General features: G+C 33.6%; 35 protein-coding genes (1 of these 35 running past the window's edge). 14 read left to right on the top strand and 21 right to left on the bottom strand.

What is annotated here, in order from left to right; genetic code table 11:
- The 3 genes from GBH57_RS16335 to GBH57_RS04955 all read left to right on the top strand — a co-directional run.
- A partial coding sequence (locus GBH57_RS16335; RefSeq protein ID WP_161596067.1) for a collagen-like triple helix repeat-containing protein occupies nucleotides 1-1,383 on the top strand: 1,383 nt, incomplete at its 5' end.
- Between the two features lie 2 nt (nucleotides 1,384-1,385).
- Complete coding sequence (locus GBH57_RS04960; protein WP_151672941.1) at nucleotides 1,386-2,207, top strand: hypothetical protein; 822 nt, start codon at nucleotides 1,386-1,388, stop codon at nucleotides 2,205-2,207.
- 3 nt (nucleotides 2,208-2,210) lie between these two features.
- The gene (locus GBH57_RS04955) at nucleotides 2,211-3,356 is read left to right on the top strand and encodes a T9SS type B sorting domain-containing protein (protein WP_151672940.1); all 1,146 of its coding nucleotides are present in this window, start codon (nucleotides 2,211-2,213) and stop codon (nucleotides 3,354-3,356) included.
- A 249-nt stretch (nucleotides 3,357-3,605) separates the two neighbouring features.
- On the opposite strand, the gene GBH57_RS04950 is transcribed toward GBH57_RS04955, so the two are convergent.
- Complete coding sequence (locus GBH57_RS04950) at nucleotides 3,606-5,282, bottom strand: sensor histidine kinase (RefSeq protein WP_151672939.1); 1,677 nt, start codon at nucleotides 5,280-5,282, stop codon at nucleotides 3,606-3,608.
- A gap of 298 nt (nucleotides 5,283-5,580) precedes the next feature.
- On the opposite strand from GBH57_RS04950, the gene GBH57_RS04945 reads away from it, so the two are divergent.
- From GBH57_RS04945 to GBH57_RS04930, 4 genes are all read left to right on the top strand, one after another.
- The gene (locus tag GBH57_RS04945; protein WP_151672938.1) at nucleotides 5,581-6,144 is read left to right on the top strand and encodes a TetR/AcrR family transcriptional regulator; all 564 of its coding nucleotides are present in this window, start codon (nucleotides 5,581-5,583) and stop codon (nucleotides 6,142-6,144) included.
- A gap of 73 nt (nucleotides 6,145-6,217) precedes the next feature.
- Nucleotides 6,218-6,766, top strand: coding sequence for a carboxymuconolactone decarboxylase family protein (locus GBH57_RS04940; protein WP_151672937.1), 549 nt, complete (start codon nucleotides 6,218-6,220; stop codon nucleotides 6,764-6,766).
- A gap of 96 nt (nucleotides 6,767-6,862) precedes the next feature.
- Nucleotides 6,863-7,177 carry an EthD family reductase gene (locus GBH57_RS04935; protein ID WP_151672936.1) on the top strand — a complete coding sequence of 105 codons (315 nt, stop codon included), beginning with the start codon at nucleotides 6,863-6,865 and terminating at the stop codon, nucleotides 7,175-7,177.
- Nucleotides 7,178-7,179: 2 nt separating this feature from the next.
- Nucleotides 7,180-7,830 (top strand): DsbA family oxidoreductase, encoded by a 651-nt coding sequence (locus GBH57_RS04930; protein ID WP_151672935.1) that lies wholly within the window; start codon nucleotides 7,180-7,182, stop codon nucleotides 7,828-7,830.
- A gap of 7 nt (nucleotides 7,831-7,837) precedes the next feature.
- On the opposite strand, the gene GBH57_RS04925 is transcribed toward GBH57_RS04930, so the two are convergent.
- From GBH57_RS04925 to GBH57_RS04915, 3 genes are all read right to left on the bottom strand, one after another.
- Nucleotides 7,838-8,878 carry an aldo/keto reductase gene (locus tag GBH57_RS04925; RefSeq protein WP_151672934.1) on the bottom strand — a complete coding sequence of 347 codons (1,041 nt, stop codon included), beginning with the start codon at nucleotides 8,876-8,878 and terminating at the stop codon, nucleotides 7,838-7,840.
- Between the two features lie 97 nt (nucleotides 8,879-8,975).
- Nucleotides 8,976-9,953 (bottom strand): OmpA/MotB family protein, encoded by a 978-nt coding sequence (locus GBH57_RS04920; RefSeq protein ID WP_151672933.1) that lies wholly within the window; start codon nucleotides 9,951-9,953, stop codon nucleotides 8,976-8,978.
- Between the two features lie 61 nt (nucleotides 9,954-10,014).
- A complete protein-coding gene (locus GBH57_RS04915) occupies nucleotides 10,015-10,779 on the bottom strand; it encodes an exodeoxyribonuclease III (RefSeq protein WP_151672932.1) in 765 nt (254 codons plus the stop codon).
- A gap of 198 nt (nucleotides 10,780-10,977) precedes the next feature.
- On the opposite strand from GBH57_RS04915, the gene GBH57_RS04910 reads away from it, so the two are divergent.
- Nucleotides 10,978-14,391 carry a DUF8818 domain-containing protein gene (locus GBH57_RS04910; RefSeq protein ID WP_151672931.1) on the top strand — a complete coding sequence of 1,138 codons (3,414 nt, stop codon included), beginning with the start codon at nucleotides 10,978-10,980 and terminating at the stop codon, nucleotides 14,389-14,391.
- A 175-nt stretch (nucleotides 14,392-14,566) separates the two neighbouring features.
- Here the strand turns inward: GBH57_RS04910 and GBH57_RS04905 are convergent, their stop codons facing one another.
- Nucleotides 14,567-17,518 carry a T9SS type A sorting domain-containing protein gene (locus tag GBH57_RS04905; protein WP_151672930.1) on the bottom strand — a complete coding sequence of 984 codons (2,952 nt, stop codon included), beginning with the start codon at nucleotides 17,516-17,518 and terminating at the stop codon, nucleotides 14,567-14,569.
- 173 nt (nucleotides 17,519-17,691) lie between these two features.
- Nucleotides 17,692-19,878, bottom strand: a complete 2,187-nt coding sequence (locus GBH57_RS04900) for a T9SS type A sorting domain-containing protein (RefSeq protein WP_151672929.1) — start codon at nucleotides 19,876-19,878, stop codon at nucleotides 17,692-17,694.
- A gap of 228 nt (nucleotides 19,879-20,106) precedes the next feature.
- On the opposite strand from GBH57_RS04900, the gene GBH57_RS04895 reads away from it, so the two are divergent.
- Nucleotides 20,107-20,463, top strand: a complete 357-nt coding sequence (locus tag GBH57_RS04895) for a hypothetical protein (protein WP_151672928.1) — start codon at nucleotides 20,107-20,109, stop codon at nucleotides 20,461-20,463.
- Between the two features lie 105 nt (nucleotides 20,464-20,568).
- On the opposite strand, the gene GBH57_RS04890 is transcribed toward GBH57_RS04895, so the two are convergent.
- Nucleotides 20,569-22,110 (bottom strand): glycine--tRNA ligase, encoded by a 1,542-nt coding sequence (locus GBH57_RS04890; RefSeq protein ID WP_151672927.1) that lies wholly within the window; start codon nucleotides 22,108-22,110, stop codon nucleotides 20,569-20,571.
- A gap of 107 nt (nucleotides 22,111-22,217) precedes the next feature.
- Complete coding sequence (locus tag GBH57_RS04885) at nucleotides 22,218-23,099, bottom strand: DUF8428 domain-containing protein (RefSeq protein ID WP_151672926.1); 882 nt, start codon at nucleotides 23,097-23,099, stop codon at nucleotides 22,218-22,220.
- 72 nt (nucleotides 23,100-23,171) lie between these two features.
- Between GBH57_RS04885 and GBH57_RS04880 the strand changes: the two genes are divergently transcribed.
- Both GBH57_RS04880 and GBH57_RS04875 read left to right on the top strand, forming a co-directional pair.
- Nucleotides 23,172-23,852 carry a ComF family protein gene (locus GBH57_RS04880; RefSeq protein WP_151672925.1) on the top strand — a complete coding sequence of 227 codons (681 nt, stop codon included), beginning with the start codon at nucleotides 23,172-23,174 and terminating at the stop codon, nucleotides 23,850-23,852.
- A gap of 43 nt (nucleotides 23,853-23,895) precedes the next feature.
- Complete coding sequence (locus GBH57_RS04875; protein WP_151672924.1) at nucleotides 23,896-25,521, top strand: Ig-like domain-containing domain; 1,626 nt, start codon at nucleotides 23,896-23,898, stop codon at nucleotides 25,519-25,521.
- On the opposite strand, the gene GBH57_RS04870 is transcribed toward GBH57_RS04875, so the two are convergent.
- The 4 genes from GBH57_RS04870 to GBH57_RS04855 form a co-directional block, all read right to left on the bottom strand.
- Nucleotides 25,508-26,287: an amidohydrolase gene (locus GBH57_RS04870; RefSeq protein ID WP_151672923.1), complete on the bottom strand. Its 780-nt coding sequence runs from the start codon at nucleotides 26,285-26,287 to the stop codon at nucleotides 25,508-25,510. The genes GBH57_RS04875 and GBH57_RS04870 overlap by 14 nt on opposite strands.
- 4 nt (nucleotides 26,288-26,291) lie before the next feature.
- The gene (locus GBH57_RS04865) at nucleotides 26,292-26,756 is read right to left on the bottom strand and encodes an ankyrin repeat domain-containing protein (protein WP_151672922.1); all 465 of its coding nucleotides are present in this window, start codon (nucleotides 26,754-26,756) and stop codon (nucleotides 26,292-26,294) included.
- 67 nt (nucleotides 26,757-26,823) lie between these two features.
- Entirely contained in the window at nucleotides 26,824-29,055 is a 2,232-nt protein-coding gene (katG, locus tag GBH57_RS04860) for a catalase/peroxidase HPI (RefSeq protein ID WP_151672921.1), read from the bottom strand.
- 136 nt (nucleotides 29,056-29,191) lie between these two features.
- Nucleotides 29,192-30,328: a methionine aminotransferase gene (locus GBH57_RS04855; RefSeq protein ID WP_151672920.1), complete on the bottom strand. Its 1,137-nt coding sequence runs from the start codon at nucleotides 30,326-30,328 to the stop codon at nucleotides 29,192-29,194.
- Nucleotides 30,329-30,515: 187 nt separating this feature from the next.
- On the opposite strand from GBH57_RS04855, the gene GBH57_RS04850 reads away from it, so the two are divergent.
- Entirely contained in the window at nucleotides 30,516-32,735 is a 2,220-nt protein-coding gene (locus GBH57_RS04850) for a response regulator (RefSeq protein WP_151672919.1), read from the top strand.
- 133 nt (nucleotides 32,736-32,868) lie between these two features.
- On the opposite strand, the gene GBH57_RS04845 is transcribed toward GBH57_RS04850, so the two are convergent.
- The 4 genes from GBH57_RS04845 to GBH57_RS04830 all read right to left on the bottom strand — a co-directional run bounded on the left by GBH57_RS04845 (nucleotide 32,869) and on the right by GBH57_RS04830 (nucleotide 39,341).
- Entirely contained in the window at nucleotides 32,869-33,615 is a 747-nt protein-coding gene (locus GBH57_RS04845) for a succinate dehydrogenase/fumarate reductase iron-sulfur subunit (RefSeq protein WP_151672918.1), read from the bottom strand.
- 6 nt (nucleotides 33,616-33,621) lie between these two features.
- Complete coding sequence (locus tag GBH57_RS04840) at nucleotides 33,622-35,637, bottom strand: fumarate reductase/succinate dehydrogenase flavoprotein subunit (protein WP_151672917.1); 2,016 nt, start codon at nucleotides 35,635-35,637, stop codon at nucleotides 33,622-33,624.
- Nucleotides 35,638-35,648: 11 nt separating this feature from the next.
- Nucleotides 35,649-36,314, bottom strand: a complete 666-nt coding sequence (locus GBH57_RS04835) for a succinate dehydrogenase cytochrome b subunit (protein ID WP_208997613.1) — start codon at nucleotides 36,312-36,314, stop codon at nucleotides 35,649-35,651.
- A gap of 180 nt (nucleotides 36,315-36,494) precedes the next feature.
- Nucleotides 36,495-39,341, bottom strand: a complete 2,847-nt coding sequence (locus tag GBH57_RS04830; protein WP_151672915.1) for a WD40/YVTN/BNR-like repeat-containing protein — start codon at nucleotides 39,339-39,341, stop codon at nucleotides 36,495-36,497.
- 121 nt (nucleotides 39,342-39,462) lie between these two features.
- On the opposite strand from GBH57_RS04830, the gene GBH57_RS04825 reads away from it, so the two are divergent.
- Complete coding sequence (locus tag GBH57_RS04825) at nucleotides 39,463-40,041, top strand: Crp/Fnr family transcriptional regulator (RefSeq protein WP_151672914.1); 579 nt, start codon at nucleotides 39,463-39,465, stop codon at nucleotides 40,039-40,041.
- Nucleotides 40,042-40,158: 117 nt separating this feature from the next.
- Nucleotides 40,159-41,451, top strand: coding sequence for an aminopeptidase P family protein (locus GBH57_RS04820; protein ID WP_151672913.1), 1,293 nt, complete (start codon nucleotides 40,159-40,161; stop codon nucleotides 41,449-41,451).
- Between the two features lie 16 nt (nucleotides 41,452-41,467).
- Here GBH57_RS04820 and GBH57_RS04815 read toward each other — a convergent pair whose 3' ends face one another.
- The 5 genes from GBH57_RS04815 to GBH57_RS04795 all read right to left on the bottom strand — a co-directional run.
- Nucleotides 41,468-42,724, bottom strand: a complete 1,257-nt coding sequence (locus GBH57_RS04815; RefSeq protein ID WP_151672976.1) for a DNA cytosine methyltransferase — start codon at nucleotides 42,722-42,724, stop codon at nucleotides 41,468-41,470.
- Nucleotides 42,714-44,144 carry a DNA cytosine methyltransferase gene (locus GBH57_RS04810; RefSeq protein WP_151672912.1) on the bottom strand — a complete coding sequence of 477 codons (1,431 nt, stop codon included), beginning with the start codon at nucleotides 44,142-44,144 and terminating at the stop codon, nucleotides 42,714-42,716. The genes GBH57_RS04815 and GBH57_RS04810 overlap by 11 nt, the downstream gene beginning before the upstream one ends.
- Nucleotides 44,145-44,267: 123 nt before the next feature.
- Nucleotides 44,268-46,436, bottom strand: a complete 2,169-nt coding sequence (locus GBH57_RS04805) for an AIPR family protein (RefSeq protein WP_151672911.1) — start codon at nucleotides 46,434-46,436, stop codon at nucleotides 44,268-44,270.
- Nucleotides 46,436-47,467, bottom strand: coding sequence for a PD-(D/E)XK motif protein (locus GBH57_RS04800; protein ID WP_151672910.1), 1,032 nt, complete (start codon nucleotides 47,465-47,467; stop codon nucleotides 46,436-46,438). Before GBH57_RS04800 ends, GBH57_RS04805 begins: the two co-directional genes overlap by 1 nt.
- A 3-nt stretch (nucleotides 47,468-47,470) precedes the next feature.
- Nucleotides 47,471-47,587, bottom strand: partial view of a Z1 domain-containing protein gene (locus GBH57_RS04795; RefSeq protein WP_151672909.1) — the 3' end only. 2,709 nt of this gene lie beyond the right edge of the window; only the last 117 of its 2,826 coding nucleotides appear in the window; its start codon lies beyond the right edge, outside the window; the stop codon is at nucleotides 47,471-47,473.

Here is a 47,587-nt window from a genome sequence, read left to right as displayed (position 1 = left end):
GCAGAAGTAGCGGACAATGGAGATGGTACTTTTACCATTACAGATGATTTCGGTACAGAAATTATAATTGACACTAACAACACTGTAACCACTTTAGAAGACAATGGAGACGGAAGTTTCACCTACACTTCAGAAGATGGAACAGAAACTACTTTTACTGAAACGCTAAGTACTTTAGAAGACAACGCAAACGGAACATTCACTTACACTGATGAAGACGGAACAGAAACTACTTTTGATGCAAAAATTGCAGAAGTAGCGGACAATGGAGATGGTACTTTTACCATTACAGATGATTTCGGTACAGAAATTATAATTGACACTAATGACACAGTAACCACATTGATAGATAATGGGGATGGTACAGTAACATATACTAATGAAAATAATGTTACAACTACAGTTGGCATAGTTGGACCACAAGGACCTGCTGGAGCTGATGGTGCTGACGGAGCAACTGGACCGCAAGGACCTGCCGGAGCTGACGGAGCAACTGGACCACAAGGACCTGCTGGGGCAGATGGTTCAAACGGAGCTGTTGGTGCAACTGGACCACAAGGACCTGCTGGACCACAAGGACCCGCTGGGGCGGATGGTGCTGACGGTGCTGATGGTGCTGACGGAGTTTCTCCAACAATTACACTTGTAAAAGAGACAATCGGATATGTATTTGCTGCAGCACACACACAAGCAAACGGTACAAACTCATTTAATATTAATAGCACAGTAACTAGAACTGGAACAGGTAGATACACTGTTGCATTCACAACTGCTCATCCTAATGGCGCTAACTACGATATTACATTTGGTGCACAAGAAGATATTGTTAATCGTGATTCAAGATTAGTTTCAGTAGTTACAGGAACACAAACAGCAAACGGCTTCCAAGTAATGGTTGCAACTGGAGATAACGGTACATCAGCAGATCCATTGGTAGATGAAGTTTGGTACTTTAACACCTCGGCTACTAAAGAAGTAGTGACTGATGTTATTCAATCTACTTCTTTAATTAGCGGTACTAGTACTGGATCTACCGCTTCACCTATTGGCACTGCTGATTCTAGTACATTAACACTTGATAATTTTGCTGATAGAAACACTTTCAGTATGCAGTATAGAAACACAACTGGGACAGCAACAGATTATGAAGTCTTAATAAGTAATACTTCGTATAGTACAATTCCAAATGTGTCTACTGGAAACTATACAATAACAACAGCCAATAATGCAGATGGAACTTTCAATCATTTAATTACAAGTACAGCACCACTAGCAGCATATGCTAATATAATTATTTCTGGAAATCAACCATCACCTGCTGGTGACAATTATGGGACTCAAAATCCTTCAGCTCCAGTAACAGTTACATTTTACACAAGATAAATATGAAAAACATAAAATCTCTAAGAGTATTTTTAATTCTTGCAAGTATTTGCATTATACAATCAGCATTCTCACAAACTCCTACAGGAGAAGAAATGTTAGGTTTAAATAGTGTACCAACAACAGCATTAGGGAATATAACTTCTCCTATTATTGGGAGTTTGTTATATAATCCTACAGATGAAAAAGTTTATGTATATACAACAACAGGATGGAGTGCTACAAGTGCATCAGAAACTAACACCTCTTTTTCGCAGAACGATTCTAGTGTAACAGGAGAAATAACTTATACTAATGAAGCTGGAACCCAAACTACAGCTCAAGTAATTGCAGCTGATAATGATAACCAGTTAGAAGTTGGCACAAATGGCGGTGCTTATTTGGGACCAACAGTTTACACTGGAAGTTTTATTATCACTGGAACTGGAAATCAAATCATTACAGGATTACCTTTTGAACCTTCCTCAATTACGTTTGTTGCACACGCAAACGTGGAAACTCTAAACCTAGATTCAGATAATGGTGTTGGTGATAATAATACAGGATTATCTAATTCTTTTGGTACTATGAATGGATTTGCAAGAAATGATTCTGGAACTACAACACAACAAGTTATATATGTTGGTGGTAGTGGTAACTCAATTAATGATATATCAAGATATGCTTCTAGTTCAAACTGCATTGGTATTAGATATGGAAATCAAAATGGTGTTGCTTTAGGAAGAACACTTGCAAGCTTAGCAAGCTTCGATTTAAACGGGTTTACAATAAATGTAAGCACTAAAGCTGATAATGTAGTTGTATTATATACTGCCTATAAATAAAATATGAATAAATTAATATATATATTATTTGTCCTATTATTTCAAATTAGTTTTGGACAAGATGCTTTCCATAACTTCGGAAATGCTAAAATACACGACAATGGGGCTATTGGTTTTCACGTCGATGTAATTAACGACGGAACATTTGACAACAATGAAGGTCTTGCTGGTTTTTATAATTCAGATAGCAACTTAACTGTATCTGGTTCAAATAGACCTATTTTTAAAGATATGGAAATTGCAGTCGTTGACAACCTCAACTTAGATGTTTCAGTGGGTGTTACAAATATGATAGACTATATAGATGGACTCATTATTACCCCAAGAAATGACTTAAATGTTAATTTAGACTTTTTAAATAATAGTATTTATTTTGGCGAAAATGACAATAGACATACTGATGGATACGCAACAGTAACTGGAGAATTAGATTTCAAGTTTCCTATAGGTGATGATTATAGATTAAGGCCTTTGTCAGTAATTCCTACTAATTTTACGAGCGAAAGATTTCAATCTGCATACTTTTTTGAAGATCCTAACAGCCCTTCAACTTTTAATGAAAGCTTCAACACAGATACTTTTGAACCTGAATTAAGTATCATCAGCACTCAGGAGTATTGGGATTTAAATGGAACTGAAAGTACGCAAGCACAACTTACCTGGGATTCACAAAGTTTAATAGAAATTCTAGCACAATCTTTAAATGATTTAAGAGTAGTTGGCTTCTCTATTAATAACCAAAAATGGGAAGACTTAGGAAATATTGCAACAACAGGAAATTTTGAAACCGGGACTATTACTTCAGAAAGTTTTATCCCTAATGAATTTGAAATTATCACTATTGGTTCAGTATTAAAAGCTGATGGATCAGTAACTATTTATGATATTATTACACCTAATGGAGATGGTAACAATGATTTTCTAGTAATTGGTGGATTAGAAGCATTCCCTGACAATGAATTAATACTTTATAATAGATGGGGAGTTGAAGTATATCGCAAAAGCAGCTATGACAATTCATTTAATGGTATATCTGATGGTCGCGCAACGATAAATCAAGAAAATATTCTTCCAGTTGGGACATACTATTATGTTCTTAAAATTAACGGTAAAAACAATATGGCAGGACCATTTTATATTAATCGTTAAAGAATAATCCTGAAAACATTAAAACTATCAAACAAAATCTCTCTTTCTATTTGTAAAATATGGAGATTTTGTTTTCAGCAATAAGTAAATTCTCCCAAGCAAAATCGATGAAAAGAAACTAAAATAGTTGCCTGATATACAACAAATATAATTAATAGGTGTTTTTCTTATTTCGTTTTTTTTTTAAATAGATAAACCTAAAGTTAAGGTCGTTTATATTGTCAAATTACACTAAATGTTAGAGTTCTATTAAAGTTCATTTGGTAACACAATTGTAAATTGAGTTCCAACTTCTGGCTCACTATTTACAAGAATATGTCCATCGTGATTTTTCACAAACATATGGCAAAGAATTAATCCTAGACCAGTGCCGGTTTCACCTGAAGTACCTACGGTGGTAATTTGTGTATCTAATTTAAATAACGAATCTACCTCCTCTGCAGACATTCCAATACCACTATCATTTACTGTTATTTCAATTGTATTACCTACTTTCTGTGTTTCTATCTCTATAGTTCCACCAAGATTGGTGAACTTTATAGCATTTGAAATAAGGTTTCTAAAAATAGTACTGAGCATATCTCTATCACCTATATATCGAAGTTCTAATTGAGGTTCATAAATAATAGTTATTTGTTTTTCTTTAGCTTGAGAATGAGCTGTTTCAATTACTTCCTCTAAAATCACACTTAAATTTAATGAAGTAGGCACATATTGTATGTCTCCAGTTTGTGAACGTGCCCAACGCAATAAATTATTCAATAAATTAGTTGTATTATTTGTTGACTTTTCTAAACTTCTTATAATTTCAGCTAAATCTGGATCATCTATTTTTTCATATTTGAGCAAACTTAATAATCCTTCAATTCCATTTAATGGCTGTTTTATATCATGACCTATAATTGAGAAAAATTTAGTTTGTGTAATGTTCAATTTTTGCAATTCATTATTCTTATCGCTTATTTCTTCTTTATTCTGAAGCAATAACATGTTGTTATTATACAACATTACATTTAGTTTTTTAAACCTATTAACCTGCCAGGTTATAATTATTGCTAATAATGAAATAGTAAAATACCAAAGAAAAAGCAAACTACTATAGGCGGTATTTTCCTCTAGAGGAAATTTATATGCAGTACCAATTGTTAAATCAAAACCATAAAAGTTTTTTGTAGTATATAAAAATTGTGAAGTGTCAATGTCATAATTTTTGTAATACTCAGTATCACTTTTAGTAGTATAAACCGTAGTGTTATTATGAGCTATTTCCCTATCAAAATCAAAGCCTTCTTCTGTAATAAATCTAAATACAAATTCATTATCCAAGTCTTCTTTATAAATATCGTCTAAGATAGCTTTAAAACTAATTATAGGCGCTACATAACCAACTGTCACGCCTTTTCGATGCACTCTAAAATTCATTGGCAATCCTACCCAACCTTCTAATAAATTTAATGGTGGAAACATACTCAATGCGTCGTGAGTCATTAATTCATCAAGATTTTTCATCTTCTCTTTAGTTCTAAAATCTTTTACAGATTGGCCTACTAAGTTCACAGGATCAATCGTGTTTCTTGTAAAAGATTGCATAAATACGTGAGAAGTATTTACGTAAGAAACCACTATAGAATCATCTAATTTTAAATCGGAATATTGATTCTTTACAAAGTTTTGAAAATTTTCAGTTGAAGGAAGCTCTGTAGACATATTCATATACGAACGCATACCTGCGACTAATCCTGCAAATTTATCAATAGAACTTGTTAACTTATCTATTGATCTATTATGTTGATTCTCTAATTTTAGTAAACGAGCCTCTAATTCATTTTGCTTAGATTCAGAATGTAAATAGAAAAAAAAGAAGCCAACAATAACAAGGAATATGGTTAAAAGAAGCCAATGGCTATTTTTTTTGAAAAAATTCATAACATAAATTAGATGGGGGCTAACAATTTAACAAACTAAGTACAGAAATCACATAAATATTAGTGACTAAATTATAAATAAGTACTTGCGTATGGTTTGAGTAGTCGTTTTTAGCTAAAAAAAATTACCAATTTTCAATAAAGAATATTTCTTCTAAAAATCTTCCATTAATTTAATTCTGAAATTTGATTTAACAATTTTATTTTGTGCGTCAAAATTTAGATGGTTATTAATTAAAAGTTAAAAGAGATTGTTTTTACTAAACGATTGTTTAGTTTTGTGATGTGTTAAAAAAGTAATGGCAAGAAAAAAAGAATATATAGAAGAAGAGGTACTTGAAAAAGCAATGAATTTGTTTTGGAAAAATGGGTACGAAACAACTTCAATGCAAATGCTTGAAAAAGAAATGGGTATTAATAAATTTTCTATTTACTCAAGTTTTGGAAGTAAACATGGCCTTTTTATTGAAAGTCTGAAATGTTATAAAACTAAAATCCGTTCAATTTTTGAAAAGTTTAGTAAAGCATCTAACGGTGTAGCAGATATTAAGGAGTTTTTTTACGACTCTGTTAATTCAAACTTTAATAACGAAGAACTAAAAGGATGTTTGTTGACAAATACTTATAATGAATTTTCAGAAACTGAAGATCAATTAATAAAAGAAGAAATGGCTTCTTTTATGGATAATCTCAAAGGATCATTTATTGAAAAATTAAGAATGGATTCTTCAAAAGACGAAGAAACCATATTAAAACAAGCCAATTATTTAGTATTAGCTAAGCATGGTTTGGCCGCTGCTGCAAGAGTAAATAGTAAGCAAGAGATTAAAGATTATATTGAAATGACATTTAAAAACATCTAAACTTTTTTTTACACCATAACTAAACGATTGTTTAGTTAATAATAGACAATTATCAAAATTTAAAATAGAAATTATGACAACATTAAAAGTTCACACTATCGAGTCTGCTCCAGAAGGAAGCAAAGCATTATTAGAGCAATCACTAAAATCTAACGGAATGATTCCTGGTCTTCATGGCGTATTAGCTGGAGCACCTGGAATTTTAGAAGCTTATCAAAACATTCATAAATTATTTACAGATACTTCGTTCGATAAAGATGAATTAACTGTTGTGTGGCAAACAATTAATGTAGAGCATGAATGCCATTACTGTGTACCTGCGCATACTGCAATTGCACATATGATGAAGGTTGATGAAAGTATTACAGAGGCTTTAAGAAATGAAACACCTTTAGAAAATCCAAAACTTGAAGCATTACGCACAATGACATTAACTATTGTACGAAATCGAGGTAACGTTAATCAAGAAGAATTAAATGCTTTTTACGAAGCAGGTTACGGTGAGCAACAAATCCTTGAAATTATCTTAGGATTATCTCAAAAAATCATTAGTAATTATACAAATCATATTGCAAATACTGCTGTAGATGCTCCTTTCCAAAAATTTTCTTGGAAAAAATAATCTGTAGTAAAACAATACTACGGCGATAATAATAATTATTAGCTTTACCCTTCTAGTAAATGCGGAAGGGTATTGCTTATTAATAAAGAAACAGTGATGATAAAAGTATCAGTTATGTATCCAAACAGTGATAATGTAAAATTTGACACTGATTATTATAAAAACAAGCATTTACCAATGGTTTCTCAATTGGTTGGAGATGCACTAAAAGGGATAGAGTTAGATTTAGGGGTCGCTAGTAGAGTACCTGGAGAATTAGCTCCATATGTTGCTATTGCTCATTTAAAATTTGATAGTATAGAGTCATTTAAAACTTCATTTAGACCGCACGCACAAACATTTGCTGATGACGTAAAAAACTACAGCAACGTGCAAGGAGAACTTCAAATTAGTGAACTTATAATACTTTAATTATGAAAGAGAAATTAAAAATTGATATCGTTTCAGATGTGGTTTGCCCTTGGTGTACCATCGGATATAAACGTTTAGAAAAAGCAATATCTGATCTTGGTGTTGCAGATGAAGTGGAAATTGAATGGCAACCTTTTGAGTTAAATCCCCAAATGCCAGAGGAAGGTCAAAATGTAATTGAGCATATTAGAGAAAAATACGGAGCTACTTTAGAACAACAAAGAGCATCACAACAACATATGGCTGAAGCTGGTGCAGAACTAGGTTTTACTTTCGATTATTTTGATGAAATGCGCATGGTAAATACGCTTGAGGCTCACATTTTATTAGAATATGCAAAAGCATTCAACAAACAAACTCAATTGAAAATGCGATTAACTGCTTCGTTTTTTAGTGAGCGAAAAGATGTTTCTAAAAGAGATGTATTAAAACAGGCCTTGCTAGATGTAGGCTTAAATGCTGAGGAAGGAATGGCTAAATTAGATAATGAAGATGCTCTAATAGAAGTTAAAACTAAAGAAGGCTATTGGCAACAAATGGGAGTTACTTCTGTCCCTACCATAGTTTTCAACCGAAAAAGTGCTGTAACAGGTGCGCAACCTGTTGATGTATTTAAAGAAGTATTAAGCGAGTTAATTGCGGAGCAAAAGTAAGCTAATATTAAGGAGCTGGATTAGGTATTGATGTATGTACGTGCTCTATCTCCTTTAATATTTCAGCAGAAAGACGCAAATTAACACTATCAATATTTTCTTCAAGCTGTGTTATTGTAGTCGCTCCAATAATGTTAGAACTAACAAATGGGCGATCATTTACAAACGAAAGTGAAAGTTGTGTTAGCGACAAACCGTGCTTTTTCGCAATTTCATTATAAGCTTCAATTGCCTTAATAGAAGCTTGGCTTGAGTATCTTGAATAATTAGGAAATAAAGTTACACGTGCTTTTTCTGGAGTTTTATTATTAAGATATTTTCCTGAAAGATTTCCAAAAGCTAATGGTGAATATGGTAAATACCCAATGTTTTCCATTTGTAAAACTTCTGCAAGTGCTATCTCATCACGACGTTGTAATAAATTATAAGCGTTCTGGATACTCACCATTTTAAGTTTTCCTTTACGGTGCTCTTCCATATATCGCATCGTCCCAAAAGGAGTTTCATTACTTAAACCTATGTGTTTAATTTTTCCTTGCTTAACAAAACATTCTAATCGCTCTAAAATTTCGGCTATATTATCATTCCATTTTGCGTTTGGCTCATGATTATAATCTCGAACCCCAAAAATATTTACTGCGCGTTCTGGCCAATGTAGTTGATATAAGTCTAAATAATCTGTTTGTAACCGGTTCAGACTTTTATGTAATGCATCTTCAATTGATGCAGGGCTAAAATCTAAATGTTCTCGTATATCTGAAAATATTCCCCTTCCCGGGCCTGTAATTTTAGAAGCTAATACAATGTCTTGTCTTCTACCAGATTTAGCTAACCAAGTTCCAATAATTTCCTCTGTTCGTCCATAAGTCTCCATTGTAAAAGGTACTGAGTACATCTCTGCTGTATCAATAAAATTTACTCCTTTGTCTAATGCAAAATCAATTTGTTCGTGGCCTTCAGCTTCAGTATTTTGACGTCCCCAAGTCATAGAACCTAAGCATATTTTTGAAACTTTTAAATCTGTATTTGGGAGCGTTGTATACCTCATTATTTATTTTATCAATGCAAAATTACTTTTATAGAATAGTAATAATTAAACACTTTAATAGTAGTCACTTTAATTAGTAGAATTGGTATTTCTTCTATTACATTTCGTTTAATAGCTTAGATATTTCATCTAATTTAGGGGTTAATATTACTTCGATACGACGGTTTTTTGCTCTTCCTTCTGTAGTAGTATTAGACACTAAAGGTGCAAACTCTCCTCTACCTGCAGCAGTAAGATTTTCTTTTGGAATATTATCATTTTCTGTTAAGATATTCACAATTGCTGTGGCTCTTTTAGTGGAAAGATCCCAGTTATTTTTTATCAATCCCTTTTCACCATAAGGCACATTATCTGTATGTCCTTCAATTAATACGGCAATTTCTTTATTATCACCAAGCACTTTCCCAAGCTCAACAACAGCTTCTCTTCCACGGTTATTTACATCCCAACTTCCACTTGCAAAAAGCAACTTATTTTCCATAGAAACATACACCTTACCATCGCGTTGTTCTACCGTTAATCCATTTCCTTCAAAATTAGATAAGGCTGCAGAGATCGCATTTTTTAAAGCGCGCATTTTAGCATCTTTGGCAGCAATAATACTTTCTAATTCTGCTACTCTATTAGAACTGGCTTCTAGTTCCTTTTGAGCTCTAAGTAGTGTTTGCTCTTTAGTATTTAAATCAATTTCTTTTTGATTTAATAATCGCTCTTTCTCTTCTAATTGTGCTAATAACCTTCTGTTACGCTCTAGATTTTCAGCTAAGTTTTCACTACTATTTTCCGCAAGTGCATCATAGCTCTCTTTAAGCCTATTATAATCTTGTGTAACTCCTGCGAGTTCCATTTCGGCTCTCATTTTATCTGCAGTTAGGGTTTCCATTTGACCTCTCAATTTAGAAACCTCAACACCTGAAGCACCTCCCGGAACACCATCTATTTGAGATAATAACTCCGCATTCTCTTCTTTCAAAGAATTGTTATTTTCTTTTAAATCTTCATAAATTTTGGATGAAACACAACTTGAAAGGGATACTACAACAAAAAGCGCTGTAAAGCTATTTTTTAATTTCATTTTTATAGGTTTTAGAATTTGGGGTTATTCATAATAATTAATATAGAAAGCTATCTAGCTTTTACACATCTAACTCAACCATATGTGGGCAATGATCACTATGCACTGCTGCTGGAAGTATAACGCTTCGTTTTATTTTATCTTGTAAAGGTTCTGAAACCATGTTGTAGTCAATTCGCCATCCTTTATTATTTGCTCTAGAATTTGCACGATAACTCCACCAAGTATAGTTATCAGGCTCCTTGTTTAAATGTCTAAAACTATCTATAAAACCGTTGTTAATAAAATTACCAATCCATTCGCGTTCTACTGGCAAAAACCCACTTGTATTTTTATTACTTTTAGGATTGTGGATATCTATCTCTTCGTGACAAATATTGAAATCTCCTGTAATTACAAGATTTGGAATTTCCTTTTTAAGCTCATTAACATAGTTTTGAAAAAGATCCATAAATTCAAATTTATGCTCGAGTCGTGCGTTATTTGTTCCGCTTGGGAGGTATAAGCTCATAATACTCACCCCATCATAATCAACTCTAATATTTCGACCTTCAAAATCCATAGATTCTATTCCCGTACCATATTCAACGTGTTTAGGTTCTTTTTTACAAAAAATCGCAACACCACTATATCCTTTTTTTTGTGCACTAAACCAATATTGAAAGGGATATCCCGCAGTTGTAATTTCGTCTGTATCAACCTGCTCTTCGTTTGCTTTAGTTTCCTGTATACACACTACATCTGCTTTAGTAGTTTGCAACCATTGTAGCATATCCTTTCGCATTGCTGCGCGTATTCCGTTAACATTATAGCTTAGTATTTTCATAAATTATATCCTTAAATAGGGCGTTTAATTTTCAAGTTTAATAAATCTTATTGGCAATGGAAGCCCCTTAACTTCTCTGCGAAATTAAATAAGATTGTATTTTTACAATACACGATCTCCGAAAGGTTTTCACAAAACAATCAACAAATAGTAAAAACAAACGTTATAACCTTAATTGGTAGCCTTGTTGAGCAAAATATGAAAGTAGTTCTAGCTGTATTTTTACTGTTTTTAACCACCGCAATTTACGGTCAGGATACAAGCACCTTGTCTCAAACTAAAAAGGTAGCTATTAATAGTAAAATTCTTGTAGATTCAGTTTCTATCAATCCCTCTAAATTTAGCGTACTCGATTTTAGCGGAAAAGTTATTGATTCAACAAATTATCAAATAGATTTTACAAAAAGCGAGTTAATTCTTTCTGAAATAGTACTGGGTGAAAATGACTCAATCACCATTGAATATTTACGCTATCCCGAATTTTTAACTAAAGATTATTTTCAAATAGATGAATCTGTTATTGTAAATAGCGAAGGTGCAATAGACAAGTTATATACTTTAGACCAAAGTACACGTGACGAAAATTTTACACCTTTCGACGGTCTAAATACCGCCGGGAGTATCTCAAGAGGTATTACTATTGGTAATAATCAAAACGCGGTTGTGGACTCACAATTAGACTTACAAATAACTGGAAAACTAAATGATAAGGTTTCAATTAGAGCCTCCATACAAGATGCGAATATCCCCTCACAACAAGGTGGGTATTCGCAAAATCTTGATGAATTTGATCAAATATTTATTGAACTATATAGCGATAACTGGAATATTAGAGCCGGAGATGTAGACCTTCAAAATAGCGGCAGCTATTTTGCTAATTTTACTAAAAAAGTTCAAGGTATTTCATTAGGAGGAACTATCAACCACGATAGTGGAGCTAAAACAAATGCTTATGCTGCAGGAGCTTTAGTGAGAGGAGTTTTTACACAAAGTAATTTTGTTGGTCAAGAAGGAAATCAAGGACCCTATAAACTTGTTGGACCTAATGGAGAACTTTTAGTTTTAATTGTGTCAGGAAGTGAAAATGTATATGTAAATGGGATTCTATTAAAGCGTGGCGAGAATGAGGACTATATAATAGATTACAATGCAGGTGAAATTAAATTTAACCCTACCTACCCCATTAATGCCAATATGCGTATTAGAGTCGAATATCAAGCCACAGAACGTAGCTATACGCGTTTTATAGGTTATGGTGGTGGAGAATATACTAGCGAAACATTTGACATAGGCGCTTATGTTTACACTGAAAATGATGCTAAAAACCAACCTTTACAACAAAACCTAAGCGAAGAACAAGTTGCAATCCTTCAAGAAGCTGGAGATGACATGAGTTTAATGAATGCACCTTCAGCTAGCCCCGAAGAATTTACTGAAGGACGGGTTTTATATAGGAAAGTGATTGCTAACGGTGTGGAATTTTTCGTGTTCTCAAACAATGCAGATGATGAGTTGTTTAATGTGAGATTTACGCTTGTAGGAGATAACCTAGGAGATTATATACTTTCAGATACTAATGCAATTAATCGCGTATTTGAATATGTACCTCCCGTTGCCGGAGTTAAACAAGGTAATTATGAACCGTTTGTTAGATTAAATGCACCAACTAAATTACAAATAGGTGGTATAAATGGAAGTTATCATCCTACTGAAAAAACTAAAGTTGATTTTGAACTCGCAGGTAGTGTTAACGATTTAAATTTGTTTTCAGACATTGGTGATGATAACAATGATGGTATTGCTGTAAGATTCGATGCACGCCAAAATTTACTAACACGTCCAGATAGTTTAAAGATTATAGGGGCAGCTAGCATTGATTACATCAATGAAGATTTTAGAAATATTGAACGACTGTATAATGTTGAATTTAACAGAGACTGGAACATTACAAACCCACTAGGAAATCAACGATTTTCAACAGCCGGATTTGAAGTCTCAAAACCTAAAAACGGAAATGTTACCTACCAATATCAAAACCTCAACTATTCTGAAAATTACAATGGAAATAGACACCAAGTCTCCGCTAACTTAAAAATCAACAAACTTAAAATTCAAAGTCAGTCTAGTTATTTAGATAGTGATGGTGAGAATCAAATCACTAAATTTTTTAGAGGTTATTCTCGAGGAACCTATACACTAAATAAAGCCTGGGCAGGAGCTAAAGTAGGTTTTGAAAATAATCGTGTTCGTAATAAAGAAGCAGACACTCTCACACCGTTAAGTTTAAAATATAATGCTTATGAGGTTTTTGCAGGTGTAGGAGATAGTACTAAAATATTTATAGAAACAGGTTATGAATACAGAACTAACGATAGTTTACGCAACAGCAATATTGAAAGAGTAAGCACAAGTAATACGTTTTACGCTAAAAGTAAATTGTTGAATAACACTAATTCGCAATTATCAATATTTGCAAATTACCGTATTCTAGACAATGTTGATGTAGAAGAAAAAGAACAATCATTAAACGCTAGGATATTATATAATCAAACATTATTTAAAGGATTACTTAGATCAAACACCACTATAGACACTAATAATGGTGTGGTACCTCAGCAAGAATTCACATACATTGAAGTAGATGCTGGCGAAGGTGTTTACACTTGGAATGACTATAATGAGAATGGTGTTCAAGAACTAGAAGAATTTGAAATAGCGCAATTTCAGGATGAAGCTAATTTTGTTCGAATACTGTTACCAAATCAAGTATTTGTTAAGATTCGAGAAAATAAATTTGGACAAACACTTACTTTAAATCCACAAAGGTACTCAGGAAATGAAGGGTTTTTGAAAATCCTTTCGAGATTTTATAACACAATTTCATATGTAATTGACCGTAAAATAATAAGGGCTAACGAAGATTTTAACATCAACCCTTTTAAAGATGGCGGAGAGGACCAACTTGGGCTAACACTTAACTTTAGAAATGCACTGTTTTTTAATAGAGGAAAGCAACGATATACAACAAGCTACACGTATTTAAAAACTGCATCAGATAATTTACAGTCATTCGGTTTACAATCTTCAACATTAAAAAGTCACCAATTTAATTTCACCCATAAAATGAAAGAAGTTTGGTTATTTTCTTTAAAAACAAGCCTTGGAAACAATGAGAGTACTTCTGAAAATTTCAGTAACCGAAACTATAACTTAGATACTTATGAAATTAATCCAAAAATTTCCTATTTATTAAATAGTCAAACACGCTTTGATGTGTTTTACAATCGAGTAAACAAAGACAATACTATCAATGGGCTCGAGATGTTAGATCAAAACAAGTTAGGGCTTTCGTTTGCCTATGCTAATGCAGAAAAAATATCCATAAACGGAGAATTCGCTTATATAGAAAATGGCTTTGAAGGAAGTGCATTTTCGCCCGTTGCCTACCAAATGCTCGAAGGATTGCAACCAGGAACTAACTTTACGTGGCGCTTATTATTTCAAAAACGAATTACAAAATACTTAGATGCTAACATAACTTATAATGGTCGCAAAAGTGAAGCGAGCAACACCATTCATACTGGAAGCGTTCAATTAAGGGCATTTTTCTAGCTATAATTTCCGTAGTCAAATTTCGGCACAACACCCCTTTTGTTATACATCATTAAAGTTGTTTTCAAGGCAAAGCCGAAATATTAATGACACATAAATCATTAATAACTATTAAAATTTCCGCATAAAAAAAGGCCGCAATAAATGCGACCTTTTAAGTTTAATAAACGTGTTATTATTTTACAATAATACGCTTCACTTTATTAAGTGTTTCAGTTCCTATTTTTACGAAATAAACTCCGCTAGCAACATAAGACATATCAATTGTTTTGCTATATCCACCACCGTTGTTTTCTAGCACGTAGTACGCTAAGTTCTGTCCTAATGTATTGTAAACTTGCACTGGTACATTATCTGTAAATTCAGTTGTATTGAATTCAAGGTTGAAGTACTTATTATCTGTACTTGTAATTACAAATTCTGCATCAGAGAAGTTTGCATCATCAAATCCAAGAGATCCAGTAACATTAGCAGTATAGTCATTTGTACGGCCAAACTGTAAGTCATCACAAGGATCTAATACATCACCAGTACCACTTTCATCTTCACCACGAACACGCATTAGGTGCATTCCGTTAGTTACTCCTGTAAGCGTTGAGAAATCTACTGTAAAGTTGAAATCTGTATCTGCTGCTGCAACTAATTCAGAAGAAATTAATTCAGAAGGCTCAAAAGTATTATTGTCATTAAAGTCAATCCAGATAGCATAAATACTATCAACCCATCCTACTTGTAAAGTACCTTCAAAAGGGTTATCATTTAATACGAAGTTAAAAACAACATCTGTATTATCTGCGTATCCTTCTGGATCAGTACCACATTCAGTAACTATATCTTGATCTGCTAATTGAAGTTGTGTAACACCATCACCAAAACCTGAACAACCACTTTCTGGCTGACAAATAAAGTTTGTAATTGTCGTCATTACTTCATCATTAGTAGCATCTGCATCTGCTGTTAAATCAGTTCCTGCCACTACATCATAATCACCAAGTTCAGAAAAATCTTCTGAAGCTGTAAAAGTATATGTGTCTGTCATTCCTTGAGCAATAGAACCTGTATACGTCTCCATTACTTGTGCACCACCGTTAAAAGTGTAATACACAGGGATTGAAGTTTGTGTTGCTGCTCCAAAGTTTTGGATTGTAACTGTAATGTTTTCAGCTGCACCTAAACCAGAGGCTGAAGCTGGAGCATCGATAGAAACCACTCCTGTATCATTATCATTTAAGTGAGTAATATCCTTACAAAACTCATCATTCTCAGGAATTTCATCACCTGCTAAAGCTGTTGAACTACACAAGTTGTAAAGCGTTCCATCTGTACTTAAATCTGCAGTTGCAGTAAATGTGTACATAGCGTTAGAAGCTGGAGGTATTGTCCCTGTAAAAGTTTCTGTAATAACCGTCCCACCATCTACTGAAAAAGAAACTGAAAAATTAGATTGAGCTACTGTTCCAAAGTTACGAACCATAACCTGAACTGACTCAGTTGTTCCTAATGCACCATCTGCTGGAGAAATAATTTCAATAACACCTAAATCATTATCTGCATCTGGAGCTATTTTAAATCTACCCACATTAGCTGCTCTTTGGTTATTAGGTGTATCAACAGTGTGTACTTCATTTGCGAAGTAAAAAGTTTGATCATCACTAGGGTCAATATCAATTTTACTATAATCACCATATCTAGAACCAACAATAACACCATCTCCTAAAACAATAGGCTCTTCTGAAACTGTCATAGTATTTAATGGATCTGAAGCAAATCTTCCTGTGTAATAAGAACCTACATTAGTAGTTCCTGTACCAGCAATACTCATTGCTGTATACCCCATACCTATATTACCTTGGTTATCCATCATTAGAGATGCATTCCAAGCGTGCTTATTATCAGGTGCTTCGTAAGTACCTTCTTGGTGTAATGTCCAAGGTGCTGAATCATTATCTTGTCTAAACTCATACCATCTTACCGCAGCTCTTTTACCTGCTGTTGGATCTGTATCAATCACATGATTAAATACAGCTGAGTTATATGTAGGAAATTTTCTTAATTGTGCTTGATTCATAACAATACCTTGTAATGCATCTAATGTACCACCACCTGCGTTAGGTTGTGTAAGGTTTGCAAATGACCCACCATCAAATATAGATGTAAAAGGTGTCACCGGAATTTCTTGTGGTACAGAGATAACCGAGTTACCTGGTGTTACATAATCAATATCTGCATTCCAAAATTTAATGTGATCTGTTGTTACTCCTGCATAAGCATCATCTTGAAAGAATACAATAGTAGCATTACCATCTGCTGGCATATTACCATCTGTAATATTTAAAGCTTGTGGACTAGCAAATCCAAAATTTGAAAAGCCAGGAAGTGTAAATCCTTGTATAGATGCAACAGAAGCACCTGCTAACATTGCGTTTCTGTCCATAGCGTATAATCTGTTCCCATTAGCTTGGTCAGTTAAAAAATAACTAGCAGCTTCTCCTATCGAAACTTTATTATAATCATTTACACTAGGAATGTTGTATATATTCCAATCTGTTGTTAGAGGATCCCCTGTTTGTGAGATTGCCATTTGAGCACCAGATCCTAAAAATGAAATTACCCATCTATCCGCAAGATTATCATATGACACTGTTAAATCACAACATCCGTTTGCTGGAAATATTGCTGGAAAAGGGTTTGTATCTCCTAAAAGCTCATTACCATCTTTATCAAATATAGCAAATGAAGTGTTCCAAACGACAAATACGTGATCTGGACCTACTGCAAGAGCAGGATCTGTTGGGTTTGAGCCTGTATAACCAGCATCCCATACAGCCGTTGCTGCTCTACCTTTTATTTTACCTGCAAGCAAGTCTTGATTTTGAGATAAATAATCTGGTTGCGTTCCTTTACCTGGAACAACTTCTCTTTTAGGTTGTTTAAGACTATGACGTCCATCTTTAGCTTCTCCTTTTGCAACTCCTGGAGTTAATTCGTTCATTCGAGACTGAATTGATGGGGTGACACTAACAAGTGTCGCTTCTCCAACAAAATTTGCCCCTTGTTCGGTTTCTTGTGCTTGCGCTGTAAACATTGCAGCGAAAGCAAGCAAGAATAAAGTTAATTTTAGTTTCATAACGTAATAATTTAGTTTGTATTTAATTGTCTGCTAATATACTAGATATTAACATAATTAACACGCATTTAAGTTCTCTACTTCTTCTATTGTGGGACAAATATTACATTATTAAAATGAAAAAAGGGGAGACTTAAATAAGTCTCCCCTTTCAAATAATTTAATGATCAGTATTACTTAACTATAAATTTAGCTGATTTTTCTAAATCACCAGAACCTAATTTCACTAAATAAACACCTGAAGCAACGTAACTCATATCTAATTCATAACGATATTTGTTTCCTTCTTTAATTAAGTTATTAAAGGCTAGAAGCTTTCCGCTAATATCATAAACTGATAAAGGTAAAACCTTATCATACGTAGTAGTCATAGAGATAACGAAGTTTTTGTTATCTGAAGATGTAACTACTAAATCTGCATTAGATAATTCAAGATCATTTATTGATAATAATTCACTATTACGAACATTTTCACCATAAACATTGTTAAATGCATTGGTATCTCCAGCAGCATTCGCTGTAGTTTCAATACGGAATGTTTGTACTGCAGATAAATCTGCAGTTACAGTAAAACTATATGTATCAGTTGCTCCTGGAGCTAAAGTTCCAGTATAAACCTCAGCAATTGGTGCTGAACCATCAATACTATATGTTACAGGAATTCCAGTTTGTGCAGCAGTCCCGTAGTTTTGTAATTCGATCGTTATTGTTTCTGCATTTGTTAAAGCAGAAGCTGTGTTAGGTGTTAAGTTGATTACTGCAACATCATTTACAACTGCTTCACTTTGATTAAATACACCTACAACATCACGTCTATTTGTGTTAAAATACTCTGCAATATGCCACATTGTGCTATCATCTAAAGGATCAATAGATAAATGTACGTAATCTGCAAAACGGTTTCCTGGACAGTTTGCTGTACTCTGAGCTATTAACTCTTCAGCAATAGTCATATCACCTGCTGGATCACCATTTCTTCTTCCTGTGTATCTAATTGAAATACGCTCTGTATCACTTACTGAGCTATATGCCATACCAATGTTACCAAAAATATCCATTACCATACTTCCAGAAAATGCATCTCTACCATCTGGCGCTGTGTATGTTCCTTCTTGAAAAATTGTCCAAGGCTCACCTTGAGCTGTTTGACGTAACTCATACCAACGTATTCCTGCTAATTCAGCTGCACCAGCTTCAGTATCAACAACAAAGTTTAATAATGCTGAATTGTATCCGTCAAATTTTCTAAACTGTGCTTGATTCATTACAGTAGCTTGTAATGCATCAATATCTGCACCACCACCTGGCTGATCTAAGTTTGAAAAACCACCACCATCAAATACACCTGTAAAATCAGTTACTGGAAGTATTTGTGCTGCAGATACAGTAGAGTTAGATGTTGTATCCCAATCTACATTAAAAGTCCATATTTTTAAGTGATCATCACTAACACCTGCCCATGCATCATCTTGCATATATACGACACTAAAGTTTCCAATTTCTGGTTCAGATCCACCAGTAGCAGAAAAACCATGTGGGCTATAAAAACCACTTGTGGATATTCCAGGTAATGGAAAAGCAACACGTTGCGCTGGTAATCCTTGAGCCATTTGCTCACGCTCGACTGCAAAAACTCTATTAGTTTGACCAATATTAGCAGTTACATAATAGGCATCACTCCATACTGAAAATTTAGTGTAATCTGGAAACTGACCCGTTGAAAAACCTGTAGTGTATACGTACCAACCGTCATTTACTGGATCTGGTCCTTGACAAACTGCTACATTAAATCCATTTGGGTTACTGTCAAATTCTGTAATAACAAAACGACCTCTTGGCTCTCCTGGTCCATTTTCAATATACGGATCAAAAAATACAATAGGATCTCCAATGGAGTTTCCTGGGAAAATAGAAGCTAAAGACGCTTCGTTTGTAAGTGGGTTTCCACTTTTATCGAAAATACGGAAAGCTGAATTCCAAGCTCCAATATAGTGATTTGGTCCTACAGCTCCTGTTGGATCTGATGGAGTTGACTGAGAGTTTGCATCAGCATCAAAAACTAATGAAGGTGCTTTTGAATTATGTAATGGCGCTCTATTTTTTTGTACTAATGGATCATTAATATCACTCCCCTTTCCTGGAACAACATGATTACCTCTTTGTCTTTTTGGACGTCCTTCTTGTGGTGTTTGATCTGCTTCAATAAAAGTTCCGTTTCGCAATTGATCTGCTAAACTTGGAACATTAATTGGCGCTCCCATCATTCCAGTTTCGGTAGCGGGAAATTGTTCTAATTGTTGAGCCGAAATACTCGCCGTAACGAATAGTGCCGCACCCAAAAGTAGTTTTGTAATTTTCATTTTTATAGTAATTTTTAGTTATAAAGTTTAATTGTATAAAAATACCATCAATAAGTGACAAAACAAACATTAATGAGTTAAATATGAGTTTGTAACTAACTTAAAATCAACACTTACAGTATGTTATATTTCATATCAAATAATATCATAGATTAAAAAACTCTCACTAAATGTTTAATAAAGGCACAATATTTGTAATTTTCACCTCATAAACTTAAACCAAGAACTATGAAAATATTTAAAATAGTAATGATTACTCTTTGCGTTTGCTTAACAGTTAGCTGTAATTCAAAAAAAGCATCGAGCGATTCTGAAATATCAAACATGAAAACAACTATGACTGATACAGAAATGATGGACGCAGGCTTTTTGGCTGGAACAATTGTAGCAAGTAAAGCTGATGGTGATTGCCCTTTTGTTATAAAAACAGATGGAAAAGAAAGTGTTATGTATGACCCAATTAACATTGAAGACGCTTACAAAAAAGACGGTATGAAAGTATGGTTTACTTTTAGAGGTCTTAGAATGATGAATCGTTGTACAAAGGCAAATCCTGTGGAATTAGTTGAAATGAGAACTAAATAACTTACTTTTCAACTTTAATAAATTTAAAAAGGCTGCATATTTCATATGAAACATGCAGCCTTTTCTTTTCTACTATTAAAAAATAGTTCGAATGCTTTTCCAAAATTATTTTTTACTTAACCATGCTTTCATTGAAACATCCTTTGAGATAATAGCATTTAAATCTGCAATTGCTACACGCTCTTGTTCCATGGTATCTCTATGACGAATAGTAACAGTTTTATCTTCTAGAGTTTGATGATCTACTGTAATACAAAATGGTGTTCCTGCTGCATCTTGACGACGGTAACGTTTTCCAACAGCATCTTTCTCATCATAAAATACATTGTGATCCCATTGTAGATCTTCAATAATTTCTTGCGCTAATTCAGGCAATCCATCTTTCTTAACTAATGGAAATACCGCTGCTTTTACAGGAGCTAATACAGATGGTAATTTCAATACTGTTCTGCTAGATCCATCTTCGAGCTTCTCATCCATTAACGAATGGCTCAATACTGCTAAAAACATTCTATCTAAACCAATCGAAGTCTCTACCACGTAAGGTGTATAGTTTTCACCTAATTCTGGATCGTAAAATTTGAGTTTTTTACCACTGTGCTCTTCGTGTGCTTTTAAATCAAAATCGGTTCTTGAGTGGATTCCTTCTAATTCTTTAAAACCAAATGGAAAATTAAATTCAATATCTGAAGCTGCATTTGCGTAATGCGCTAATTTTTCGTGATCATGGAAACGGTAATTTTCTTTACCCATTCCTAATGATAAATGCCAGTTTAAACGGTATTCTTTCCAGTGATCGTACCACTTCATTTCCTCACCTGGTCGCACAAAAAATTGCATTTCCATTTGTTCAAATTCACGCATTCTAAATATAAACTGACGAGCAACTATTTCATTCCTGAACGCTTTTCCTGTTTGTGCTATTCCAAAAGGAATTTTCATTCTTCCTGTCTTTTGCACATTTAAAAAATTTACAAATATTCCTTGAGCTGTTTCTGGACGTAAATATAAATCGGTTGCAGTTTCTGCACTTGCCCCTAACTTAGTCCCAAACATTAAATTAAACTGTTTAACGTCAGTCCAATTTCTGCTTCCACTCAATGGGCAAGCTATTTCAAGTTCTTCAATAAGCAATTTAACATCAGCAAGATCTTCACTTTCTAGTGAACGGGCTAATCTACTTAAAATTTCGGCTTTCTTACTAAGGTACCCCACTACACGTGGATTAGTTGTTACAAACTCTTCCTCGTTAAAAGCTTCACCAAAACGCTTTGCAGCCTTTTTAATTTCTTTTTGTGCTTTTTGCTCAAGTTTTTCTGCATAATCTTCTACAAGTACATCTGCACGATATCTCTTTTTAGAATCCTTATTATCAATTAACGGATCACTAAATGCATCGACGTGTCCTGAAGCTTTCCAGGTTTTAGGATGCATTAATATTGCTGCATCAATCCCAACTATATTTTGGTGCATATACACCATAGATTGCCACCAATATTCGCGAATATTTTTCTTTAATTCAACTCCGTTTTGAGCGTAATCATAAACCGCACTCAATCCATCGTAAATTTCACTTGAGCCAAAGATGTATCCATACTCCTTTGCGTGCCCAATTACCTTTTTAAACTGATCTTCATTATTTGCCATAGATGCAAAAATAGAAAATCCGCTACGATTTGATTGTAGCGGATTTAAATTTATTTTTCTTCTGAAATTTTAAGTAGAAAACTATAGGGTTTTAACCTGCAGAAAAATTATTTTAAATCAATAATCGTGCTTCCTAATGATCTTCCCTGATCAAAAACGGTTACAACATAACGACCTTCAATTAGTTCATCTTCCGTTGCTGTTACTAATGTACAAACATCAAGGGCTTCATTTTCGTAAAATACATTTGTTGTTGCACTATATGTTAAGTCGCCATTCGCAAACGACATAGTTTCCTTAACGCCTATAACATTATTTTCTGGATTAATAACCTGAACATAAAGCATTCTATCTCCTTTTTGAGCTATTGTATTAGGAGCTAAGGTGTAACAAGCGCGTATTTTATCTGCTCTGCTAGATCTACGCGTGTCAACTATTTTACCACTATTTCTTACGATTACTGCATCACCACTTAGGTTTGTAATTCCTAATAGCGCAGCTTTTTCAACTGTTTTAGTAAGCTCTTGATTTGATATATTTACAGAATCAACAACTTTTATAGTTTCATTGAGCATAACTGTAGTGCTGTCGCGCTCCATAGATAATCGTTGATTTGCTAATTTTAGAGAATCTGCTCTTCTAAAAAGTACAACTCGTTCAGATTTTAGTTTGTCTATTTCTCCTCTATAACGCCTAATTAAAGCCACATTTGCTTCAGAATCTTTAACAGAGTCTAGCAACATTACTATACGTTCTCTGGCTGCAAGTAATTGAGTATCTTTAGATTCATTTTCAAGAATTATCTCGTTATAATTCTCAATAAGGTCTTCAAGTTCATTTTGCACTTCAATTTTATCTTTTTCAATCGTGCTTATTGTCTCTTTACTATCCTTAAAAAGTGTGAAGGTGTAAATTGCAAGTCCTATTAATAATGCGCTCAATACGCCTATTAATACTTTAAAGCGGGTACTATTATTTGTTTCAGTCATTGTGTAATTAAATAAATATTGGGCTAAAGTACTGCGTCGCTAATTAATAAAGTCTAAAAGAAATTATAAAATATGCTGCACCTATTGTTAAATACCTTATTTCCAAAAGTTTGCAGTGCTTGTTCAAAAACACTAAATACTAAAGAAAAAGTATTATGTGTAAGTTGTAGACATCAGCTACCATTGGCATCCTTTCATAATACGGGAGCTTCTACAATGCTCGATTTTTTTTATGGACGTATCAAAGTAGAAAATGCAACTGCATTAATAGCATTTCAGAAAAAAGGAATAACACAAACGATTCTTCATAATTTAAAATACAAAGGACAAGAAAATATTAGCGCCTTTTTTGGAAAATGGTTAGGTGCAGAACTTGTCGAAATTCCTGAATACAAAGATATCGACATCGTAATTCCAGTACCATTACATCGTAAAAGAAAACAAAAAAGAGGTTATAATCAAGTTACTGGTTTTGGAACCGAAATAGCATCTTCATTACAAATAGATTACAGAGAAGATGTGCTTTTAAAGAAAACACGAACACGTTCGCAAGTTTTTAAGTCTAGATATAAAAGAAGTGAACAAAGCACCGTTTTTCAATTGGCGAATATTTCAGAATTAGAAAATAAACATATATTAGTTGTCGATGACATATTAACTACTGGAGCAACTTTAGAAAATTGTGCCTTAGAATTACTAAAAGTTAAAGGTGTAAAAATTAGTTTTGCTGTGATTGCCATAACCCTATCTTAATTTATAGTTCACACAAAAAGAAGTTTCCTTATTTTTGTTGATAATGATGCAAAAACCTACATCCAAAACGTATCGATACTTGTATCTCCCTATTATTGCGCTATTTTTTCTGGCTTTTACAGACTGTGCTAAAAAAGGAAGGCCAAGCGGAGGATTAAAAGACAGTATTCCGCCAGTTATTGTGCGAAGTATTCCTGAAAACTTTACCACTAGTTTTGATGAGTCTGAAATAAGAATAAGCTTTGATGAATACATAAAGCTTAAAGATGTTTCAAAGGAGCTATTAATTTCCCCACCATTAAAATATGCACCAATTATAACACCAACTAGTGTATCTAAACAATTGCGCATTAAAATTCTTGACACCTTAAAAGAGCATACTACATATTCTTTTAACTTTGGAAATAGTATCGTTGATAACAATGAGGGCAACATATTCCCTAACTTTAAATATGTTTTTTCAACTGGAACATATATTGACAGTTTAACGCTGAAAGGTTCAGTTGCTGATGCTTTATTAGCAGCGCCGCAACATCCAAGTACGGTCATGCTTTATGAAATTACTGAGGAATATTCTGATTCTCTAATTTTTACTGAAAAGCCCAGTTACATTACAACTACGCAAGGGGAATCTACCAATTTTGAATTCACAAATTTAAAAGAAGGAACTTACCAACTTATCGCACTAAAGGAAACGACACCAAATTACACATTTCAGCCAGAGCAAGATAAAATTGCATATTACAGCACCCCAATAACGCTACCAACAGATAGTATGTTTGAGTTAAAATTGTTTAAAGAAATACCAGATTTTAAAGCTAGCAGACCTAAATTAGAAAGCAAGAACCGTATTTCAATTGGCTATAAAGGTAATGGTGACAGTTTAAGCGCTACTATAATTACAAAAATGGCCGAAGGTTTTGATTATCTTCTTTTAAAAGAACGAAATAGAGACACCTTGAACTTATGGTTCAAACCAGAAATCACTTCTGACTCTATTGAGCTTGTGACTGTTAATAAAAGTATTCGTGACACAACTGTCATAAAATTTAGAGAGCTTTATGCAGATAGTCTACAAGTTTCTGCCTTAAATGATAAACGAATTTCAGTAGTAGATTCATTTAAACTTGCTACAAACACTCCCTTATTATCTATTGATAGGGAAAAAATAACCGTGTTTGACAATGACACAATTTCACAACAATTTACTGTTGCATTGAATTCTAAAAACAATACAGCATCAATAAGTTTTGATAAAATAGAAGAGAAATCTTATACAATTACTACCCTAAAAGGAGCCTTAACAGATTACTACGGAAACGTTAATGACTCTATTGCTTACAAACAGCAAGTACAACCTGCTTCAGAATTTGCAACGCTCCAGCTTAACTTAGAGAATGCTTCTAAATTTCCTTTATTAATTGAACTAGTAAATGAAAAGTTTGAAGTAAAACAATCTAAACATCTAAGTCAAAATGAGCCTATAATATTTAAATATATAAAGCCTGGAAAATATTTTGTTAGAATAATCTACGATGATAACAATAATAAAAAATGGGATACAGGTAACTTTTTGAGCCGTACTTTACCTGAACGCGTAGTATATTACCCTACTAAAATTGAATTAAGAGGTAATTGGAGTTGGAATGAAAGTTTTAAACTAGATTAAAACTATCTGCATCATTTAGAAACTGTAAATGCTTTCTGTTTTTCTCAATATGTGTTTTTTCTAAAGTAATTGTATCTATAAACTCATTTTCAAACGATGCCGTTGATATGTGTTTTCCTAAAACATCGTAAACTGCAGAATGTCCAGTATATTGATGTCCGTTACCGTCAAGTCCTGTTCTATTTACGCCAATGCAATAAGCCATATTTTCAATAGCTCGTGCTTTTAATAAAGCATCCCAAGCAGCAACTCTTCTTTCTGGCCAGTTTGCCACATACAGAACTATATCATAGTGATCTGTATTTCTTGCCCAAACTGGAAAACGCAAATCGTAACATACTAAAGGTCTAATTTTCCAACCTTTATATTCGATTTGCTTCAAACTATTTCCTGCCTTAAATATTTTATGCTCACCAGCAAGTGTAAATGTGTGCTTTTTATCATACGTTTCAATTGAGCCATCTGGTTGCACAAAAAACAATCTATTATAATAAACTCCCTCTTCTTCTATTATTAGACTCCCTGTAATAGCTGCATTGTTCTTTTTTGCTTCAGATATCATCCATAAAACGGATGGACCATTTGAAGCCTCAGCAATTACGGTAGCATTCATTGTAAAGCCAGAAGTAAACATTTCTGGTAAAATAATAAGATCAGTCTGTTCTTTAATTTCTTCAAATAATTTTGAAAAATGCACACGATTAGCCTCTGGGTTTTCCCAAAATAAATGCGATTGAACTAAAGTAACTTTAAGCTGATCTTTCATAATTTTAAGATAGTAACTCGATTACAGAATTAACACCCTGCATTACAGCGTGATCTTTAGCAGTATTACCACGATCGTCTTTAATCGATGTATCAGCACCATTTTCAAGTAATGTTTTCACTATATCTGCTTTTGCAAAAGTGGTCGCAAAAATTAGTGCCGTAGCGCCATTAAAGTTTGTTTTATTAACATCAGCACCAGCACTAATTAACATAGAAACAATTTTAGGATAGCCTTTAAAACACACTCCCATTAAAGCTGTATTTCCCGAAGCATCCTGTGTATTTATATCCTGCGGAAATTTTAAAATAATTTCAGCTATGTCAGCAAAACCATAATAGGTTGCTAGTAATAATGGTGTTGAACCTCTTTGATCTTTTTCACTAGCCAAAGCTGGATTAGTGGTTAAAATTTCAGAAACCATCGAAGCATTTTGCTCCCTTATTGCGGTAAATAGTTCGTTCTTCATATATATAAAAGTAAAAAAACAGCGCCACAAATTGTAACGCTGTTATAGTTATTATTGAATTAAATGATTATTTTAAATCGAAACGATCTAAATTCATCACTTTTGTCCAAGCTGCAACAAAATCGTTTACAAACTTTTCTTTAGCATCTGCGGTCGCATATACTTCGGCAGTAGCACGTAATTCGGAATTTGAACCAAAAATAAGATCTGCTCTTGTCCCTGTCATTTTAACTTCTCCGGTTTTACGATCTCTTCCTGCAAAAGTGCGGTCGTCATCTGATGTTGATTTCCAAGTTGTCTGAATATCTAAAAGGTTTACAAAGAAATCATTACTTAATGCACCTGCATTGTCAGTGAAAACTCCGTGAGTTGAACCATCATAGTTTGCTCCCATTGCACGCATACCACCAACAAGAACAGTCATTTCTGGAATAGTTAGTGTTAAAAGTTGTGCTTTATCTACCAATAACTCTTCAGCTGTTGCTATTTGATTGGTTTTAAAATAATTTCTAAATCCATCTGCAACCGGTTCCAAGAATGAGAATGATTCAATATCAGTTTGCTCTTGTGTAGCATCTCCACGTCCTGCATAAAATGGTACAGTTACATCAACGCCAGCATTTTTAGCTGCCATCTCTACTCCTGCATTTCCTGCAATAACAATTAAATCTGCCATAGAAACTTGTTTGTCCCCTTCTTGAGCATCATTAAATTCTTTTTGAATCCCTTCTAAAGTTTCTAATATTTTAGACAATTCAGCTGGATTATTTACTTCCCAGTTTCTTTGTGGCTCTAATCTAATGCGAGCACCATTTGCTCCACCTCTCATATCAGACCCTCTATAAGTAGAAGCTGAGGCCCAAGCTGTAGTAGCTAGTTGTGCAACTGTAAGTCCTGAATTTGAAATTTTTGTTTTTAATTCGGCAACATCAGCATCATTTACTAGTGTATGTTTAACGGCTGGAATAGGATCTTGCCATAATAACTCTTCACTAGGTACTTCTGGTCCTAAATATCTAGATACAGGTCCCATATCACGGTGCGTTAATTTATACCAAGCACGAGCAAAAGCATCTTCAAATTCACTTGGGTTATCCATAAAATGCTTTGAAATTTTAGCATAAGTAGGATCCAATTTAAGAGCCATATCTGCTGTAGACATCATAAGATCTTGCTTCTTAGATGCATCGTGAGCCATAGGGGCTTTAGGAGCATTAGATGCATCAGTAGGTCTCCATTGATGAGCACCTGCGGGGCTTTTAGTTAATTCCCAATCATTTAATAATAATACTTTAAAATAATCGTGATCCCACTCGACTGGACTTGGTGTCCAAGCTCCTTCTAATCCACTAGTAATAGTGTCATCACCATTACCCGTACCATATGTATTTAACCACCCTAGACCTTGAGCTTCTATTTTACCTCCTTCTGGCTCTACTCCTACGTGTGCATCTCCATCACCTGCTCCGTGAGCTTTACCAAATGTATGGCCACCAGCCACTAACGCAACCGTCTCATAATCGTCCATCGCCATACGTCCAAAAGTTTCTCTAATATCGTGTGCTGAACCTAGAGGATCAGGTACACCATTTGGTCCTTCTGGATTCACATAGATTAACCCCATATGTGCTGCTGCAAGAGGCTTTTCTAACTCACCATCTTTTTCATAACGAGCAGCATTATCCATCCACTCTGTTTCTGAACCCCAATAAATATCTTGTTCTGGCTCCCATACATCTTCACGTCCACCTGCATAACCAAATGGCTCAAAGCCCATTGATTCTAATGCACAGTTTCCTGCAAGAATCAATAAATCTGCCCATGAAATACTCTTACCATATTTTTGCTTAATAGGCCATAATAATAAACGTGCCTTGTCTAGGTTACCATTATCTGGCCAACTATTTAACGGTGCAAAACGTTGGTTTCCTGTGTTTCCACCACCACGTCCATCAGTTACCCTGTAAGTACCTGCACTGTGCCAAGCCATACGAATAAAAAATCCACCATAGTTTCCATAATCTGCTGGCCACCACTCTTGAGAGTCAGTCATTAAAGCTACTAAGTCTTTTTTTAAGGCTTTGTAATCTAAATTTTTAAAGGCTGTTGCATAATCAAAATCTTCACCCATAGGATTAGATTTTCTATCGTGTTGACGAAGAACATTTAAATTTAATTTGTTTGGCCACCATTTGCGATTAGTAGTTCCTCCTCCTGCTGCATGGTTTTGTATACCATTAAAATACGGACACTTACTTGTGTCATTATTAATGTCCCATGCTTCTCCGTTATTACTCATAATTGTATGTGTTTAATTTAATATTTTCTAAAGCACTAAATTACCTAAATATATTGAGTGCAATTGTCTAAGTTGATTGTATGTGTTAATTTAATGATTAGAAAAACTTATACTAAGTTAAATTTACTATAAGAAACTACAATGACTTTAGAATTTTCGCAGCATCAATTAGTGTTTCTTCTGTTTTGGCAAAACAGACTCTTATTATTTTTTCATCTAAAGCATCCTTATTAAATACCGAAATTGGAATGGTTGCTAACTTGTGTTGTTTAGTTAATATTTCGGCGAAAGCCTTATCCGATTTTTGTGAAATTTCTGAAAAATCTAATAGCTGAAAATAAGTTCCTTTAGACGGCAGTATTTTAAATTTAGAGTCTTTTATCAAATTTAAAAAGAAATCTCTTTTCTGTTGATAAAATTGACCCAATCCTAAATAAGTATTTTCATTCTGTAAATATTCTGCTAGGGCTTTTTGAAATGGATGGTTCACACTAAACACATTATATTGATGCACCTTTTTAAATTCATCCATTAACGTTTTGGGACCTAAACAATAACCCATTTTCCAACCAGTATTGTGAAATGTTTTTCCAAAAGAAGCGGTAATAAATGAACGCTTCGCTAATTGTTCAAATGTAGCGGCGCTTTGGTGTTTTTCACCATCAAATATGATGTGTTCGTACACTTCATCACTAATAACCAAAAGATTATGCTCTTCTGAAATTTGCTGAAGTTGAAGCATATCAGTTTCAGAAAAAAGCATTCCGCTTGGGTTATGTGGCGTATTAATAATGATCATTTTAGTATTGTTAGAAATCACATTACGCACTGCCTCCCAATCTGGAGTAAAATATGGCGAAGCTAATTGCATCTCAATAACCTTACCACCAAAAAGCTGAATTGTAGGCCCATAACAATCATAAGCTGGCGTAAAAATAATCACTTCATCACCTATAGAGATTGTAGCAGCAATTGCAGTAAATATTGCTTGAGTTGCACCTGCCGTAATAACTATATCTGTATCTGGACTGTACGTTGTATTATACAATTGGTGCATTTTATTACAAATAGTTTCTCGTAAATAAACATCCCCAGCCATAGGAGCATATTGATTATGCCCATCCTTCATTGCTTTAGAAACTAAATCAATTAAAACCGGATCACTTTTAAAGTTTGGAAACCCTTGTGATAAATTAATTGCATTGTACTCCATTGCCATAGCACTCATAACTGAAAAAATAGAGGTTGGCGTATTTGGAAGTTTTGTTTTCAATTTTCTGAAATTTTAAGTTAAAGATACATAATCATTAAAATCTATTTTTGTAAGTATTATAGAATTAAGTATTTACAAACATTTAATTTCAACCGATATTATGTATATTTATTAGATGAACAACCAAAAATTCGCTGCTTTAATATTTATTAATTACTTTTATTAAAAACGGCTCCAGTCTAAAAAAATGAACGTATTTAAAGCAATTTTTTTATTGTTATTTGTATCCAACACAGGTTATTCTCAACAAGATACCATAAAGAACACGAAAGATTCTATCCTTATAGAATTGATTGAACAAACAATAGATAGCTCAACCATATATTATAACAGTGGAATTTTTACTAAATCTTTAATGTCAAACATTAAACTTCTAGATTTAGCAAAGCAATCAAAGAATCCAAGATATTTAAGCAAAGCACACCGCTTTTTGGCTTACGATTTTTTAATAGTTGGTGATACATTACTTGCTAGAGAAAATCTAGAAAACTCTCGTAAATACGCTGAAATTTTTAATGATGATTTAACAGTAGGCTTGTCATACATGGACTTAGCAAATTATCACTCAAGGTCTGACCTTGATTATAAAAAAGCTTTAAAATACCACGAAATTTCAATTACTAAAATTAAAAAATCAAAAGATTCAATTGAGCTAGCTAAGGCCTATTACAATACAATCATCACAGCCTTCTATTCTGAACAATATGATATTGGATTAAAATATTTGAAAATTTTAGGTAGTCCAGGTTTTGACAAATATAAACCAGATTATTTTTCATCTTCGGAAAAAACATATTGGGCAACGTATTACAATGAAAATGGACAATACTTACAAGCAGAAAAAGTTGCTCGAGAAGCTCTTATATTAACTAAGGATAATGGAACTCCTGCTGAAAAATATGATGCTTACGAACAACTTGCAGTAAGTTTTTATGGACAAAAACGATACAAGGAAGCCTACGATTATAGACTTTCCAGCGAATATTATTTTGACGAAAGCCAAGGCTTAATTCAAGATGAACAAAGCCAAGCAGCATTGGCTAAATTAAAGGTTGAACAGTACAAAAACCAGATTGCGGATCAGAAAGAAAAAACTGCACTACAAGCTGAAATTGCAGAGAGTAAAAACAACTTAAACAACATATTAATTATTGTGTGTCTTGGGGGTTTATTACTGTTTATCGCATTGTTTGTAGCGTATACAAAAAGACGAGATTTAAATCTTGCTCTACGCAAAAAAAATGAAGAGTATTTGCAAGCAAAAGAAAAATCTGAACTTCTAGCAAAAGCAAAAAGTAAATTCTTCTCTACTGTAAGTCACGAATTAAGAACACCTCTTTATGGCGTTATTGGGCTTAGTAGTATTCTACTTGAGGATCCAAAACTTAAATCTCATGAGAAAGATCTAAAATCTCTTAAATTTTCAGCAGATTATTTACTAGCGCTTATTAATGATGTACTTCAGATTAATAAAATAGATTCAAATAATCTAGAAAATGAACTAAGTCAATTTAATATTCGCGAATTTATACAAAGTATCACTGCTACCTTTGAGTATATGCGTTTGCAAAACAAGAACAAAATAGTAGTAAAAATAGATTCTAAAATTCCAGAATACCTACAAGGAAATGTGGTTCGCCTTTCTCAAATCCTAATGAATTTAGTAGGTAATGCATTGAAATTTACTGAAAATGGAACCATTACAATATCATTAATTTTAGAAGAATTAAAGGATAATAACGATTACAATATTTTGTTTTCTATTACTGATACAGGTATAGGTATTCCAAAGGACAAACAAGCCACTATATTTGATGAATTTACACAAGTAGAATCTCTAAATTATGTGTATCAAGGAACTGGATTAGGCTTACCAATAGTTAAAAAACTTTTACAAGCTTCTAATTCTAATTTATTACTTGAAAGTGAACTAGGAAAAGGGACTAAAGTCTCTTTTGATTTGAATTTTAAAGAAGTTACAAAGCATATAAACACCGTTTCTAAACCTTTATTAAACGAGTCGTTACTTCAAGATAAGAAAATACTAGTTGCTGAGGATAACCGTATTAATCAAATTGTAACTAAGAAAATATTAGAGAAAAAAGGTGTGATATGCTCTATTGCAGAAAACGGAGACGAAGCCGTAAATCTAATTAAAAACAATCATTTCGATTTAATTTTAATGGATCTAAATATGCCTATTATGAATGGCTTTGAAGCAACAATCGAAACCAGAAAATTTAATTCTACAATACCAATTATTGCCTTAACCGCTGTCGAAGTCGAAGAAGTTAGAAATGAAATATACGCCGCAGGTATGGATGACATTATAGTAAAACCATATGACGACAGTCAATTTACACGTATTATACTAGAGAATTTAATCTCCAAGAACTACGATAAATAAAAATAGACTGAATCCTTTGAGCAATACTAATTAATTTCAAATTAATAATGTAAGATATTATTGAGCACAAAAAATCCCAAATCAATAAATATGATTTGGGATTTTTCTCTATAAAACAATTTAGTTTTACTAATTAACCTTTCGCACTTGCCGCTAAATATTCACGGTTCATTCTAGCAATATTTTCTAATGATATTCCTTTTGGACATTCAACTTCACAAGCTCCTGTATTTGTACAGTTACCAAAACCTTCTTTATCCATTTGCGCTACCATATTTAAAACACGTGTAGAAGCCTCCACTTGTCCTTGTGGTAATAATGCATATTGAGATACTTTAGCTGAAGTGAACAGCATTGCACTAGCATTTTTACAAGCAGCAACACAAGCTCCACAACCTATACAAGTTGCAGCTTCAAATGCTTCATCAGCATGTTCTTTTTCAATAGGTGTTGCGTTTGCATCGATTGTATTTCCAGATGTATTTACAGAAACATATCCTCCAGCTTGTTGAATTCTATCAAAAGAACTTCTGTCGACCATTAAATCTTTAATTACTGGGAATGCTTTAGCTCTAAAAGGCTCAATTACAATCTCATCACCATCGTTAAACATTCTCATGTGCAACTGGCAAGTAGTTACTAATCTATCTGGCCCGTGAGGCTCACCGTTAATTTGTAAAGAACAAGAACCACATATACCTTCACGACAATCGTGATCAAAAACTACCGGCTCATCACCTTTATTGATTAAGTCCTCATTTAACACATCAAGCATTTCAAGAAAAGACATATCTCCATCAATTCCATCGATAGGATAGGTTTGCATACTTCCCTTCGCGTCTGCATTGGCCTGACGCCATATTTTTAGGTTTAATTTCATAGTTTTTTATTTATATGAACGTGTCTTCAACTCAATATTTTCAAACACAAGGTCTTCTTTGTGTAACACTGCATCTTTAGGTTCTCCTTTATATTCCCAAGCAGCTACATACTTAAAGTTAACGTCATCTCTTAACGCTTCTCCTTTTTGTTCTCCACTTAATTCTACACTCTCTTCACGGTAATGTCCACCTGCGCTTTCGTTACGGTTAAGAGCATCTTTCGCAAACAATTCTCCTAATTCTAGGAAATCTGCTACACGTCCTGCTTTTTCTAGTTCTTGGTTTAATCCATCTGCAGTCCCTGGCACTTTCACATTCGCCCAGAAATCTTTTCTAAGTTCTGCGATTTCAACAATAGCACTCTCAAGATCCTTAGCGTTTCTTGACATACCACATTTGTTCCACATGATTTTACCAAGTTTTTTATGGTAATAATCTACAGAGTGTTGACCACTTGCATTCATTAATTTATGAATACGATCTTTAACATCCTTTTCAGCAGAATCAAATTCTGGAGTATCTGTTGGTATTTTTCCAGTTCTAATATCTTTTGAAAGATAATCACCTATTGTATATGGTAATACAAAATAACCATCAGCTAATCCCTGCATCAATGCAGAAGCTCCTAGTCTATTTGCTCCGTGATCTGAGAAGTTTGCTTCTCCAGCTGCGTATAAACCTTCAACTGTAGTTTGTAAGTTATAATCAACCCAGATTCCTCCCATTGTATAATGTACCGCTGGGTAAATCATCATAGGTGTTTTGTACGGATTTTCATCAACGATTTTCTCGTACATCTGGAATAAGTTTCCATATTTATTTTCAATCACATCACGACCTAAATCGTAAATCTCTTTATCCGTTGGATTCTGATTTCCATGAATCAAAGCCTCTTCTTTTCCGTAGCGATTAATTGCACTAGCAAAATCTAAGTATACAGCCTCTCCAGTTTTATTTACTCCAAAACCTGCATCACAACGTTCCTTTGCTGCTCTAGATGCAACATCACGTGGCACTAAGTTTCCGAAGGCTGGGTAACGACGCTCTAAGTAATAATCTCTATCTGCTTCAGCTAAATCTGTTGGCTTCTTTTTACCTTCTCTAATAGCTACTGCATCTTCTAATTTTTTAGGAACCCAAATACGCCCATCATTACGTAAACTCTCAGACATTAATGTTAGTTTACTTTGGTGATCTCCAGAAACTGGAATACACGTTGGGTGTATTTGTGTATAACAAGGGTTTGCAAAGAAAGCACCTCTTCTGTGAGCTTTCCAGCTTGCCGTTACATTACTTCCCATTGCATTTGTTGACAAGAAGAAAACATTACCGTAACCACCAGTTGCTAATACAACAGCGTGAGCACTATGTCTTTCTATTTTTCCTGTAACTAAATCACGAGCAATAATACCTCTTGCTTTTCCGTCAATCTTTACAACGTCTAACATTTCGTGACGGTTAAACGGTTGTATTTTTCCACGGTTTATTTGGCGATTCATTGCTGAATATGCACCTAATAATAATTGTTGCCCTGTTTGCCCTTTAGCATAAAAAGTTCTAGAAACTAAAACTCCTCCAAAAGAACGGTTGTCTAATAATCCACCATATTCACGTGCAAAAGGAACTCCTTGAGCAACACATTGATCGATAATATTCCCAGAAACCTCAGCAAGACGATAAACGTTTGCTTCACGTGAACGGTAATCTCCTCCTTTTACAGTATCGTAAAAAAGGCGGTAATTACTATCCCCATCTCCTTGATAATTTTTTGCTGCATTAATTCCACCCTGAGCTGCAATTGAGTGCGCACGACGAGGTGAATCTTGATAACAGAATGTTTTTACATTATAACCAAGTTCTGCAAGTGAAGCAGCTGCGCTACCTCCAGCAAGTCCAGTACCTACAACAATAACATCAATGTTACGCTTGTTGGCAGGGTTTACAAGGTTAATCTTGTTTTTATGATTTGTCCACTTATCTGCTAAGGGTCCTTCAGGTATTTTTGCGTCTAATATCGACATAGCTTGATTATTTAGTGTGGAAGTTGATTTAAGTGTAAGTATAATGCGATGAAAATAAATCCAACTGGAATTACAATCGCATAAGCTTTAGCAAACTTTGATAAAGCAACAGAGTATTTGTTATTAAACCCAACACTCTGGAAAGAACTTGCAAAGCCGTGCCATAAGTGTACTGCTAATAAAACAAAAGCAATAACGTATAACCCAACCCTCACTGGACTTTCAAATTTATGAACAGTCTCAGCGTAATATCTTGTTGGATCTAATGGATTAGACTCCACATATTTGTGAATCATTTCTGGAAACCAAAAATCGTAAAAGTGCAACCCTAAAAATGCAAGGATCACTAATCCTGAAATAATCATATTTCGAGATGCCCACGATGCGTTTGCACCTCCATTGTATTTTGCATAACTCACAACTCTTGCGTTGCGATTACGTAGCTCTAATACAAAGCCCATTACAAAGTGAAATACTACTCCAAAAATCAATACCGGCTGGAGCGCAAATTGCACCAAGCCATTGTTCCCCATAAAATGGGACCAACTATTAAACGTGTCTGGATCAATAACCGAAGTTAGATTTATTACGAAGTGTTGTCCTAAAAAGAACACTAAAAACATGCCCGAAAGTGCCATAGCAAACTTTCTAGCAATTGAAGAGGATAAAATTCCCATTATGGTTGTGTTTCAAAATTTTGTTCTACAAAAATACAGTACGATGTTCGTTCAAGCAAGGAATCGCATTTGTTTGTTAGCAATTTAGAATTGATTTAACTAAGACAAATAAAAATTAATGCTTTTTTTTCTTCGGAAATATTAAACTTCATTAAAATTTCCGAAGAAAATTATTTAGCACTACTTTAATTCAAGCGTAGTTTTAGATATTTTTCCATTACTAGAAACTGAAACAGTATACCTTCCCGAAGGTAAATAAGCGGTACCGTTTGTTCCATTCCACGCTTTGTTATCATCTTTCTCTAATTGCTTCGCTCCTTTATCTGAAACGCTTCCGTTGTATTCAATTTTATTAAAGCCTTTAGCAACTTGTTGTGACCAGCTTTTTAATTCTCTTCCAGTTTCCGAAGTAATTGTAATTGTCGCATTTCCTGAAGCGGGCGCATACACATTGATGGCCATTGAGGGTTCAAAAATATCGCCGTATTGATTAAATCCTGTTGACCCCCATCTTCTTGATGCACGCATTGACGGCATATCTGCAAGCATCAAATTACCCATTGTCGCTGCCGAAATATTCTGTAATAATGAAATATCTGCCACATAAATTGATCTTCCGTGTGTACCAACAATTAAATCTTTTTCACGTTTCTGAATTACTAAATCGTGCACCGCAACATTAGGTAACCCTTCGCTAAATGCTTCCCAAGATTTCCCGTTATTAAAAGACACATATGCCCCGTTATCTGTTCCTAAATACAAAACATTCTCGTTTGCAGGATCTTCGATAATTACATTTACTGGCGAATGAGGTAAGTTATTTGCAATGGAAGTCCATGTAGCACCATAATTATCACTCATATACACATAAGAAGTAAAATCGTCCCAACGATAACCGTTTAATGCAACATACACACGTTCCTTTTTATGTTGTGAAGCAATTACACGGCTTACCCACAAATCTTTAGGTAATGAGTTTGTAATATTTTGCCAATCGCCTCCTCCATTTTTAGTTACTTGAACAACTCCGTCATCACTACCTGTATATAATAGTCCAAACTGAAATGGAGATTCACTAATACTTGATAAGGTTCCGTAAGCTACGTTTCCTTGCTTTCCTCCGTTTGTTAAATCGCCCGAGATTGCTGTCCAATCCGTTCCTTGATTCATAGAACGCATTAATTTATTTCCTCCTAAATAAAGAATATCTTGATTATGACTGCTTAACAGAATAGGTGTCTGCCAATTGAATCTATACGGACTTTCGCCTAACTCATGTTTTGGTTGAATATACGTTTGCTCGTCTGTCGCTCTGTTTAATCTAAAGTAATTCCCAAACTGAAACCCTGTATACACTATATTACTATCGCGGTTGTCAATTTGTATTTGCATTCCGTCACCTCCCATAATAAACTTATAAGGGTATTCACCGTTTTGCCTCCATCCTGAGTTTTCAACATTTGTATGTGGGCCAACCCAAACACCATTATCCTGTAAACCACCATAAACATTGTATGGCTTTTCGTTATCTACATTAACGGCATAAAACTGCCCTACTGCTGGTTGGTTATTTTTAATCCAGTTTTCACCGTCGTCATAACTAATATTAACCCCTCCATCATTACCATTAATTAAATGCCCTGGCATATTTGGGTTAATCCATAAAGCGTGATGATCTGCGTGCACGTTATCTGCTGAAATGCTCTTAAACGTTTTACCACCATCTTTAGATTTTAAAATAGGCACTCCATAAATGTAAATCCCATTTACATCACTAGGATCCACATGAATTTTCCCGAAGTAATATCCATAACTATAGTAAATACCATCTAAAAATCCTTCGTGCGTTTTCGCCCAAGTTTTACCACCATCTGTACTTTTATAAACTTCAGTTCCTATTACAGGAGTATCAAACAGCATTGCATTTGCATCCTCTAAATAGGTTGCTAAATCTGCAGGCTTAACCGTACCTCCACGAACCATCGACTTTACATTGTCTGCTCTATATTTTTCTTGAAAACCATTGGTTTTTAAATAACCATTAAGCTTTTTATCATCAAGCGCCAAAAACTGCGCCGCACTCATTGTTTTAAATTGTTCCTTAGAAAGCTCGCCATTTTTGTTTGATGCTTTTGCGCCACCTGCTCTTCTTGCTTGATTATCGTGAACTGCATAAATGGTATTTGCATCAAAAACCGCTAGACCTATTCTACCTACACCAGTCCCTGTTGGTAAACCACTTCCCGCAACTGATACTTTATTCCAAGAACTACCTCCGTCTGTACTTTTAAAAACAGCACTACCTTCTCCGCTACCACGAAAATCCCAAGCTTTCCTATCCTTATCCCAAGACGAAGCAAATAGTAGGTTGAAATTATTGGGATCTGCATCCATTTCTATAATACCACTTTGGTCATTTACAAAAAGTGTTTTCTTCCAAGTTTTCCCTCCATCCGTAGTTTTAAAAACACCACGTTCACTATTTGTAGAATATAAATGACCAACAGCTGCAACAACAACTTCGTTTGCATTGTTTGGGTTAATAATAATTTTTGAAATATGATGACTATCAGTAAGCCCCATATTCTTCCAAGTCTCACCATTATCTTTTGATTGCAATACACCTATACCAGCATAACTAGAACGAGATGAATTAACCTCTCCTGTCCCAACCCATATGGTACCTGATTTCCAATCTACCGCTAAACTCCCCACGTTTTGCGTAGGACTAGTATCTAAAATAGGCGTAAATGTTGTTCCGTTATTTGTTGTGTGCCAAACACCACCACTTGCATATCCTACATAAAATTCGGTTGGATTTTTTGGATTTACAGCGAGATCCACAACACGGCCACTCATTATGGTTGGACCAATATTATTGAATGGTAATTTTTTTACTAGTGAGTTTTCAGTTTGTGTTGCTTTTTGCTGTAGTGCCTTTTCAACCTGAGTAGCATTTGTAGCAGGTTGTTGCGCAAAAGCAAATGTTGAAATAATGCTCCACGCGACAAGTAAATAATTTTTCATTTGGTTGGTTTTGAGTTGAAAAGTACATAATACTAAAATACCTCAAAATAAATCGAAGAAATTTAACACCTTTTGTGATTCCTTTTTTAACTTCGGTACCATTAAAACTTACATTTTACTAATGTTAAAAACCCATTTAGAAAATTATATAAAAGGTTATATTTCTTCAAATATCTCAGCCAATGAGTTATCTGAAATAACAGACCATTTTTCATTTCTAAAACTTAAAAAAAATGAGTTTCTGGTTAAAGAAGGACGTATTTGCAAACATTTTTGTTTCATTGAAACCGGAATTCTTCAACATGCCATTATGGTTGAAGGAGTTGAAAAGACTACATACCTAGGTTTAAAAAATAGCGCCACAACTGCTTTAAACAGCTTTAAAAACAAACTACCTTCAAGAAAAAACATAAAGGCTTTAAGCGATTGTAATCTTTGGGTACTATCAATTAATGATTTCAAAAAGCTATTAGAAAAAAATGACACCTTCAAATTGTTTTATTACAATCTTATTGAAAATCAAATATTACTCATTGATGATTATCGTATTGATTTACTCACCCTAAGTCCTGAAGAACGATATTTAAAACTACTTGAAAATGAACCTACGTTAATCAAGCAAGTTCCGCTTCAATACTTATCTTCTTTTCTCGGAATTTCCTTAAGGCATATGAGCCGAATTAGGAAAACTTCCAATTAACGCCATTTGGCTGATGATTTGGTTTTTTCTTTAATTATTTTTGAACTTGAAGAGGAATCAACGTTGTCAAGTTTCCGAAGAAAAATTCTAGAACATTAAAGTTTTAACTTACGCATTATGAAATATCACCAAATAGATCGCAACCTTTTTATTAAAAATCGCAAAAACTTTATGGCTAAAATGAAGCCGTCAAGTCTTGCTGTATTTAACAGCAACGATATTTACCCTATTAGTGCAGATAGCACTATGCCTTTTGAACAAGCAAGGGATATTTTCTATTTAAGTGGTGTGGATCAGGAAGAAAGTATTTTAGTGATGTTTCCAGATGCTCCAAATCCTGATCATAGAGAAATCTTGTTTTTGAAAGAAACAAACGAGCACATTGCTGTTTGGGAAGGTGAAAAACTAACCAAAGAAAAAGCACTTGAAGTAAGCGGAATCAAGACAGTTTATTGGCTTAAAGAGTTTGATAAAGTGTTTTACGAAATAATGACGCAGTGTGACACGGTGTACTTTAACACAAACGAACACTACCGCGCAAATGTAGAAACTGAAACGCGCGAAGCTCGTTTTATTAAAGCAACAAAAGATAAATTTCCTGCGCATAGCTGGGCGAAAAGCAATCCTATTTTACAACGTTTACGCTCAGTAAAAGACCAAATTGAAATAGATTTAATTCAGACTGCTTGTGATATCACTGAAAAAGGATTCCGTCGCATATTAGGTTTTGTAAAACCAGGTGTTTGGGAATTTGATATTGAAGCTGAATTTATGCACGAGTTTTTACGCAATCGCTCTAAAAAGTTTGCATACACGCCTATTGTCGCTAGTGGAAACAACGCTAACGTGTTACACTACATTGAAAACAACCAAGAGTGTAAAGCTGGCGATTTAATTTTGCTTGATGTGGGTGCTGAATACGCAAACTACAGTAGTGATATGTCTCGTACTATTCCTGTAAGTGGTCGTTTTACAAAACGCCAACGCCAAGTGTATGATGCCGTAAACCGTGTGAAGAATGACGCTACTAAAATGCTCGTTCCTGGTACAATGTGGAAAGAATACCATGTGGAAGTAGGTAAATTAATGACCAGCGAATTACTAGGTTTAGGATTACTAGACAAAGCAGACGTACAAAACGAAAACCCAGACTGGCCAGCATACAAAAAGTACTTTATGCACGGTACGTCTCACCATATGGGATTAGACACCCACGATTACGGATTACTTTACGAACCAATGCAAGCCGGAAACGTATTTACGGTTGAACCAGGAATTTATATCCCTGACGAAGGTTTTGGCATTAGACTAGAAGACGATGTAGTTATCCAAGAAAAAGGCGAACCTTTTAACTTAATGCGCAATATCCCTATTGAAGCGGAGGAGATTGAGGAGCTAATGAATAAGTAAGTTTTTTAATAAATAATTATTTATTAAAAAACTTACTTATTGCAATAGCAATTTTCCTAGCCATTTCAGGAGGAACTGCATTTCCTATCATTTTATAATTATTACCCATAGTTTCTTTAAATTCATAATCATCAGGAAATGATTGAATTAAAGCCGCTTCTTTTACTGTGATCGATCTACCTTGATTAGCATCAGGGTGGATAAATAACAAACCATCTTTATTTAAATGAGCTACAATTGTTTGAGAAGGTTTATCCCATTCTAAGCTTCTATATTTAGAATGTTTAGAATTTTTTCCTACCAAATTATTATAAAACTGTATTCGCTCTTCCATAGAACGATTATTCATTTTATTTAAAACCCATTTTTTAAAGATGTTCACATCACGCTTATTATGAAATCTTGGCTCATGATTTTCAGGAATAATACAATTCTCTAATAGTGGGATATGAGATACTTTTTTTCCATTTTTCAACTTAACATCAAAAGCAGGCTTAAACTTAGGAAGATGACCAATAGCGTCAAATAAAGTTTTCACCTTTTCACTCTTTTGTATATTTATTTCTGAATAAATCGATTTCAAATTAAAAGATTCAGATATGAGATTATTCTTTAAACCGATAATGATAACTCTTTTTCTATTTTGTGCTACCCCAAAGTTACTTGAGGTTAATACTGTAGATTTCAGTTCCTTTGGCTCCAATATTTGATACCCAAAATCTTTAAACGATTCATAAATTCTTTCCGTTACAAGTTTTCCTCCTGGATTAGCACTAAGTATGCCAGGAACATTTTCAAAAACAAACATATTAGGCTGAAAGGCATCTACCACTTTAATAAAGCTTTCGAATAAAAAGTTTCTGTAGTCTTCTTTCATGGAATTAGCATCTTGCGCTCTGCCAGCAATTGAATATGCCTGACAAGGAGGGCCTCCTATAATTAAATCAACAGTCTTTTTACCTACAAGTCCTTTTAAACCTCTTTCAATAACATTAACATGGTTTGTAGCTCCAAAATCCTTAACAGTATCCTCTACCCAATTACCATTAATAAGCTCATCTGTTTTCTGAATATCAAAATGTACAACTCTTTTAAATGCATCCTCATTTGTATGTTGCCATTTTTTCTTAAGTCTAGACCTAAGAGTCCTTACCATAGGGATTTCCCACTCAACATGAGCAAGAGCATCATATTTACCTGACATAATAAATCCTTCAGATAATCCACCGCACCCAGCAAATAAATCAATAAAAGTTAATTTTTTATTTCTCATCTTGCCCAATACGGTCTAATATGTTTTTAAAATTCTCTGCAAATATTCCACCTAAAATAGGAGGAACTGCATTACCTATTTGTTTAAATTGATTCCGTGTGCTACCAGTAAAAAAATACCAATCCGGGAAAGATTGAATTCTAGCTGCCTCCCTAGGAGTAATACTTCTAGGGTGAAGCCCTGGGTGAACATATGAATTACCATCTGTTTCTAAATGCGCAATAATTGTTTTAGATACACTCTCTGGGTCTAACTTAAAATACTTATCCCCAAATCCTTTTACTTTTTTATTTCCTTTTTCATCGATTACAACACCATAAGTAACTTTTGATAAAGCCTTTTCATTAAGAGGGTCGTTTAAGTATTTACCTGCTACAAGATTTTCATATATAAATAAATCTCTTTCATTATGATATCTTGATTTATGATTGAAGAGAAACCTAGAAACTTTCAACTTACCGTTATATGTGTTAATTCTATTTGGATAATTATTGTCTCCGTTCTTACTAATTAAATCTTTATAAGAAATATCTGAAATGTTTTTACCAAAACAAAATTTCAAATTTCGAAATGAAACTTCTGCTTCTTCTTTGTAGTTATTCGGTTTTGGATTTGCCTTAATCTGTGGTAAATCAAAAATAACATCCTTTAACTTTACCTCGGTTTCTTTACTTTTTATAATATCATCAAAAATATCTGAAGCTTTGATGCTATATTTTTCTGACAAGTCTTTTCTCACCCCTATAAAAAAAATACGTTCTCTATTTTGAGCTAGGCCAAAATCTTTCGCATTCAATATGTGAGATGAAGTATCATAACCGTATTTACCTGTATCTGTTAGAGATTTTTCAATTAAATCTCTGTACCCTGAAGCAGAGACTAACCCTTTCACATTTTCAATCAAAACTAGTTTCGGAGATAACTTTTCAGCAAATTTTAAATAATACTTGAAAAGTTGATTTCTTGGATCATCAATAAAACCTTTAGTCCGCTCTTCTATCGTTGATTTTTTTGAGCGACCTATCATAGAGAACCCTTGACAAGGGGGACCTCCCACAAGCACATCTATATGCCTTATACCCTTAAGGATATTTTTTATTTCACTATCGTCTTTAACAGAGGGTACTTTTTTACGTAATTCAATTTCTTTATTAGTTTCAACAACCATATGCCCCAATACATCATAGCTTACGTTTCCATTCTCAAGATGTTCATAGAGCTCTTTAATATCTCCAAGAATTACTCTATTCACATTAGTATCTGGATGCGTTTTATATAAATTCTCCTTAAAAGTATTCAAAGCTGGCTCAGCAATATCGTTGGCCATTTCAAGATGAAATCCTTTGTTTCCAAAACCTAGAGTTAAGCCACCAGCACCTGAGAATAAATCTACATAAGTGTATTTGTTTTTGTTGTTCATAAAGTGTCTTAAAATGCCAGTATTTGCGAAATTACTCAAACTATTTTAATTCCTTTCTACTACATTGTTTAGCTTTCACTAATTGTAAACATATTATTAATCTTAAACTTAAAAAGCTTTTTTCTAGTCCAAATCAAGAAGTTCATCTTTTAAGATAGCATTAAATACTCGATAAAGATCATCTAAGTAAATTTTCAATTCTGAAAATTTCCTGTTAATTATTTCCCCATTTTTATTACAACAATTAACTAAGTACAACTCGTACGTATACGGACTAAACGCGGTTAATTTAGAATTTGGCCTGAAATGATCTTTCATTAACCTAAGATGTCTTCGGCTATATAAGGACATACCATCTTTCATATAATTGTTGATTTCTTCTTGAAGTCGTGTTTGAAGTATAAAATATTTAGATGGAGAAGAAACCATCAGGTTAATCTCGTCTACCATGAGCTTATATTTGTTATCTAAATTTAATTTTGCGGATGGATTTTTTTTGAATTTTTTAATTTCGCAAACTGGCAATACTTCAATAATTGAATCTAACTCACTCCAATCAATATTAGTTTTTATTATATCCCAAGACTCTTTCTTTTTACAAGCTTCATCAAGGCGCCCATCATCTAAATTGTAAAGTAACAATTGATTAATATAAGTCAAAAAGTATTTAATTTTTTCCTCGTGAATATTCACACCATCATTACTCCAAATATTCTGAAAGTCAATACTCTTATTCGACTTCAATAAATATTCTTGTATTAATGAAATAGAATATGCTATAACATTTTTCCTTATTCTCCCAATAGCATTATTACCGATGCCATACTTTGTTTTTAAAAGTTTATAAAAAATAAATGAACCTATTATATTGATATAATATTCTTTACTTATTTTTTTATTTTCAGAGTCAAATTGATCTCTTATTATTTTATATCTTTTTTCAGCACTTTGAACGGAAATAAAAGGTTCAATCTTATTGCCAATCGCACAAAAAAATAAAATTGACAAATCTGATTTTTCAAATTTTTGATTTCTAGGGAATAGATTTAAAAAATAATTTTCATTTTTACTAAGGTTTTTCTCAAGTTGATATTGACCTCTTGTTCGTTCGAAATAATAATAGTTATTTGAAGTTGGATTTCTGAATTTTTTAGAACATGCATGCAAGGTAATTAAGTACTCTTCATTACTTGATAAGTCTGATTGTTTAACTGCATTTTGAAGATTACTATTTTTAGCAATATTAGATTGAATTTTAACAGAATCAATATTCCTTCTGATTTCAGTAATTTTTGCCATAACATTCACTTTATCTAGCTCAATATTCATTTTTGTTTTTTTAGCTTCTTGCGTTGCAAAAAATATTGAAGAAGTTGTTTGGCCTCCATTTACAATTTGAAAATTCTTAAAAGTCTTTACTGAATTATCATCATTAAATATTATTTCCGACACTGTTAAGCATAAACCATTATTATAAGCTAAGAACATTTCTGGTCTGTTTAATAATGTGTCTTTTATCCCTTTATTAACCTTAATTCTTGACGACAAAAACGACCTTACATTGCTTTCTAATAATCGACCACCAAAATCACTATAGATGTTATATAAAAAGCGACCTGGAAGTATGGCAATTGCAGTACCATAACTAGAGTTTCCTAGCTTCGGCTTAAGGACATTAATGGGTTTATCATAATAATCTTCAACGTCAATATCTAGTTTCTGATTATTCTTGTGTAATCTCTCTAATTCCTGAATATCGTATATTCTAAAGTTATAATCTATAACCGAATCAATATCAACTTTTGAAAGAATCCTTTTTAGGTCTACATCTTTTTTATTTACCGCAGTATTATTAGTAAGTAGGTAAAAGTCGACCTTAACAATGTTCTTTTTAATACCTGCATGATATTCCGTATTTAAAGCTGATAAAATATTAGCTTTTGGTACATTATATTCATTGGTCCTAACAACATAATTCAACACCCTATACAATTGTTTAAATTGTTGTTCAACATCTTTCAAGTTCAACTTCCCTGCTTCATCAGAGTTATTATAATTTGCTATCAACAGTGATAAAACAGTTTCATTCTCATTAATTGAAAATCCGTCAATTTTCAAGTTCCTATTACTATCATTTTCTTTAAAATATTGAGATTGTTCAAAGTTCGAGATTAAAGACGAATCTATTAAATAGTCAGATGCAATTTCACAAAAAGCTGACTCAGCATTTAATTGAGAATCCTGTGAAAGCTTTTCTTCTGTTAAGGATTTTAGGGTGGTAAAAAAACTCATTATAAACTTATTAATTCAACAACATTATTACTAAATATTTTTTGTTCTTGTAAATTTAAATTGTACTCTACTTTTTTAATAGAATTAGAAATAGAAGTTCTTGCTAATTTTGGAAACTCTGAATCTACATCATAGATATTTGGTCCATTAATGATTTGAAATCCAAAGTCTAAATATTCAACCTCTGCTTCTGCCAAATATCCCACATCTAATAATAAACCTTCAAAATCAAATTTAGCATCAAAATCATTTTGCAATATGGCTTTAATATCTTCAATCAAATTAGGTAAAGACTGAAACAATGAATTTTCACTTATTTTATGCCTTTTAAGTTGATAAACAGCTAGAAATAATCGTTCTAAACCACTACAATCTAATTGATACTCGTTATTTATTTTAACTTCATATAGATTATTCGAGGTAGTACATTTAACTTCAATTGCTTGAGTATTGGGGAAAATAAAATCTTGATTTTGTTTTTTGGGTCCTACCCAACTTGTAATAATATCTAATAAGTTTTCTTTGTTGCACTCTAATAATGTTTTAAGCATTGTCAATTCTGCAAATAAACCAATCTGTCCATTTTCTGACAAAACTCCTGTTTTTTTAGATTTAAAAAAGTTCATCCAAGACTTGACCCTCTTTAAAATATCTAAAATAACTAAATCAGAATTTGAGTTTTTTGCTGTCTCTATTATATCAGTAATGAAAGCATAAAAAATGTCTTCTTCAGTATTTCTATCAAGTTTAATACTATAATATGTATCTAAGCCGGTTGTCCCAGGATCGGCAACAGGAAAAGTATCCACCTGAATACTATCTAGTGTATTGATATTATTTATAATAACATCAGATTGTTGACCACCATTTTTTAATTGTAACAGAACACATTGTTGGTTGTCAGAAAGTTTATCAATAGCTAAAATAGTTTTATATCTATTAGCATCATCAAAATCTACAAGTCGAGTATCATATTGCCCACCAGACTTTACATCCCGTATCAATTCTGTGAATATTTCTTTTATACTCATAGCCTAATTAATGTTATCGTTTACCATTTGATTGACTAGTACATCAACAGAGTTATTGTTTATAGATCTACTATTAGGGAGACAAGAAGGTGTCGCAATAGATATCCCATATGGTAAAGC

It is taken from the genome of Patiriisocius marinus, from assembly GCF_008974325.1.
Lineage (GTDB): Bacteria > Bacteroidota > Bacteroidia > Flavobacteriales > Flavobacteriaceae > Patiriisocius > Patiriisocius marinus.
The sequence above is the reverse complement of the archived record's forward strand: the minus strand, read 5'-3'. Positions and strand labels throughout refer to the sequence as shown.

What these genes read in the sequence shown, in the direction of transcription:
- GBH57_RS04960 (WP_151672941.1), top strand. Translation starts at nt 1,386, where the DNA reads ATGAAAAACATAAAATCTCTAAGAGTATTTTTAATTCTTGCAAGTATT.
- GBH57_RS04955 (WP_151672940.1), top strand. Translation starts at nt 2,211, where the DNA reads ATGAATAAATTAATATATATATTATTTGTCCTATTATTTCAAATTAGT.
- GBH57_RS04950 (WP_151672939.1), bottom strand. Translation starts at nt 5,282, where the DNA reads ATGAATTTTTTCAAAAAAAATAGCCATTGGCTTCTTTTAACCATATTC.
- GBH57_RS04945 (WP_151672938.1), top strand. Translation starts at nt 5,581, where the DNA reads ATGGCAAGAAAAAAAGAATATATAGAAGAAGAGGTACTTGAAAAAGCA.
- GBH57_RS04940 (WP_151672937.1), top strand. Translation starts at nt 6,218, where the DNA reads ATGACAACATTAAAAGTTCACACTATCGAGTCTGCTCCAGAAGGAAGC.
- GBH57_RS04935 (WP_151672936.1), top strand. Translation starts at nt 6,863, where the DNA reads ATGATAAAAGTATCAGTTATGTATCCAAACAGTGATAATGTAAAATTT.
- GBH57_RS04930 (WP_151672935.1), top strand. Translation starts at nt 7,180, where the DNA reads ATGAAAGAGAAATTAAAAATTGATATCGTTTCAGATGTGGTTTGCCCT.
- GBH57_RS04925 (WP_151672934.1), bottom strand. Translation starts at nt 8,878, where the DNA reads ATGAGGTATACAACGCTCCCAAATACAGATTTAAAAGTTTCAAAAATA.
- GBH57_RS04920 (WP_151672933.1), bottom strand. Translation starts at nt 9,953, where the DNA reads ATGAAATTAAAAAATAGCTTTACAGCGCTTTTTGTTGTAGTATCCCTT.
- GBH57_RS04915 (WP_151672932.1), bottom strand. Translation starts at nt 10,779, where the DNA reads ATGAAAATACTAAGCTATAATGTTAACGGAATACGCGCAGCAATGCGA.
- GBH57_RS04910 (WP_151672931.1), top strand. Translation starts at nt 10,978, where the DNA reads ATGAAAGTAGTTCTAGCTGTATTTTTACTGTTTTTAACCACCGCAATT.
- GBH57_RS04905 (WP_151672930.1), bottom strand. Translation starts at nt 17,518, where the DNA reads ATGAAACTAAAATTAACTTTATTCTTGCTTGCTTTCGCTGCAATGTTT.
- GBH57_RS04900 (WP_151672929.1), bottom strand. Translation starts at nt 19,878, where the DNA reads ATGAAAATTACAAAACTACTTTTGGGTGCGGCACTATTCGTTACGGCG.
- GBH57_RS04895 (WP_151672928.1), top strand. Translation starts at nt 20,107, where the DNA reads ATGAAAATATTTAAAATAGTAATGATTACTCTTTGCGTTTGCTTAACA.
- GBH57_RS04890 (WP_151672927.1), bottom strand. Translation starts at nt 22,110, where the DNA reads ATGGCAAATAATGAAGATCAGTTTAAAAAGGTAATTGGGCACGCAAAG.
- GBH57_RS04885 (WP_151672926.1), bottom strand. Translation starts at nt 23,099, where the DNA reads ATGACTGAAACAAATAATAGTACCCGCTTTAAAGTATTAATAGGCGTA.
- GBH57_RS04880 (WP_151672925.1), top strand. Translation starts at nt 23,172, where the DNA reads ATGCTGCACCTATTGTTAAATACCTTATTTCCAAAAGTTTGCAGTGCT.
- GBH57_RS04875 (WP_151672924.1), top strand. Translation starts at nt 23,896, where the DNA reads ATGATGCAAAAACCTACATCCAAAACGTATCGATACTTGTATCTCCCT.
- GBH57_RS04870 (WP_151672923.1), bottom strand. Translation starts at nt 26,287, where the DNA reads ATGAAAGATCAGCTTAAAGTTACTTTAGTTCAATCGCATTTATTTTGG.
- GBH57_RS04865 (WP_151672922.1), bottom strand. Translation starts at nt 26,756, where the DNA reads ATGAAGAACGAACTATTTACCGCAATAAGGGAGCAAAATGCTTCGATG.
- katG (WP_151672921.1), bottom strand. Translation starts at nt 29,055, where the DNA reads ATGAGTAATAACGGAGAAGCATGGGACATTAATAATGACACAAGTAAG.
- GBH57_RS04850 (WP_151672919.1), top strand. Translation starts at nt 30,516, where the DNA reads ATGAACGTATTTAAAGCAATTTTTTTATTGTTATTTGTATCCAACACA.
- GBH57_RS04845 (WP_151672918.1), bottom strand. Translation starts at nt 33,615, where the DNA reads ATGAAATTAAACCTAAAAATATGGCGTCAGGCCAATGCAGACGCGAAG.
- GBH57_RS04840 (WP_151672917.1), bottom strand. Translation starts at nt 35,637, where the DNA reads ATGTCGATATTAGACGCAAAAATACCTGAAGGACCCTTAGCAGATAAG.
- GBH57_RS04835 (WP_208997613.1), bottom strand. Translation starts at nt 36,314, where the DNA reads ATGGGAATTTTATCCTCTTCAATTGCTAGAAAGTTTGCTATGGCACTT.
- GBH57_RS04830 (WP_151672915.1), bottom strand. Translation starts at nt 39,341, where the DNA reads ATGAAAAATTATTTACTTGTCGCGTGGAGCATTATTTCAACATTTGCT.
- GBH57_RS04825 (WP_151672914.1), top strand. Translation starts at nt 39,463, where the DNA reads ATGTTAAAAACCCATTTAGAAAATTATATAAAAGGTTATATTTCTTCA.
- GBH57_RS04820 (WP_151672913.1), top strand. Translation starts at nt 40,159, where the DNA reads ATGAAATATCACCAAATAGATCGCAACCTTTTTATTAAAAATCGCAAA.
- GBH57_RS04815 (WP_151672976.1), bottom strand. Translation starts at nt 42,724, where the DNA reads ATGAGAAATAAAAAATTAACTTTTATTGATTTATTTGCTGGGTGCGGT.
- GBH57_RS04810 (WP_151672912.1), bottom strand. Translation starts at nt 44,144, where the DNA reads ATGAACAACAAAAACAAATACACTTATGTAGATTTATTCTCAGGTGCT.
- GBH57_RS04805 (WP_151672911.1), bottom strand. Translation starts at nt 46,436, where the DNA reads ATGAGTTTTTTTACCACCCTAAAATCCTTAACAGAAGAAAAGCTTTCA.
- GBH57_RS04800 (WP_151672910.1), bottom strand. Translation starts at nt 47,467, where the DNA reads ATGAGTATAAAAGAAATATTCACAGAATTGATACGGGATGTAAAGTCT.